The sequence below is a fragment of the Succinimonas amylolytica DSM 2873 genome, assembly GCF_000378405.1.
Taxonomy (GTDB): domain Bacteria; phylum Pseudomonadota; class Gammaproteobacteria; order Enterobacterales; family Succinivibrionaceae; genus Succinimonas; species Succinimonas amylolytica.
The window spans coordinates 1590249-1641944 of sequence record NZ_KB899636.1; the positions used below are offsets into that span (position 1 = coordinate 1590249).

A 51696-nucleotide genomic window follows, 5' to 3' on the forward strand; every position below is an offset into this window, starting at 1 on the left:
GTCTGCTTCTGAATGGTTGAGGTCTGCTCTTGAATGGTTGATGTAAGTTTTTCGATTAACGAGTAAAGGTTGTCCAGTTTGGAAGTGTCAGTATCGTGCTGATTAGCAGGAAGATTGTTATTTGTGATCTTCGCTTCCATTGCAAATTCCTTCAGCACATCACGATTTTTGTGTGCGATATGGTACGGATTCACCAGCACTTTTGTCAAGAATCCCTGAAGCCTTAAAAAGACGGTTTAAGACCTAATACGACAACTTCTTTTCTTTGGTGGATATCCATGTGGCAGAGGACGGAACCGGACTGGTAATGGGGATTAATGCCACTGATAATGTAGGTCCGCTGGATCTGGATGGGCCGGTGCAGGATAACGGTCATATAAGAACCTTCTGCCTTCTGGCTCTGCGACTGGGAGTGCTGCATCGGACGGAGAATATCTACCTGGAATTCTTCCATGACACGCAGAATTTCTTTAACAAGAAAATTTCCTATTCCTTCTGTACCGGAAAATCTCCTGTAACTGCCGGAAAAAAGATTCTGGACAGCGAGGAGGTGCGTCTTGACGATGAATTTGTCTATGCCTACGAAAAGGAGCAGGGGAAGCTTCTAAGCCGGGAATATCTCCGCAACGCCTTTGCTCCCTATGCTTTCGAAAGAATGCACGAGAGTTTTGTGCCGGAGGAGGGGAAGCCGCGGATGACGGTTACGGATGACGGAAATCTGAAGGTGGATTTCATTACCGCCAAAGGAGCCCGGGAGACAGTCAGATCCTCCCGGTTCATTGAGGAAAGAATCCGGCGCACCTGCGGTAACCAAACCTACCGGAACTGGATTCTGCCCCGTATTGGCGAGATTCGCTACTATTACCGGCTTTCAGACGGCACTCCGGTGAAGGATATTGCGGTGTCAAGCAGTGTCTGCAGTGCAGCCGAGGTTACGGCACTGCAGTAAACCGGGTGCTGGACGCTGTTTTGTGTCTTTGAGAGAGAAAACGGAATCTGTAAGGCGTGCAGATTCAGAACCAGGATCCCATGCAGATTCGTTTAAAATACCGCTCCGGTCAGGAAAGAAATGGGGACAGGACAGAGGGATCCCCGGTACTGGCCGGAAAAAGGAAAACTGGCAGTTATTGCGTATGCCGGGGAATCGCTACCTCCTCAGCCAGCTGTGAATCATTTCCTTTTTCAGGCTTTCCATTCTCCTTTCGTCAAAGGTTCTGGAGGAGTTTATCTTTGCATCGGCATGAATTCTCCTGCTTTCCAGAAATCTGGAAATAAAGGCTCCGCCCTGAATCTCCAGGGAATTATCGTGTTTTTTGACAAACTCCCTGAAAAACGCATCCTCCAGAACAGCCTTTACTGACTGAGTGTTGTCGATGGAGCTCATGTCGAGGCCGACATAGTAAAGCTCCTCGGAGCTGTGGAACGGAGCTCTGGTAAATGCTCCTGAGGCGCCCAGCCAGCTCAGATAGGAGGATCGCGGCTGGGTCATCGTTACAAAGTTTACATAATTCCGTACCAGGGCCTCGATACTGGTCTTGTGATGGCTGAGGGTCCACATTTCTGAAAACTTCCAGATGCTCTGGCAGCGCTTCATGGCGATCTGGCAGATGCGGTTGAAGTTGTCCATGCGATTTGTGCGATCTCCGGATCCGAAATCGTCCAGAATGACGTTTCCGCCTTCATTGACGGTTATCCACATGAAGGTGTCGCAGTTGGCCGGAGCCACGATGCCGTCAATACCGGCTCTGACGGTGCCGATGCACGGGAAAGGCGATTTCGGATGCCGGTAGAGCTTCGTTATTGCTTTCAGTACGTCGTTCTGGTTTTTGACTTCGATGTTTTTCATAATGCCAAATACCCGAGCCCTGGCCATATTGTCAGGAGAACCAGTCAGGCAGGCAATACTGATCAGCATGATGCGCTCCAAAAATAATCGTTTTTCAAATGCAAGAAGCCTTATTGCTGTACAGAAAAACAGCACAGTTTTCTCATTCAAATTATATCCAAGTTTTTTTTGATTTTCATGCCCCGTGTAGCTTATTGGATAAAAAGTTTCTTTATGTCGGAATTTACCCGGCTGTAAAAATCTGAAACGGGGCAGGAGTGCCAAAAAGGAATAACGGAGGAGACTCCGGAGGCGGACAGACCGGATTATTGGAATGTCTGGGTCTGCTATACCGGATAGCGAAGTTCCCGGGCCCCTTCCGGCACCGGAATCTCTGCATTAAGGATGGCCTGCTGTCTGATAGCTTCAGCCTTTTCCTCAGGAGAGCAGTCGCGGCTCCTGATAACCTCATAGAACCGGTGAGTATTCTGCTTGGTGCGGAAGGAGGCTTCAGTATGAAACTGGATCTCGACAGGAATGTCTCCCGGAGTATAAAGAACCACATTGGTACCCTGATACTGATTGGGATCCGGGGCGGAGCGGTACTTGCCGTTCCAGTCATATACAAAGGCATTCTGGCCCCAGATGCTTTTGTATACCGCGGTTTCAATGCCGGCCCGGGAAAGCTTTCTGAGGGCTCGGGTTACTGTTTCAGAATACTTGTCATCCGAGGTTACATAGGTATACCGGAGCACATCGCTGATTCCGGCTGCGGCATCCCGGATTCCAGTGTTCTGTTCCTGAGAGCGTTTCAGGATTTTACGGGTCAGGCTGTCCTTGCTCTTAAGGCGGTATTCCAGGCCGTCAAGCCGGACATCCTCGTTTTCGAGAGAGGCAAGAATGCTGGTTATCTCAGGCTCCTCCATGGCAGCCCGGGTCAGAAATTCGTCGGCGACGCTGTCAGCGCTTTCCTCGCGGTTTCTGCGGTATACCAGCCGTTGGGTCGAGGGATTTTTGGATGCGGGATTCGAAACATTGCGGAGATTGCCGTGAGTTCCGTAGCCGGTGGTAACAGCAATGATAAACAGAAAGAAGGGAAGGATCCCGGCGAATTTGTTTTTAAACAGCTTTTTAAGATTCCATTTCATGTGTGTTATCCCGCAGAGTTTTTGTAGGTTTTCTGATTTTGATTTGTATGGTCGCATGAACATGAAAAAATCGCGTTTTTGCGAAAATGTTTCACGAATATGAGAACTCTTTTTTCTGAAAAAAGTTACAGCAGACGGCAATTCAGGATCTTTTCCCGGCTGACAGGTATTGTGAAAACGTCTTCACAATAATGCAAATAGGGACGGTAGCGTGCTTTTTAAAGGGGATCTGCAAAAATTTCTCGGCCGGGGGAAAGTCAGAAGGCCGGTCTCGGGGATTCGCTGTGGTGCAGCCGGCTGTTCCTGCAGCGGGATAATATGCAGTAGAATAATGAGTGATCCTGTTCGGGGCCAAAACTTTACGTGGCCTGTCAGACAGTGTGCACATCGTCCAGTGAAATCCGGGTTCGGGGAGGTTTTTGAATGAAATTGTCGGCACTTGTTCTTCTGGGGTGTCTGGTAACGGCAGACGCGGTGGCTCAGGATATTCACAGGGCATCATTTCAGTGTGCTGATGATACAGTTATTCCGGTTACAGGAGCCGGTGCGGCCCCTGATGTTCTTGTGCTTATGAAGGGATTTAATTCCAGGTTTCCAGTGTCTCTTACCGCAAATCTGATTCAGAGGGCCGCGGAGGGCAGGCTCCAGAGTGCGGAAAAGAACAGCATCAAAAACGGTTTTTTTATGACCGCCGAAGATGATGACGGCAATGTGGTGATGGCCCGGGTATGGAACAGATCCGATGGACACCGGATTCTGGGGATCAATTTTCATGTCATGGCGGATGTGCTCTATGACGAAAGAGTATGCTTCTATGACTACGATCCCGCAAAGGAGACTCTCACATCCTACCGTGATAATCCGGTGAGTGCCTTCAGGCCGCAGTTCAGCACATCCACGGGGGTGATCAAAACCTACTATTCCCTGGAGAAGAACGGTGTTGTGGTGATGAATGAAACTGTGGACGGACTTCTGTTCGGAATGACGTCCGAATATGCCTGGAATGGTTCGGGGTTTGCTTTCCGGGGGGCGGGATTTTCCCTGACCGGAAAGGCCTATGAAACTGTCCGGGGAATCTCTCCCTCTGAATACGCCTTTTATGACATTGACGGCGACGGCAATTCGGAGCTGCTTTTCCGGGATCGGAATCACGCTGCCGCGGTTATCGTTGCGGTGACACCAAATGCCGGGTTCGATGAAAAAAAGTGGAATCAGCCGGAGGTGATCCTGTCCAGAACAGCGGAGAAGGATGAGTTCGGGCTTCCGGAATTTGCCTTCTATGAAAAGGGGGCAGGGCTTATCGGGGAATGCGGTTCAGGATGCCGTTCCTTTTCGTATGTGGCTCTTGACAGGGGGCGGATAGCCAGCAGAGCCGAGGGGTATATGCTGACACCGGAGGAGCTTGAGAGACTGGGCGGCCCTGAAAATACTGATGCCGGTTCCTGCAGAATATCCTGGAGAGACGGTAAAAGCGGCGAGCTCTCGTATACGGAGGTTCAGGATTATGTCCAAAAGCTCGGGAAAACGGTAAAGGCAGATATTAAATGGTACCCTCTTACCTCCCTTGAGAAGCCCTGATTGCTGTTCTGACATGGGGCCGGGGGCTCCGGATTTCCGCCGGCCAGGGATAACAGGAGCGGCGCAGTGCAGAACGGAACGGTATGGTATATGGTTCAGTCGGTGTGCCGTTTCTTAAGGGTTCTCTTCTGCCTGGCACGGAGACTTGTAACTGTACCTGTGTTTTCTGCGGGCTTTGGAGATATCGGTATTTCCTTTTGGAAGGGGCTTTTAACAAAGTGCTGATTCAGTCGGTGCTGCAATTTACACGTACAAAAACAGAACGGGTTTATTAAAATATCTGAAAGGCAAGAATAAGATACGAAAGAAGAATATGAATGGTTGCGGGGGCCGGATTTGAACCAACGACCTTCGGGTTATGAGCCCGACGAGCTACCAGACTGCTCCACCCCGCGTCTCAAGGATGTGCATATATTGCCATAAATTTGAAAAAGGTCAACACATTTTTCAAAAAAAATCGAGAAAGTGTTTTCATGTGGCGGCAGAGGCTTTACGATAGGCGAAAAAATCGGCAGCTGCTGAGATTTTGTCAGAAATTCCGCAGTTTTTCAGGGGTGGGTATGCGCCGCACTGTTTTCAGAGGGACTGGATGAAAGTTATAGGACACGATACGTTCGGAGGGGAAGACTGTGTTTTCAGCCCGGACTAATGTAGCTCCGGGTTCGGACGGGGATCCTCGGATCGCCAGATTCCGGACGGGACTCCTTCAAAAGAGGCTCCGGGACTCAGAATGAAAGCCGGGATTTTTGAGATTCCCGGGACCGGAGCGGAGAATGCCATCCGGATCTTTAAGGATTTCTGCTATAGGTATACAATGTGCCCCAATGAGTGAAATGAGCATGAAAAAATTTTTTATTCTTCTGTTGCTGCTTCCGGTGTCGTTAGCCGCGACGGCGGAGGATTTTCTGTCCCCGGCCCCGCCGCCGGAGCTGGGGGAGAATCTCACCAGCTATCGGACACAGCAGCAGAAGCAGGAACATCTGAGACAGCCGGAGAAGCGTCCGGAAAGGAATAATCGCCAGGATGCTGCCGCCAGCAAGGGGGCGGCAGCCGCGCCGCCGGCACCGGAAGTGCCTCTCATGAAGGAAGTGTACCTGCACTACCGCTATGTTCCCAACAAGAAGGTGTCCGTATTCAAGAACGGTGAAACTCTGATAAAGCTGGTGGATAGCAGGAATCAGCCGGTGCCGGTATCCGGTGTCCAGGTGTCAAATGACGGTTTTCGGGTGGAGAAGAGCCATGACGGAAGCCTGATTATCAGACCCACCGGACTTAATACCGTGGCCAAGCTCCGTATTGTGCCGGGCGCCTCCCGGAATCCGCTGATTTTTGTGCTGTCCTACAATTATTTCCGGCAGGATCTCCGGAGCATCGAAGAGGTAAAAATCTAGCATGAATCAGGGAATCCCAGAAGGACGTATCCGGGGAATCGGCGGCAGCCTGTTCCGTAAAGCAGGATCTGTATTTGAGCTGCCGTTCCGTCCTTTGCCCGGCATTGCCGTGCTGCTTTCCCTTTGTTCCGGCATGGCTGTTCTGGCTTTCGACAATCCGGCTCCGCCTCCGGAGCTTGGAGATACCCTGACCTCCTATCGTACCCGGCAGCAGCTTCTTGACGAGGCAGTCAGGCAGTCCGGAGATGATTCCCCGCAGGTTACCCAGCGCCGGCCCAAGAGAGTATACAGACAGGATGAGAACGGAAATATTGTTATGGTTGAGGAGGATACTCCGGAGCTGACAGGGGAACGTCGCTCCGCTTCCGGCAATCAGGCTCCGGCAAAGCCCGTGATTCGCCCGAAAACCCAGGTGCGCAAGGAATTTTCCTACGAGCCGAATCATCAGTTTCACCTGTACCGGAATGCCATTATTGTTTTTAATCTTGAAGACTCCTCCGGGTATCCCTGGGAGATAGCCCGGGCCGAGGTATCCAATCAGTTCCTCCGGGCAATTCCGGCAGCGGACCGGAAGTCGGTGGTGGTTTCTGCCGCCACCTCCCAGAAAATGGCCATGGGAAAGGTAAAGCTTTTTCTGGCCGGAATTTCCGCTCCTCTGGAGTTCATAATCTCCACCCGTGAGGATGAAAAGGCTGATGAGTATTACTGGAAGGTTTCCGTGCCGTATCCCGCGCCGGAGAATCCCAACCGGAGTTCCGGGTATACCAATATGAAAATTTCCGCCAGGGCCAGGAACTCCTTTGATCGGGATGGCGCTGCTCCGGCCCGGGAAACAGCCCGGGAGGCGGCAGGTTCTCCGGATTCTGGCAAAGATGCCGGATTGTTCGGCATCACTGTGGTAAGCGACAGGAACGTGTCTCCTGAATCCATAAGAGAGACCGCGGATCTGCTTAGAGAGGTTTTGACAGAACATGCCCGTAAATAGAACTGTCGCCGGGATCGGACTTGCGATGCTCCTGTTTTTTTGTGGAGAGGCGTTTGCGGCTCCAGACAAATCAGACAGAAAAGAAGCTGCGGAATGCCAGGGGCACTGGCGGGAATATGCCTACGACACCAAAATAATGAAGCGCTATAAGCCGTACGCTCATTGTGTCCGGTGGACTGCCTCCCAGTTTGAGCTTCCCGAGGAGCTCCTGTTTTCTATCCTTTATGTGGAACGGGGCGATGTGAACGGAAAGTGCATGACCAACAATAACGGCACTGAAGACTGCGGTCCGGCACAGATCAATGATGTCAGGCTTGGCGAGATAAAACGTTTTGATCTGGACAAGGATGACATGAAGGACAGCCCCTGCCGCAACATCTGGGCTATGGGATATCTTATGCGCCGGGAAATAGAAAAGGCCGGCGGTGATATCTGGAAGGGCGTGGGGAACTACCACTATCACTACTCGGTAAACCAGACCATTCATGACCGGTATGTGAAGCTGGTGTCTGAGGCCTGGAGGACTCTGAACCACAACGTGGCTGTCCGCTGCGGCAGATAGCCTGGCTGTAGCCGCCGGGTTATACAGGGACGGCAAAAACATGCCGTCCCTATTTGTTTAAAGTTTGATATTAATCAACGATTTTTGCATAACAGCCCCTTTTTTCTGTTTCTGCTCAGAATTTTTATCACTCCGGAGGGCTATAATGTTCAGGATCGGTTTCCGAATCCGTTCCGGAGACACCTGTTGTTCCGGCATAGTTATTGCGGAAGCCTGCAAAAGGGGCCCAAAATGGCAGAGAATCAGTACAGGCCGTGGCAAAATTCCTATCCTTCTGATGTACCGGCGGAGGTTGATACCTGCGTTTTCAATTCCCTTTTGGATATGTACGAGTTTTCGTGCGAGAAATATCCCGACCGCGTAGCTTTTATCAGCATGGGGCATTCCGTTACCTACCGGGAACTGAATGAAAGAGTCAGAAGCTTTGCAGCCTTTCTGGAGAACGATTTTCAGGTCAAAAAAGGGGATCGCATCGCCCTCATGCTTCCTAACGTCATTCAGTATCCGGTGGCTCTTTTCGGGGCTCTTCTGGCGGGAATGGTGGTGGTGAATGTCAACCCTCTCTACACTCCCAGCGAGCTGGTGCATCAGCTTAGGGATTCCGGCGCCCGGATAATCGTGGTCATCTCCAATTTTGCGCACACTTTGCAGAAGGCGCTTCTGGAAATATCCCTGGATCGCATTATTGTCACCAATATGGGGGACGAGTGCGGCGCCTTCCGGGGCTCCCTGGTCAATATTGCAGTCAAGTATTTTAAGAGGCTGGTGCCGCGCTTCAGTCTTCCCAATTCCGTTTCCTATAAGACGGTTCTGTCCATCGGTTCCGGCTGCCCCTATACCAGGCCGCTGGTTTCCCGGGAGGATCTGGCCTTTCTGCAGTACACCGGAGGCACTACCGGGACGGCCAAGGGGGCTATGCTTACCCATCACAATATTCTGGCAAACGTGGAGCAGTCTCTGGGGATGTACGGTCCGGTGCTTCAGGAGGGGGATGAATATGTGGTTACCGCCATTCCCCTGTATCACGTTTTTGCCCTTACCATTAACCTCATGGTGTTTTTCAGACTGGGCGGAACTTCTCTTCTGATTGCGGATCCCCGCCGGATAAAAAGTCTGGTGCGGGAGCTTCATTCCTTCAATCCTACCTGTCTTACCGGTGTCAACACCCTGTTCGGGGCCCTTATAGACAACCAGGAGTTCTGCAGCATGCATCTGTCCCGGCTGCGGCTGGTGATCGGAGGCGGAACCTCAGTGCAGAAGGGGGTTGAGCAGCGCTGGTTTACCAATACCGGACTTCATATTCTGGAGGGATACGGCCTTACAGAGTGTTCTCCGCTGGTGGCGGTATGTCCTCACAATATCAGTGAGTATAACGGTACTATCGGGATTCCGGTGCCGTCCACGGAGGTGATTATCAGAGGGGACGACGGCAGCGTGATTACCGAGCCCGGAGTTCCGGGAGAACTGGAGGTGAAAGGTCCTCAGGTAATGAAGGGGTATTTCGGAAGAGATGTGGCCACCAGAGACACCTTTGACGGAGACTATCTCAAAACCGGGGATATCGCCTGCTGGGCCAACGACCGGGGTTTTCTGAAGATTGTGGAACGCAAGAAGGATATGATTCTGGTTTCCGGCTTTAACGTCTATCCCACTGAGATTGAGGACGTTATTTCTCTGCATCCCAACGTGGCAGAGGTGGCGGCTATCGGGGTTCCCAGCCAGCACAGCGGCGAGGTGGTCAAGGTGTTTATTGTGCGGAAAAACAAGGCTCTTACCGCTGAGATGGTAAAAACGCTCTGCCAGAAGCATCTTACCAAGTACAAGGTTCCCAAGTACATCGAGTTTATAGACAAAATGCCCAAAACCAATGTCGGAAAAATTCTGCGCAAGGAGCTTCGTGCCATGGAGCTGCAGAGGATAGGCATAAACCCGGATAAGGACGGAAAGCAGGTTTTCCGGAATAAATGACAGCCGCAGAAACGATCCGTAACAGATGTGTTCTCAGGAAATCAGGGGAATATGTGTATGTTTTTTTTGGGATGGATCAAATATATGCTGTTAAGAAGCATAAAAAACTAGCTCCTGTAACGGTTTAAGGCCTATAATGTACCGATACCGAGTGTCCATTGGGGCAATTATTACACATAACCTAAAATATCCGGTGGGGCAAGAAATGAAACGACAGGGTGGTTTTACTCTTATTGAGCTTGTAGTTGTAATCGTAATATTGGGAATTCTGGCAGCCACTGCAGCTCCTAAATTCATGGATCTTCAGAAGGATGCCCGTATAAGTGCTGCTAACGGTCTGGCAGGTGCGGTGAAGAGTGCTGTCAGCATGACCTACAGCAAGGCAATTCTTGCTGGCAAGGACAAGGCTGAATCGGGTTCCTTTATCTGCAATTCCGGTGCTGCCACTGCAGCCTGTGATTCAACCTCTGCCGGTAATGACAGTGTGGCATTGGTCTATGGCCGTCCGGCTGCTACCGAAAATGGTATTCTCAAGGCAGTTGATATTGAGGCGGCAAAGGATGGAACCACCCCTACCAAGGAGTGGACGTATCTGGCTGCTACCGGGGGCATCGGCATCTGGCAGACAGGTTCCGCAAAGGTAACCAGCTCTACTCAGGGTTGCGGTATTTTCTATGAGGCATCTGCTTCCGCCACGGCAGCTCCGAAGGTAACTGTAGTTACCCAAGACTGCTAGTCCGGAAGTTCGCAGTATTCTTAAGCTGCGTATGATAAAGAGGCCTGCTTCGTGCAGGCTTTTTTGTGTCCGGGAGAAGAAGTTTTCCTATCGGGAGGTCGTTTTCGCATCTTTCCGCCGGAGTCTATAAAACGGCAGTGAAGGCGTGCTGAGCCGGGAATGCGGGGCAAAATACGGTAAATATTGACTTTTTGATGTTGTTTTAGTAAAAGTATATTAATTGAGATGTATTAAATTAGAAGTAAAAATAATAATTTGAAGATAGCAATGAATTATACTTATGTAGATACTCCCGACTGTTTTGAAAAAATGCTGGACAGCCTAAAAAATGCCCGGTACATCGCCTTTGACACAGAGTTTTTCCGGGAGGTGACATTTTTTCCGAAGCTGGCGCTGTTTCAGATGGCGGCAGACGGGGAAATCTTTCTGGTGGATCCCTTTGCGGTGAACTTTGCGGAGCTCCTTTCCTTTATTGTGATGACCGATGCTGTCATGATCTGCCATGCCAGTGCCGAGGATCTGGAAATAGTGTCCGAGCATGCCAGAAGAGAAGGTCTCTCGCGAATTCTGCCCCGGAATATTTTTGATACCCAGGCTGCTGCCGCTTTTCTAGGGTACGGAAACACCATCGGTCTTGCGGCTATAATTGAGAAGACGCTGGGAATTACTCTGGAAAAGACCGAAACCAGAACTGACTGGCTCAGAAGGCCTCTTACCGAAGCCCAGCTGGAATATGCCGCTCTGGATGTGGCCTATCTGGAACCTCTGATGAATTATCTTATTCAGGAGATGGAGAAGAAGCCGGAAATTCTGAAGTGGTTTCGCATGCATATGGATACTCTTTCCCATTCCCAGGATCCTGAAAATGTTCTGGCTCCGGATCGTCTGTACCTCAAGCTCAGAAAAACCGGCCGCTTTAATCAGAATCAGCTCCGGGTGCTTCAGGCAATTACGGTGCTCCGGGACCAGGTGTGCCGGGATAACGATATTCCGGCTTCGCATTTTATTCGCAATAACGTGCTGGTTCCGCTGGTAGCTGGCACGGCAATTTTTGATCAGAGTGTCTATGTCAAAAACGGAGTGCATTATTCCATTGTGCGCCGCTACGGCACGCTGATACAGAGAACGGCCCGGGAGGCCAATGCGCGACATGATGCTGCTCCTCTTCCGCCTACGTACGATGTTGTCAATTATTCCTGCGACAGCAAATGCAGAAAGGCGCTGGACACTTTTTTGCAGGACAGATCTTCCAGGCTGGGCTTTTCCAAGGGGGTGCTGGACTCCCAGAGGCTTCTGGAGAATTTCTTTTATGCCCCCCTTTATGAAAAGAAATATCCGATACTGCAGCAGGGGTGGTATCTTGACTGTCTGGGGGATCTGTCATCATTTTTTTCTCCGGAGGCGCACCGGCTTTATATCGCCGGAGAGCTTTCGTACTGAACACCGGCAGGATATTTTCTTGAAAGGGGCACCGGTATAATTCGGGGCAGGGAAAGCGGTTTACGGAACATGTGCCGGAGTTGGTATTCCACAGGATACTGCATTCCTTTTTGCCGTCCTGAACTGCCATGAGTTTATCTGGCGTGAAAGCTGCAGAGGCCGGAACCGGGAATAGCGTGTCAGGGTATAAAGTAATGCTTTTATGAGGAATTTCGCTATGGAAAACATCATTATCCGACCGGAAAGGGAGTCTGATTATCAGACCACGGAATATTTGATCCGCGAGGCCTTCTGGAACGTTTACCGTCCGGGAGCTTTCGAGCATTATGTCATCCACGTTCTCAGAGGTGATTCTGCCTTTGTGAGGGAGCTGGATTATGTGATGGAGCAGGACGGAAGAATAATCGGCCAGAACGTGTTTGTGAAAACTGTCATCAATGCGGATTCAGGCGCGGATGTTCCGGTGCTTACCATGGGGCCTGTCTGCATTTCCCCGGAGCTTCAGAGGCGCGGGTACGGTAAAAAGCTTCTGGACTATACGCTGGAAAAGGCCGCTGATATGAAGTTCGGGGCGGTGCTTTTTGAGGGGAATATCGGCTTTTACGGCAAATGCGGCTTCAGCTATGCCCGGGATTTCGGGATTCGCTACCACGATCTCCCGGAAGAGGCCGATTCTTCGTTTTTTCTTTGCAGGGAACTTATTCCGGGATACCTGGACCGGATAACCGGAGTTTACCAGACGCCGCAGGCATACTATGTGGAAGAGGCGGATGTGCTGGAATTTGACAGGGCGTTTCCTCCGAAGGAGAGACTGAAGCTGCCCGGGCAGATATTCGGATGAGAGATGCGGAGTGGCGTCAGTAACGAATCAGAAATACGTTCCTGATTTTCCTGAATACTGCAGCAATGGCGGCTTCTTTAGTGTGGCACGGTATTGTATTTCGGAGGTATTCTGTCTTTTCTTAAGAAGACTTTTGTAAGGAGCATGGTATGACTGACGATCAGATACGTTTACTTAACATAAGGCGTATTGCCTTTTAAGCGCGGCGTACGGGGATTACTTCGTGGAGGATGACGAAACTTTAGAACAGTACGTTAGAGAGCTTCCCCAGGATTTAAGAAAAGCCGGCATAGATATTTCTGTAGACGGCATGAGCCTGGAAAATCTCAGTGACTGCATCGACAGTCTCAATACCATTGATGAAATGACTGCACCCGTATAGGCCTGGTGTTCGTGCATTTTCGGAGGCTGAGGAAAGAGGTGCTTTTCTCACTTATCATTTAGTACAGAACTTCCAGTTATCAGCAAGGGCCTCAGAATCAGAATTCATTCGAAAAGAAAAGCCATGCAAAGACCTCAGCATGGCTTTTTCTGTGGAATTACGTGAAGGCCCCCGCTATGGTTCTCTATGCCGGTTTCTGTTCCTGCGGTTCCCTTTCCGGAGCATCGTCCGGCTCCTGATTTCCGGTCCGGAACTCAAACAGGGGTTCAGTCCGAAACAGGTGCATGAGCTTCACGGCATCTTCAGGCATGTTGGTAACGGCCAGCTTTCCGGAAGGAGTGTTTTTGGCCCAAAGCACCAGGAATGCCGCTCCGGCGGAATCCACACTGGTAACCTGGCTGAGATCAGCCTCCTCAGTTTTGAAAAGGCTGTCCTTGCGTTCCCACAGCGTTTCCACGCTGTCCCGATTCAGTTTTCCCGAAAGCTTTTCCATAAAAAACCTTATATACCTGTTCTGCTACTTGTTCATGGTATCGGCTACGTGCTTGTCCAGAATCCGGCATACCTCACTGATCCCCTTGTCGCGGATAAGTCCGGAAAGCTCGGATTGCTTGGCACTTAGCAGGGAAATGCCTTCTGCCACCATGTCATAGGCTTTCCAGGTGCCGTTTTTGGGGTTAAGACGCATTTTGAAGATCACTTCCACGTCCTCAGCGCCGGGGGCGGAGATCGTAACCTTGACGGAGGTAATCTTGTCGGTTATCGGTTCCGGATCCTGTACTCTGATGGTCTGGTTGGTGTATTTCTTGAGAGCATCAGCATAAGTGGCCACGATGTAGTTGGTAAAAGAGCTTGTAAAGGCCTCTCTTTCTTCCTTGGTGGTGTTTTTCAGATTGCTTCCGATCACCTTGAAGGAAGAGTATTTGTTGTCAATATATGGCAGCAGATCCTTGGTGATTATGGCCCGGGCTTTTTCGGTAGTCATGGGGGGCGTCGTGTTTTTGAGATCCTGGAATACGTTGTCGGCTAGCACCTTCATCATGGTATAGGGGTTTGTGGTGTCAACCTGTTGCTCGGCTGCTTCGGCAGTTCCTGACATGGTGACGGGAACGGTAAAGGCAACGGCAGTTGCAATCATAAATACAGAAGCCAGCTTTTTGATTGAATTGAATGTCATGTTTCTTCCCTGGAATATATGTGTATAGCCATCTGCTGTCAGACGGTACTATTTTGACAGCTTTTTCCGGATTTTGTTTTACAAAATATGATTTTTTTTTTCAGAAAGACAGATTTTCCGGTAATGCGGTGCTTTTTTATCCAACAGTCACTGAGAATCCTGTAGCTGTTCTGGAGCCCGCACCTGGCTTCGCTTATAGCTGAAGACGAGAGGGCGCTGTTTGGTCCGAGCTGCAAAAGTAAGTCATGTGCCGTCAGTGTCTCGTCTGTCAGATACTTTTATGTTTCTAAAGCCTCTTTTCTGAAGTGCTGTTTCTCATTGTCTGTCTGATTTCGTTACTTCCTGCGCTGTCGCCATTAAGGTGTCTCCGGTCTCTGCTATTCTTCATGGCCGGGAGATTCTGCACGGGACGCTTGAAACAGGAGACTCGCGGCTTTGAGTCTTTCCCGGCTGAGGTTGCCCCCTCCGGAGATCCATTCCGGAAGATTACTTATCGGAGGAGTCAGCATCGGAATCGCTGCTGCCGTCTCCCTTTACGCTGTACAGGAACTTTCCGATAAGCTCCTCAAGAACAATGGCAGATCCGGTATCCATGATCCGATCCCCGTCCTTCAGATAGGTCGAGCCCATGTCCTCGTCGTAAAAGCCCGGGGTAATCCCGATGTACTGTTCCCCGATAAGCCCGGCGGTAAGCACCGATGCCTTGCTTTCGCTGGAAAGCTCGTTGTACCGGGATTCGATCTCCATCTTTACTACCGGAACCAGCTTCTCCCGATCCACATAAATGGAGGATACCCGGCCGATAACCACGCCGCCGATTTTCACCGGAGCTCGCACCTTGAGGGAACCCACGTTGTCAAAATAGCCGTAAACGGTATAGACACCGGTATCATAGGACAGGGTAAGGCCGGCCACCTTCAAAGCAAGAATCACTCCTGCAATGATGCCCAGCAGCATGAAAAGCCCGACAGTGAATTCAGTTTTGCTGTATTTAACCATATTATGTAACCTTAGAACATCAAAGCAGTAAGAATAAAGTCCAGTCCCAGCACAGCCAGAGATGACTGTACCACGGTATTGGTGGTGGCCTTGCTGATTCCGGCCGAGGTAGGCACGAGATCGTAGCCGTTAAAAAGGGCGATCCAGGTGACCACTACTGCAAAGACCACGCTTTTAATAAAGCACATGCCGAGGTCGTCCCAGAAATCCACGTTGCTCTGCATACCGCTCCAGAAGATTCCGTCGTCAACCCCCAGCCAGTCCACGCCCACCAGCTTGCCGCCGTAGATGCCCACAACCGTGAAAATGGTCGCCAGTATCGGCAGGGAAATCACCCCGGCCCAGAAGCGCGGAGCAATAACCCGGCGGAGAGGATCCACAGCCATCATTTCCATGGAGGTCAGCTGCTCCGTGGCCTTTTTAAGTCCGATTTCAGCAGTCAGTGCAGACCCGGCGCGTCCTGCAAAGAGCAGTGCGGCCACCACCGGTCCCAGCTCGCGGATAATGGAGAGGGCTACCAGCTGGCCCAGGGCTCCTTCGGCCATGAAGCGTACCAGAACGTTAAAGCCCTGAAGTCCCAGTACCATGCCGATGAAGAGTCCGGAGATGGCAATGATGCTGATGGACTGCACGCCCACTACATAAAGCTGCTGAATGAGCTGCGGAAAATTCTTGTCGAACTGGGGCTTTCCGAAAATGGAATAAAAAAGCATGATGGTGGCCCGGCCCAGGGCATTAATCTTTCTGACTCCGAACCGGCCGATTCCGGAAATGAAATTTATCATCACAAGGCCTCAAGATATGGTGTTTCGGCAGGATAGTTAAAGGGTACCGGCCCGTCGAATTCGCCGTTTATGAACTGTTTTATGCGAGGATCGCTGCTTCTTTTCAGATCGAACGGGGTGCCGCTTCCGATAACCTTGCCGCCGGAGAAAATATAAAGGTAGTCGGCGATTTCCATGATCTCGGGAACGTCATGGGTAACTACCACCGAAGTCAGTCCCAGGGTATCGTTCATTTTCTTTATCAGCCGCACCAGAACATCCATAGTGATGGGATCCTGTCCCACAAAGGGCTCATCGTACATGATAAGCTCGGGATCCAGGGCTATGGCCCGGGCCAGGGCAGCTCTTCTGGCCATGCCGCCGGAAAGCTCCTGGGGCATGAGATCCCGGGCTCCCCGGAGTCCTACCGCCTCCAGTTTCATCAGCACCATGGCATTGATGATTTCCGGGGGGAGATCAGTATGCTCCCGGATAGGGAAGGCCACGTTATCAAAAACATTCATGTCAGTAAAAAGAGCACCGCTTTGAAACAGCATGCTCATGCGCTTCCGGAGTTCGTAGAGATCACCCCGGTTCAGACTGTGAACGTTGATTCCGTCAAAGAATATCTGCCCCTCGTCAGGAGCCAGCTGTCCGCCGATAAGCCTGAGCATGGTGGTTTTACCGGTGCCGCTGGGGCCGAGAAAGGCGGTGATTTTTCCTTTTTCCACGGTCAGTGAGACGTCGTCGTAGATCCTTCGGGCCCCGTAGGAAAAGGTAACATTCTTTATTTCTATTAAGTCAGTCATTAAAAACTCTGGTAAACAAAATCTTCTGCAATTATAGCACTCCTGAAGCAGTGATATATGACCATGTGTCATAATTGACGGCTTTTGCAGCAAATCTGCCATTGCTGGATGATCCTAAGAAAAACTCCCGGCTGTTACGTAAGTCATGCAGAGTATCTTATGTGCTGCTACGGCAATCTTTTCCAGAAAAAACTCTCCTGCTCTCTGCCATATCACAGCCCCCCGCGAATTCTGATAATGTGGTATGATAATCTTGACGATGCCGCCCCTGACGAACATTCACCTTTACGGCGTTTTCCGGATCTCAGACAGCATCCGGCGGCACGGACCGGAACATGATATCGCCGACGGTTTACAGCCCTGTTTTATAGTGACCAGGCTGCTAAGGACACGGGCAGCCGCCACGGATTAGCAAGAGGAAATCAATGTCAGAAGAAAACCGGCACGACCAAGATGAGCGGGATAGCAACAATAATAATATCAGCGCTGATAACGAAGAGAGTTTGGGCTTTGATTCCGGCAATCCTGAAAATCCCGCGAATCCTGGCAGCCCCGACGGTATGAGATTTGAGTTCCGGGTTAATGTCCCCGAGTCCGAGCTGGACAGAATGGCTGGTGCTCACCGTGCTGCAGCCATCAGGACGGCAGTGATTTCTGCGGTACTGCTCATGACTACGGTAATACTTCCGTCATTCTCCGACGAGGAAATGACTTTTCCCGCTGCCATGCTTTTCTGGTTTGTCCTGGTGCTTACCGCAACCAGAACCATTGTTTCCATAAAGGACTTTCTTCAGGATCGGGAATACTTTGTGCAGAATGTGGTCATCTCCTCACTGCTGTCCCCTCCGGATGAGGCTGGTGACGGTACCGGAGCTGATGGCAATCCGGAAAGGTCCGCGGCACTCCGGGAGGTCCGGCTGAAGTTTCTGGAGACTTTCAGAATCCGCTTTCTCAAAACCAGAATCTTTCATTTTATGATTATGCTGCTGGCGGTATCCGGCACTGCCTATTTCGGAAACTTTATTATCAGGAACGGCTTTTCTTCGCTGTCTTCTTTAAAGAGCATTCTGGTAGCGCTCTCCTTCACGCTGCTGTTTCTGCTGGCCATGCGTACTATGTACCTGAGCTGCATTCTCACCAGAGAAGCCTTTTTCCGGATGGCGACATCGAGCATGACCATCAGATCCGGCAAAAACTCCGAGTTCTGACATGAAACTGAATGCCGCGCAGCTGGAGGCTGTGAACTATATCGGAGGTCCTTGTCTGGTGCTGGCCGGAGCCGGTTCCGGAAAAACCCGGGTTATTACCCAGAAGATCGTCCATCTCATCTCGGAGTGCTCCTATTCCGCAAGAAATATCTGCGCCGTAACCTTTACCAACAAGGCGGCCAAGGAAATGAAGGAGCGAATTTCCGCCGCGCTTTCTCCTGACGTAATCAAAGGCCTCCGGGTCTCTACCTTCCATTCTCTGGGACTGGAGATTATCCGTCATGAGTACTATTCTCTGGGGATTTCGCCAAACTTTTCCCTGTTTGACGAATACGACTCCATGAGCGTCATGAAGGAGATTATTGAAAAAGCCCAGGGGGATCTCTCCAAGGACGAGCTTAAAAACAAGTGCATTTACTGGCTCGGTGCCGTGTCCCGTTTCAAGAACGATCTCCGCTCCCCGGAGGAAATTCTGGAGGATCGGGATCCCGAAAGCCAGATCGCCGGACTCATCTACAGCGAATACCAGCATATGATGAATTCCTGCAACGCCATAGATTTTGACGACCTTATCTACAGAACTGTCAGGCTGTTCCGGAGCAATCAGGATGTGCTGACCCGCTGGAGAAGCCGCATCCGCTATCTTCTGGTGGATGAATACCAGGACACCAATCAGAGTCAGTACGAGCTTATCCGCCTTCTGGTATCCGAGAACCAGCGCTTCACGGTAGTGGGGGACGACGACCAGTCTATTTATTCCTGGCGGGGGGCCCAGCCGGAGAACATTCCCAGACTCCGGAAGGATTTTCCCAATCTCCGGGTGATTATGCTGGAGGAGAACTACCGTTCCTGCGGCCGGATCCTGAAATGTGCCAACGCTCTTATCGCTCACAATCCCCATGAATATATCAAGAAGCTTCATTCGGGACTGGAGTTCGGAAAGCCTATCCGGGTTATCGAGATCCCGAAGGCGGATCAGGAGGGCAAAAAGCTGGTTACGGATCTTCTGGGGCATCATTACCGCTACCGGACACGGTTTCAGGACTATGCCGTGCTCTACCGGGGCAATTATCAGTCCCGGGAGATTCAGAAGGCGCTGGCCGAAAGCAATATTCCCTACCGGGTCATCGGCGGCACCAGCTTTTTTGCGCTTTCTGAGATCAAGGATTTTATGTGCTATCTCCGGGTACTGGTAAACGACGATGATAACCGGGCCTTTCTGAGGATTATCAACACCCCCAGGCGGGAGATTGGCGCTGTAGCCCTGGAGCATATCGGGAAGTTTGCGGAGAGCTGCAGTATTTCCCTTATGCAGGCGTGTATGGATCCCCGGCTTCGGGAGAATATTCCCGCCCGGGAGGCTGGCAAGTTCATGGGCTTTGCGGAGCTGGTCATGAAACTCCGGAAGGATCTTTCCGGAAGTCATGCCCATGAGATCCTCCGCGCTCTTCCGGATACTCTGGGATATACCGACTGGCTGCGTACTGATTCCGGAAGCGAAAAGAGTGCGGAATTTCGCATTGACAATGTAATGACCCTGGTAGACTGGGTGGAACGGTCCATGAGCGGCGGACCTGACAGTGACGACGGTCCACTGTCCTTCGAGGAGGCGGTAACCCGCATGGCGCTCCGGGAGCTTCTGGACCGTGAGGAGCAGGACTTTGAACTTGATGAGGTGCAGCTTATGACGCTGCATTCCTCCAAAGGACTGGAATTTCCCTTTGTCTACATGATTGGAATGGAGGAGGGGCTGCTTCCCCACAAATCCGCCGTGGAGACCGGAAATGTAGAGGAGGAGCGGCGTCTGGCCTATGTGGGCATGACCCGGGCCCGGCAGGAGCTGACCTTTATGCTCTGTCAGGAACGGAAAAGCCGGGATCAGCGGGATCGGGTATGCCCGGAACCCAGCAGATTCCTGAAGGAGCTTCCGGCGGAGGATCTGGACTGGAAGGAGAACGGCAGTCTCATGACCAGGCAGGAGCGTTCCGATATGCTGGATGCGTTTTTTAAGGATGCCCAGGCTTTTTTGGACCGTCAGTAGGCAGCGTCCTACGCCGGAGAAAATGAGGAGCTCCCCTGTGCGGCGGACAGATCTGGCAGCCAGTGGAAAGGGGCGCGAGTGGAGAGGCAATGTCATGAAATACCGGTATTTAATAGTAGCTCTGGGGTTTCTGGCGGCAGGAACGGCTGCGGCGGCAGAGTCCCCCTTGACGGACTGTCAGAAATCCGTTCAGGAAGGGGATTATCAGAATGCCGTCCGGGCCTGTCTTACTGATTGCGAGAACGGTACCGGAGCAGCCTGTTTCAATATGGGAGCCATTCATGGAGACGGGCTCGGGGTTCCGCAGGATTATACCAGGGCCCGCAGCTTTTTTGAAAAGGGCTGCAATCTCGGAAACGGGGACTCCTGCGCCAGTCTGGGATCTATTTATGAATCCGGTAGCGGGATTCCTCAGGACTATGCCGTAGCCCGGTCTTTTTATCAGAAGGCCTGCGAATTCAATGACGGTTCGGGGTGTTCCAGTCTGGCACTGCTCCACATTCAGGGGCTGGGGACGGATCAGGATTATGCCACAGCCCGGAAATATCTGGAAAAATCCTGTTCTCTTAGTGACGGAGACGGCTGTGCCAACCTGGGGATTGCGTACAGTAACGGGCATGGGGGGATTCAGGATCCCCGGAAGGCCGCGGAGCTTTTCGAAAAAGCCTGCGAAATGAAGAGCAGTTTGGGCTGTGCCGGACTGGCACTTGTTTTTGAAAACGGTCAGGGCCGGGATCAGGATTATAAGAAGGCCCGGAAATATTACCGGCTGTCCTGCAATTACGGCCGGGGAGACAGCTGCGCCAGTCTGGCCGTTCTTTTTGAAAACGGCAGCGGTGGAAAGAAGGATCTCCGTCAGGCGGTGCTGTATGCCGATAAGGGCTGCAGCTACGGCTCCGGCAAGTCCTGTGCTTTTTTGGGCTATCTCAATTATAACGGTCTCGGAACAGACCGGGATAGCTGGAAGGCTGCCGCATTTTATGACCGGGCCTGCAGTCTGAATGCGGGGGACGGCTGTTTCAGCCTGGGGCTGATGTTTTCCGGTATCGGCAATTCCGAGGCGTATTTTTTCCGGAAAGCCGGGGATCTGTACGACCGGGCCTGCAGCCTGGGGGACTACCGCGGCTGTGTCAATCTGGGAGCGCTCTATTATGACGGCAAGGGAATGCCGCAGGATTTCGAGAAGGCACTGGGGTATTACGATCTGGCCTGCAACGCCGGGGTAGCTCTGGGCTGTGCCAATATCGGCGGCTACTATGCCACCCGGGAGGATTACGGAAATGCGGCGGGAGCCTACGATAAGGCCTGCAGTTTGGATGACGGCGGAGCCTGCTTTATTCTGGCCGGCTTTTATGCGGACGGAAAAGCGAATTCTCCGGAAGGCCGCAATGCTGCGGACTATTATCGCCGGGCCTGCGAGCTTGGGGTTTCAGAAAGCTGTCAGGATAACGGTTCCGGAGTGGAACAGCCGCAGTAGTTTTGACCCCGGGAGGCCGGAGATTCAGGACGGGGCCATTTGAGACAGGAGTTCCGGTATGGGATTTTCAGATGAAGCATGGGGCGGCGGCGGAGTGGCCCGCGGAAGCACAGTTACTCTGGGACGGTATCGCTGGAAAGGAAATCCCGGGGGAGAGCCTCTTTCCTGGACTGCTCTCTGGTCAGACAGCGGGGAAACCCTGGTGGTCAGTGCCGTCGGAGTGGCCTTTCGTCCTTTAGATGATACAGACAGAAATGATTTAACCTGGGAGAACTCCTCGCTCCGGGCCTGGCTGAATACTGATTTCTATAACGAAACTTTTTCTGACGCAGAAAAGCTCCGCATTCTCGAAAAACCGCTGGGCGGAACATCACCGGTGCTGCGGGATCGGGTTTTCTGTCTCAGCTCCGCGATGGTTCTCATGTGGTTTGGCGGAGAACTGGATCGAAAATGCCCCCGGGCTTCATGGCTTTCGGAAAATGCGGAAAACAGCAGCTGTTACGGGACCTGGTGGCTGCGCACCCCCGGAGCTTTTCCCGGCAGCATGGCCAGAGTGAATTCTCTGGGGGAGCTTGACTCGTACGGCTACCGGGCTGGTGCTGCCGGGGTACTGGTAAGACCGGCATTGTGGCTGGGAGGCTGAAGCCCGCGTTTTTCTCCTGCGGGGCGCCGGACAGAGGTCTGAATGCCGGGAGCGGCAGCACTTGCCGTTCACGTCCCGCCTTTCAAAAACAATCCCCGGATTTGGCCGTAATGACTGCGGCTTTTTCCGGGGATTCTTCTCTTTTAAAACCTGAACAGTATGAGAGGGCGGTTTCTTACTGCCGGAACATGCCGTCAATGTCTCTCAGCCGGATTCCCTTTCGCTGCAGGGCTCCCATTACCGCCTTGAGGAGCAGAGCGCCGTTTTCCGGAGTGGCCGCAGCTTCAAAGGCAGCAACAGCATCCGGAAGCGGAGTTTCGGGATCCCGCAGTGCGTCGTAAAGCGAGATATTGGCCGCATCCAAAGGAAGATGCCCGTCAAAGCAGCTGGCATTTCCCAGATGGCAGGTGGGTCCTACGGGATCCGCTGCAATCAGCAGGCAGTCGGAATCGCAGTCCGTGGTGATGGCCTTCAGATTCAGGTAGTGCCGGGATTCCTCGCCTTTGGTCCAGAGGCGTTTTTTGGTGCGGCTCCAGAAGGTTACCTTTCCGAGCGCGATGGTCTTTTTCAGGGCTTCCCGGTTCATAAAGCCCTGCATAAGTACCAGTCCGGAGCGGTAGTTCTGTACAATAACCGGAATCATTCCCTGGCACTTTTCCCAGTCCAGAGAGTCAATGTCGAAGTTAAGATTATACTTGTCAGTCACGGACGGTTACTCCTTCTTTTCTGAGGTATTCCCGGAGATCCGGGATATGAATGAGGCCCTTGTGGAACACCGAAGCAGCAAGACAGCCGTCCGTATTGGCAATTTTGAAGCCGTCACGGAAGTGTTCCATGGCTCCGGCTCCGCCCGAGGCTATAAGCGGAACCCGGCAGAGGGAGCGGATCAGCCTGAGCTGTTCCAGATCATAGCCGTTTCTCATGCCGTCCTGATTCATCATGTTCAGCACGATTTCCCCGGCGCCTCTTTTCTGAACCTCGGTAACCCATTCCGGGGTGGTCCATTTGGTCACGAGAGTGCGGGATTCATCTCCGGTATACTGCTTGACCCAGTATTTTCCGGTTTCCCGGTCATAGTAGGAATCAATGCCGCACACCACGCACTGCACTCCGAACTTGTCGGCCAGCCGGGTGATAAGATCCGGATCTGCCAGTGCCGGGGAGTTTATCGAAATCTTGTCAGCTCCGAACTCCAGGATACGGCGGGCATCCTCCACGCTTTTGATCCCTCCGGCCACGCAGAAGGGAATGTCAATGACTTCAGCCACTCTTCTGACCCAGCTTTTATCCACTACCCGGGAGTCGGAGGAGGCGGTGATATCATAGAATACCAGCTCGTCAGCACCTTCCTCGGCATAGCGTCTTGCCAGATCCACGATGTCTCCCATTACCTCGTGGTTGCGGAACTGCACGCCCTTGACAACCACTCCGTTTTTAACATCAAGACACGGTATTATGCGTTTGGCCAGCATTCCAGGGCCTCCTTGACAGTGAATTTTCCTTCCAAAAGAGCTCTTCCCAGTACCACGCCGAAGGCGCCGCTTTGAGCGGTGTTTCTGACATCATCCAGGGATCCGATACCGCCGGAGGCGATAAAGGAGATGTCCGGGAACTCCCGATGGAGATCTGTGTAAAGTGCCACGTTGGTTCCCTTGAGAGTGCCGTCCTTGCTGATATCGGTGCAGAGCACATAACGGAGTCCGGCCTCCCGGTAATCGGCAATAAGATCCTCGATGGTAACGCCGCTGTTCTCCTGCCAGCCCTTTACAGCAATGAATCTTTTGCCGGAGACGGGATCAATGTTGATGTCCAGAGCCAGTACGATATGAGAGGCTCCGTAGTCCCGGAACCATTCCTTTACCTCAGTGGGGTTCTTTACAGCGCAGGATCCGATTACCACACGATCCGCTCCGATATTCAGAAGATCCTCCACATCCTTTCTGCTGCGGATGCCGCCCCCGATTTCCACAGGAACCGGAGTGTTTTTAATGAGGGAGGCAATGGTTTCCAGCTGTCTTGCGGCGGGATCCCGGGCGCCGTCCAGGTCAACCAGATGGAGATACCGGGCTCCCTCGCTGACATACAGATCAAAACGATCCTGCGGACTGGCGCTGTACTCGGTTTTCTGTGCATAATCTCCCTGAAACAGACGGACTACCTTGCCGCCTATAAGATCAATTGCCGGGATAATCATGAAGTCTCTCTCCTAAAGGTTTAAAAAATTGTTCAAGAGCCGGGCGCCAATCTTACCGGACTTTTCCGGATGGAACTGGGTTCCGAAGAAATTGTCCTTCTGCACCACGGCCGTGAATTTTTCGCCGTACTCCGTGACCGCCAGAGTGTCCGCACAGACGTTCATGGCATAGGAATGCACGAAATAGAAATACGAATTGTCGGGAATGTCCTTAAAAAGCGGAGATTCCCGGACACAGGAAACCTGATCCCAGCCCATGTGGGGGAGGGGGAGATCTCCGGTCTTCATGAGTCCGACCCGGCCGTTTACCAGTCCGAGACAGGATACCGGCACAGTCTCTCCGGAGTCTCCGGTCATGTTTTCCTGCGATTCAATTCCCAGCATCTGCATGCCGAGACAGATTCCCAGCACCGGCTGGGTGAGAGATCTGATAAGCTCCGGAAGCTGTCTTTCCTCAAGAAGCTTCATGGCAGCGCTGGCCGTCCCCACTCCGGGGAGGATCAGTCTGGCCGATTCTCTGATGGTCTTTTCATCAGTGGAAATTACGGGATCCGCTCCCAGGTGCCGGAGTGCAATAACCACGGAGGTAAGATTAGCGCTGCCGGTATCAATTACGGTAATTTTCTGATTCTGCATTTAAAGTACTCCCTTGGTGGACGGCAGATCGTGTCCTTCCCTGCGGAGAGCTGTCCTGAGAGCTCTTCCGAAGCCCTTGAACAGCGCCTCTACCTGATGATGGGTATTGCCTTTGGTTACCGAAAGGTGCAGGGTAAGCCCCATGGCGCAGGCGAGACTGTGGAAAAAATGGGGCACCATTTCAGTGGGAAGTCCGCCCACGACCTCTCTCTGGAAATCGGCATTGCAGGAAAATACTGCGTAGGGCCGTCCCGAGATATCCAGTGCGCAGGTGACCTCGTGATTGGTGATGGAGTCATCAGGAAGTCCCTCAATTTTGGAGGCTACCTCGTCCATGGCCAGCACGAAACCGAAGCGTCCGATGCCGCGCTTGTCGCCCAGGGCTTTTTTCAGGGCCTCTCCAAGAGCAATGCCGGTATCCTCCACCGAATGATGCTCATCAACGTTAAGATCCCCGTCGCAATGAAGCTTCAGGGTGAAGTTTCCGTGAGTGGCGATCTGATCCAGCATGTGATCAAAGAAGCCGATGCCGGTGGAGATTTCGCTGTGTCCCGGATGATCCAGATCCACAAATACAGAAATTCTGGTTTCTCTGGTGTTTCTTACCACGGTGGCGGTGCGGGGCTTTGTCAGGATCTCCTCGGCGATTTTCTGCCAGTTATGGGAGCTCCGGTCATAGCGGATACTGTTTATGCCCATGTTTTTTCCCATGGCGGCATCGCTTTCCCGGTCTCCGATAAAATAGCTGTTCTCCGGATCCATGACGCCCGGCTTCAGGTATTCCGTTACGAGACCGGTTTTGGGTTTCCGGCAGGAGCAGTTTTCATGAGGAAAGTGGGGGCAGATAAGTACCTCGTCAAAGGTAATGCCTTCGCTTTCAAAAATGCTCAGCATGAGATTATTGGGGCCCCGGAAGCTTTCCTCGGGGAGGCTGTCAGTTCCGAGACCGTCCTGATTGGTGACGATTACCAGCCGGAAGCCGGCGGCGGAAAGGCTCTTCAGGGCGGAAATTACTCCGGGTTCAAACTTCAGGAGTTCGTAAGAGTCCACCTGTTCGCTGGGCTTGGGTTCGTCAATGAGAGTACCGTCACGGTCGATGAATAAGTATTTCTGCATATGTAAAACTCAAAAGGCGAGTCCGGCCCGCCTCTGTAATGGTTGATTGGTTATTTATCCAGCTCCTTCAGGATCCTGAGCACCTCCTGCATCTCCTGCTCGCTGCCGATGGTGATGCGGATGCAGTCCCGAAGCCGGGGCTTGTCGTTAAAGTCACGGAGAATGACGCCGCGCCGGGCGAATTCTCTGAAGACCTCCTCGCCGTCCCGGAATCTGAAAAGCACGTAATTGGGCTTCGTTCCGAACACCTCTTCGGTGCGGGAGAGCTGTGAAACCTCTTTTATGAAGCTTTCCTTCCGGGCGTTAAGCTCCCGAACTCTGGCCTTCATAATTTCGATGCCGTTTTTCGAGAGAGCCTGTACGGCAATCTGGGCCACGGGATCGCATATCGGGTAGGGATCGATGACCTTGAGCAGGAGTTTCAGCACCTCGGGATTTCCCAGGGCAAAGCCGCACCGGATTCCGGCAAGACCGAAGGCCTTGGACAGGGTTCTGGTGATGACAAGGTGCGGGTTTGCCGGGAGCAGATCCGCGAAGGTGTCCTCCGGACAGAACTCAATGTAGGCCTCATCAGCCACGACGATTGCCCGGCCTCTGGCGGCTTCCAGGATCTCCAGGAGATCCTCCCTCTTTACGGTGTCGCCGGTAGGGTTGTTCGGGGAACACAGAAATACCAGCTTTACGCGGTTTTCCGGGGCGGCCAGGGCTTTGGCGATGGCGGCGGCGTCCGGACTGAAGTCCTCCCGCGGCGGAATTTCCAGTACCCGGGCACCGTTGGTGTCGGCACTCACCCGGTACATGCCGTAGGTGGGAGGGCAGATGATGATGCTGTCCTCGTCAGGTTCGCAGAAGGTTCTGATAAGAAGACCGATGACTTCGTCGCTGCCCCGGGATACCAGAACATTTTCAGGAGAGACGCCGGCGTAGGCGGCATAAGCCTCCAGTACCTCGGCCGGCTGACAGTCCGGATAGCGGTTCAGCTTCTGGGAGCTCATAAGAAAGGCGGAGGCGGAGGGCGCTTCGTTGGCATTGAGGAATGTGTGTCCCTGGCCTCCGATGCGCCGGGCTGACAGGTACGGAGTCAGTCCGCGAACTCTTTTGGTTGCAAGAAGAGAAATATCATCTGATGACATGACGGGAACTCCTTAGCTGTTCTGCTGTTTTTCCAGGGCTTCCATTCTGACGGTTACTGCTCTCTTGTGAGCGGTCAGTCCTTCGGCATCGGCCATTTCAGAAATTGCCGGTGCTATGATTGCCAGTCCTGCGGGGGTAGCCTCCTGCACTGTATATCTCCGGATAAAATCCTGGAGTCCCAGAGAGGAATAGGTTTTGGCATAGCCGTAGGTGGGCAGAGTGTGGTTGGTGCCGCTGGCGTAGTCACCGGCCGATTCCGGGGTAAAGGCTCCGATGAAGATGGATCCGGCATTCCGGATCTTCGGGAGGAGCTCCCGGGGAGCTGCGGTTTCGATAATCAGGTGTTCCGGAGCGTAGATGCAGGCGATTTCGCAGGCCTCGTCCAGATCCCGGCAGACAATGGCAATACTCTTTTCCAGGGCCTTTTCGGCAATGTTTTCCCGCGAGAGGGCCTTAACCTGCTTTTCCACCTCGGCCAGCACTTCGTTTCCGTAGTTGGGGTTGGTAGAAAGCAGCACCACCTGGGAATCCGGTCCGTGCTCGGCCTGGGACAGCAGGTCGGCGGCGGCGAAGGCCGGATCCGCGGTTTCATCAGCAATCACCATTACCTCTGATGGCCCGGCCGGCATGTCTATAGCCGCGCCGCGGAAGTCAGCGGATACCTGCTTCTTGGCCTCGGTAACAAAGGAGTTGCCCGGTCCGAAAATCTTGCTGACCTTGGGTACGGTCTCGGTGCCGTAGGCCATGGCGGCAATAGCCTGGGCTCCGCCGATAGTATAGATGTCGCGGATGCCGCAGAGACCGGCCGCATAGACAATGGCATCGGAAACCGGAGGCGGGGAGCAGAGAACTATCTTCTGGGCTCCGGCAATGCGGGCAGGAACTCCCAGCATGAGAACAGTGCTAACCAGGGGGGCTGAACCTCCGGGAACGTAAAGTCCTACAGGATCGATGGCGTGGGTATGAAGCTCGCAGACCACTCCGGGCTGGGTTTCCACCTTAACCGGGGCAGGCTTCTGTGCCTCGTGGAATTTCCAGAGGTTGTCAAATGACATCCTGAGGGCGTCCCTGAGCTGTGCGGGCACTCTCCCGGCAGCGGCGTCAATTTCGGCATCGGTGAGCTTCAGATGATCCCCGGAAAAGCGATCAAACTTCCGTGAGTATTCCAGAAGGGCACTGTCTCCGCCGTTTCTGATATTGGCAATAATGTCGGCTACCAGCCGGGCCTTTTCTCCGTTGTCGGAGGTGGCGGGGCGGGCCAGAACGTCCTTTCTTTCCTGTTCGGAAAGCTCTGACCAGTTAACGATCTTCATACAACTGCACCTTCCCTGATTATTTCAGCATCTTTTCAATAGGGAGCACCAGAATGGAGCTGGCACCCAGAGCCTTCAGCTTTTCCATGGTTTCCCAGAAGAGGGTTTCGGTGGATACCACATGCATAGCCACATGATTCGGGTTGCCTTCCAGAGTAAGGAGTGTGGGGGATTCGGCTCCCGGAAGCAGGGCGGTGATTTCTTCAACTTTGTCCTTTGGAGCGTGCAGCATGATGTACTTGGAGCCGTGAGCCTGCATCATGCCGTCAATGCGGTTTACCAGGGTGTCGGCGATAAGCTTCTTTTCAGGGAAGAGCTCCTGGTTTCTCTGAATGAGGACGGCCTGGGATCTGTAAACAACCTGCACTTCCTTGAGACCGTTGGCGTCCAGAGTAGCTCCGGAGCTTACCAGATCGCAGATGGCATCGGCCAGACCGGCACGGGGAGCCACTTCAACGGATCCGGTGAGGTGTACAACCTTGAAGCTGACGCCCATACTGTCCAGATAGCGCTTGGTGAGGTTGGGATAGGTGGTGGCGATTTTCAGGCCGTTCAGACTTTCAACTCCCTTCCATTCCTGTTCCACCGGAATGGCAAGGGAAAGCCGGCAGCCGCCGAAATCCAGTTTGCGTACCAGAGTGTAGTCGGTGGGAAGACCGTCCTGCTGGCGTTCCATGCCGATTTCCTCAAGCACGTCCTGGCCGACGATGCCCCAGTCAACCACGTGATCCATTACCAGTCCCGGAATATCGTCATCACGAACGCGCAGAAGGTCGATATCCATATTCTCCACATGAGAGATCAGACGGTCCTCCCGGCTGTTTATCTTGAGACCGCAGCTTTTGAAGAGATCGGTGGTGTCGATGCTCAGTCTGCCTTTCTTCTGCATGGCGATGCGAAATTTCTTGGTAGCACTCATATGATTTACTGTCCTCGTAAATGAAAAAACCCCTGGAAGTCTTTTTCTCTTCCAAGGGCCTCAGAATCGTCTCTACGGCAACTCGCTGGAAGAGCTTTAATCTTCCAGAACTCATCCTCCTGAAAGATTATTTCGGGTGATGATGGTGGTGATGATGAATTGTTGATTGCAGTCTGTATCCGTTCATCTTGTCAATTCCCAGATTGCCTTCTGTTATTGAACGCTATGCATTATACACCATCGCCGGAGGAATGTGGCAAATTTTGAAGACAAAGTCACAAATTTTGATTTTCGTGATTTCCCGGGCTCGCCTTCGGAGGTCTGGTTTGGCTGTGCGATTTTTTGAAGGCTCTGGTACCGCTATGAATGCGCTGCTTTCTGGAAGGCGCAGGCCTTTTGATTATATTCTCAGCCGTAAGCTGTGACCGTTCTGGTGGTTTCCGGGAAAGGAAATCGGTATCATATTTCAAAGTGCGTTTTTTCTGTTCCCGAAATGAGGCTTCAGGTATAAACCGCAGTCCTGTCGAGTTTGGGTATCTGAACTCCATGCCCGGAATTCTGATAAGTACAGAGAAACCGGCGCTGCCGGAAGACAGCTTCTGGAATATGCCAGGGATCCGAAGGCCCGGATTCTTGCGCAGAGTACGACACTGCACCGGACAGTGATTGTTATGAAGGGCTTTGAGCTGGAGTTTTTGGAGGATGTCTGTGGCTAGCAGCCTTTAGGTGATTTTCTGAAATGACTGGCAATCCAGGCAGGTCTGTGCAGTTAAGGTGTAATCGTTTTTTTTTTCTGGTCGTGAATCTGATCTGCGGACAGGATAGCCAGCCTCATGAAGTCTGCGAAGAAAATGAAATGCTGTTTTCAAAGCTCCGGGATGGAAAAGCCGGTGCGCATCATTCCGGAAGCGGATTTTCCGGGGAGGCTTATGAAAAATCCTGAAGTTTTATGCCAGTAACCGGATTCGGGGGATCTTTTTATGAGGGTGCAGACTCTGTTTCACAAAATATTGCCAGGCAAAATGGCAGAGAGACTCTTTTTTCTCTTGATGTGCGCTACTGTTTCCCATGCGGTTTCCGCTGCAGAAATTACCAGAGAGAATGCTGCTACTGAACTTGATATCTATTACCTTTCCGGAGATATCACCGACGGTGATGGCAAAAGGTTCAGAGCTTTGCTGGACCGTACCCGGGTTCCCGGGAGACCGGGACTTCTGATTCTGGACAGTAACGGCGGCAGTGTCATGGAAGCCTATGAACTTGCTCAGATGATTATTTCCGGTCATCTGGGCACTTTTGTACCTGGGAAAGCCGCCTGCTACAGTGCCTGCTTTGTGCTTCTGGCAGCTGGGCAGCCCCGGGGAGCTCTTGCCACCAGTAAAATTGGCGTGCACCGGATTGCTATTCACGATGCGGAAAATACCAGCTCGAAGGGCTTCAGCGTTGATATGAACGAGGTGTACCGGGCATTGGATGTGCCGCCAAAGATCCGGCTGGCGATGCTTGAGACCCCCAGCAGGGACATGTATCTGCTGACCCCCTCTGATATCAGGGAGTTTTCCTCCATTCCTGACAATGTTCTGGATGAGCTGGCGGAAGTACGGATTCCGGAACAGAAAGTCAGTGCCAGAACCTTTGACAGCCTGGGGGCTCTTCTTACGTCATACGGGGAGCTTATCAAGTCCGCCGATGATGGCCGGGTGGTTTCGGAAATTGCCGAAACCTATATTCCGGAAGCGCTGAAGCTGGTAGGTCCGGAGCTTTCTGACGGGCGAAAGGAATACCTGCTGACCGGTATCAGGGAGTTTACGGCCCAGGCTAATCTGGTGAAGGGAATTCTGGCTTCTGCGGCAGTCAGCGACACCTATTCCGACAATAAAACCAGCCGGGAGCTTCTCGAATCTCTTTTTCTGGAAATTCTGACTCTGAATCCCCGGGACGGCACTCTTCTCAGACATCTGGCTGACACCGGATTTCAGTTTGACAGGGACAGAGATATTCAGAATCTGGCCTTTGCCGACAGATATAACGAGCTTCGGGAACTGTGCCGGGCCGGTTTCTGCTCCGAGGAACAGGTAAAGGAGCAGGAGCGGGCATGGATCCGGCGCAGCGAGGCTTTTAATAAAATAATGGAGGGGCGTAGCGACAGAGAGTTTTTCAACAGGTTTATGATCAACAATCAGATATCCTTTATCAATACTCTGAAATTCACTGTTGCCAGCCGTATCCGGGATCGGACGTATATCACGAAGTTCGACTTCTCCTCATATACCGCTCTTATGAATTCCATTATCGATGTTTACAACAGGATGGCCCGATCCGAGCTGACCAGAAGAGATATCGACCAGTACAACGCAGTAATGGGGGCCTATATTCTCCCCTATATTGAAAATGCCCTGACCGACGAGGGGAATGATTACAGCGAAATCACGGATCTGTCTCTGACCGGAGGTGCCTATGATCTGGCCTACCGGGAATTCTATGTATCCTCAAACCGGCTGTTTTTCGGAGAAAGCTATCCCCGGGAAGCCACAGAATATGTGAAGCTGGAAGGGAAAATAATCAGAGCCGCCAATCTGATGATGCTTCTTCTTAAAAAGGATGTGGCCTATACCAGATATCCCCCTGCCTTTCATAAATGCGCCGATTCTGTCTGCCGGAAGGAGGATGACCGGAGAATTTTCGAGGGGCTTATGTCCTATTATCAGTCGCTGGACAGTCTCTGCCAGAAAGGCAAGTGCCATAGGAAACAGTTTCAGCGGCAGAAAAACTCCTATACCCTGTACAGCAAAATCTATGATTCATTTATCTCCAGGCACAGCTATGTTCACCGCGAGCACCTTACGGCCAGCTATCTTTCCTGGCAGCTGGGCCGGATGCAGCGTGATCATGATCAGTATTCCAAATAGGCGATTCATTTCATGCGTAGTTGTTTAAGATCTGGCTTCTGGCCTGCCGGGCGGATTTTTCATGTTCTGGGGGCGGTCTTATGTCCCTGCCACGTTTTTTGATGGTGGTATAATAGCCGAGGTTTGGTGTTTGCCGGATCCTGTTTTTCCGGAAGCTGCTTTTCCGGAAATTGGGGCGGCGTTCTGTTTTTTTGAGCTTGCTTGAATCAAAGAGGTTAAAAATGGCTGTAGCTGAAAAGGGAATTTCATTCCTTAAGGAATTCAAGGATTTTGCCATGAAGGGAAATGTTCTCGACATGGCCATCGGTGTGGTAATCGGTACTGCCTTTGGCAAGATCGTTTCCTCCCTGGTTTCCGATGTCATCATGCCGCTGGTGGGTATGGTTGTGGGTAATGTGGATTTCAAGGATCTGGCCATTACTCTGCAGGAAAAGACTGAAACCGCTGAAGCAGTGGTTCTGGGGTACGGCGCATTTATCCAGACTATTGTCGATTTCACCATTATTGCCTTTGCAATTTTTATTTCCATGAAGCTTATCAATAATCTGAAGCGTTCCATTATCAAGGAAGAGAAGGCCGAAGAGGCTCAGGCTGAACCTTCGGATGAGGTGAAGCTGCTTACCGAGATCCGCGATCTCCTGAAAGAACAGAAGAAATAACGTTTTCTCCGGAATGCGCCGGTTATGGCAGTGACGGAAGGTGTTATTTTTTTATACTATGGCTTGACGATATACATAACTGGTGTTAACATCAGCTAAAGCATTTCAGGAAGTTTTCTTCCGTGGAATGCTGACAATCTGAATCTGGGAAGCTCCGGTCAGAAGATGACGGGAGCTTTTTTTATATGGACTTCGGGAGATTTTTTTGAAAGCTATAGAACAGAAGATTGCCGAGCTCGTTGAGCCGGTGCTCACGGATCTTGGAATAGCGCTCTGGGGGATTCGCATTATCAGAAATCCCAAAAAAACGGTTTTACAGATCTTTATCGAAAAGGAAGGCGGGGTTACCGTCGGGGACTGTGAAGAGGTATCTCGGCAGATTAACGGCGTTATCGACGTGGCTGACATCTTCAAGTACAGCTATTACCTGGAGGTGTCATCTCCGGGGCTTGACCGCTTTCTGTTCAATCTTGATCAGATAAAGGCCTATCAGGGCAAGTCCGTTTCTCTCGAGCTCAGTCTTCCTGTAGAGAACAGAAGACGCTTCCGGGGAGTTCTTACAAAAATTGACGGCGATATCCTTGAAATCGAAACGGACGGAAAGCTTTATCAGATAGCCTATCCGAATGTGTCCAAGGCGCAGCTGGTACCTGAATTTTAGTCTAGGGGAAATAAAGAGGCAGAAAATGGCTAAGGAAATACTTGATATAGTAGAGCGGTTGTCCAACGAAAAAGCTCTCGACGAGGAAAAGGTTTTTCAGGCTTTGGAAATAGCTCTCGCTACCGCCAGCAAGAAAAAATGCAACGTGGAAGCTGACATGAAGGCCGAGATCAACCGCAAGAGCGGAACTGTCGTCATCAAGCGCCGCTGGCTGGTGGTGGATACTCCGGACGGCATTCTGGAAAATCCTTCCAAGGAAATCTCTCTGGAGGCTGCCAGAGTAGATGATCCCGAAATTCGTCCCGGTGATTACGTGGAAGAGCTGGTTATCGACGAGAATACCAACAAGGAGATTATCTTCGACCGCATTACCGCCCAGACTGTAAAGCAGGTGCTGCAGCAGCAGGTGCGCGAGGCTGAGAGACAGCAGGTCATTGATCAGTTCAAGAACCAGGTTGGCAAGGTTCTTACAGGCACTGTGAAGAAGGCCGGACATGAAAAGGTGTTCGTGGATCTGGGCAACGGAGCCGAGGCGGTGCTGCAGAGAAAGGACATGCTGCAGCATGACAGCTTCTCCTTCGGTGATCATATCCGCGGGATTCTCCTTCCTATCCGCGATGATGCCAGCAGATCTGGTTCTCAGTTCCTGGAGTTAAGCCGCACCTCCGTGGATTTTCTGAAGGAGCTTCTCAGTATCGAGGTTCCTGAAATCGCCGAGGGACAGGTGGAGATCGTAAGCTGCGTCCGGGATCCGGGATCCAGATCCAAGGTGGCGGTTAAGGCCAAGGATCGCCGTATTGACGCCAAGGGGGCCTGTGTAGGCATGAAGGGCTCCCGTATCAAGAGTGTTTCCGAAGAGCTTAGTCATGAGAAGGTTGACATCATCTCCTTCGATGATGATTTTAACAAGTTTGTAAAAAATGCCATGGAGCCTGCCGTTGTTTCCCAGGTTATTGTGGACATGGACAGCAATACCATTATCATGGGCGTTGATGACGAAAACTACAAGCTGGCCATTGGTACCAGCGGTCAGAATGTCCGTCTGGCGCAGCGGCTTATCAAGGAAGTCGGCAAGGACATGCGCATCAAGGTTATGACCCTGAAAGAGGTTGAGCAGAAGAACGAGAATGAGCACAATGCCATCAAGCAGATGTTTATTGACGTGCTCAATATCGATGATGACTTTGCTCAGGGGCTTGTGGATGCCGGATTTACCAGCATTGAGGAAGTGGCCTATGTTGAGCCTGACGAAATCATGGCCAATGTGGAAGGCCTTGATGAGGCTATTGTGGCTGAGCTTCAGGATATTGCCAGAAAATCTCTTAAGAATATCGCTACACCTTCCGGCAAATCCCTGGACGAACAGCTTATCCAGCTTATCGGCAGTGACTTCAACCTGGCCAGGGCTTTGGCAGCCAAGGAAATCAGTGATCTTGAAGGATTGGCCGAGCTTGATGTGGACGAGCTTTCTGATGTTCCGCAGCTAACAGCAAAGGAAGCCGGCGATCTGATTATGGCAGCCCGCAACCTGACCTGGTTTAAGGATGATGCCAGCAATTAAGCAGAAGTATATGCATTAGGCCGGATTCCCGGCAGAACCGGACCTCCTGCCACCCGGAGACAGCAAGCAGGGATGATGAGAGGTCTTTCTGTAAGTAACGATTTTAAAGTGAATTATTAATATGGCAGAAGAAAACAAAAACGGAAAACTACAGAGGAAGCTGACCCGCAATAACGGGGCCAGAGCCAATTCTTCCTCTACGGGTGGCATTCGTTCCTACCAGGATGATGACGGTACCAAAATAATTGTCAAGAAAAAGCGTACCTTTACCGTTCCCACTCCCGAGGATATTGAAAGGAAAAAGCGCGAGGAAGCTGAGAAGAAGCGTCTCGAAGAGGAAAACCGTCTGCGTGCCAAGGCTGAAGCCGAAAAGCGCGAAGCTGAGCTGAAGGCCCGTGCAGAAGCCCGCAAAAAGCAGACTGAAGAGGCCCGGAAGAAATCTCTGGAGGCTAAGGTTCAGGAATCTCCCGAGGAGAAGGCCAGACGTCTTGAGCAGGAAAAGGAAACTCTGGAACTCCGCAAGGCACAGGAGGAGGAAAGCTCCCGCCGTAATGCTGAGGCTGTAAAGCGTCAGAACGAGGAGGCCATGAGAATTCTGGAGGAGAACCAGAAGCGCTGGGAGGAAGAAGAGGAAGCCCGCGCGCATTCTCAGGATGACGACGATGACGGTACCTCACGTTATGTCAAGGAAGCCGAAGAGGAACAGGAGCGCGAAGAGGAAAAACGCGGCAGAAGGCGCAGTACCCAGACCCAGCAGAACAAGGCAGGAAAGCGCGAGGAGGAAGATGACCGGAGCGCCCGTCACAACGCTCAGAAGTTCAGCAGAAAGCAGCTTAAGGGAGCTGCCCGTGCCAATCAGAAGGCTCACGGCTTTAAGAAGCCGGCAGTGCAGATTGTGAGAGATGTGGAAATCGGTGAAACCATTACTGTTTCCGAGCTTGCTGAAAAGATGGCTGTTAAGGCAGCCGAGGTCATCAAGGTGATCATGAAGCTGGGTGATATGGTGACCATCAACCAGGTTATTGATCAGGAAACCGCCCAGGTAGTAGCCGAGGAAATGGGGCATAAGGTTATTCTTCGCAAGGAGAACGAACTGGAGGAGCAGGTGCTTTCCGATCGCGATATGGCCAGCCATGCCGAGCCGCGTCCTCCGGTGGTTACCATCATGGGACACGTAGACCATGGCAAGACCTCTCTCCTGGACTATATCAGAAAGTCCAAGGTGGCTTCGGGAGAAGCCGGCGGCATTACCCAGAAGATCGGTGCCTATCATGTAAAGACCAAGAAGGGCGGCGTTATCACCTTTATTGATACCCCGGGCCATGCAGCGTTTACTGCTATGCGTGCCCGCGGTGCTGCAGCAACTGATATTGTGGTGCTGGTGGTGGCTGCGGATGACGGCGTCATGCCGCAGACTGTAGAGGCTATCCAGCATGCCAAGGCCGGCAATGTGCCTATTGTGGTGGCCATCAACAAGATTGACAAGCCGGATGCCAACCCGGATCGGGTAACCCAGGAGCTTCTTAACTACAGCATTGTTCCCGAGGAGCTGGGCGGCGATATCCAGTTTGTGAAGGTGTCTGCCAAGACCGGTATCGGCATTGATGATCTTCTGGATGCCATTTCCCTGCAGGCTGAAGTTCTGGAACTCAAGGCTGTCAAGGACGGTATGGCCACCGGCGTGGTTATCGAATCCCGTCTGGACAAGGGCCGCGGTCCTATTGCTTCCGTGCTGGTTAAGCAGGGTACTCTGAATGTGGGAGACATTGTTCTCTGCGGCATGGAGTACGGCAAGGTCAGAGCTCTCAGAAACGAGCTCGGTCAGAATGTGAAGAGCGCCGGACCTTCTATTCCGGTGGAAGTGCTGGGCCTTTCCGGTGTTCCGGTGGCCGGTGATCAGTGCACCGTGGTTCGCGATGAAAAGAAGGCGCGCGAAGTTGCCAACTACCGTCAGGGCAAGTTCCGTGATGTGAAAATTGCCAGAGAGCAGAAGCTTAAGCTGGAGAACATGTTCAAGGAAGGAACCCAGAATGAACTTAATATCGTGCTCAAGGCCGATGTTCAGGGTTCTGTGGAGGCTATCAGCGATTCTCTGGTCAAGCTGGGCACCGATGAAGTCAAGGTTACAATCGTCTACAAGGGCGTTGGCGGCATTACCGAAACCGATGCCACTCTGGCAGCGGCTTCCAATGCCATTATCCTCGGCTTCAACGTCCGTGCTGATTCCAGTGCCCGCCGTTTCATAGACTCCAACAGTATCGATGTCCGCTACTACAGCGTGATTTACGATCTCATTGATGATGTGAAGAAGGCCCTGAGCGGTATGCTGGGTTCCGAAATCAAGCAGCAGATCATCGGTATGGCCGAGGTGCGTCAGGTATTCCGTCATCCGAAGTTCGGCCAGATCGCCGGATGTATGGTTACTGAAGGCACAGTCAAGCGCTCCGCTCCGATCCGCGTTCTGCGCGACAACGTGGTTATCTTCACCGGCGAACTGGATTCCCTGCGGCGGTTCAAGGACGATGTTACCGAAGTTAAGAGCGGCAACGAATGCGGTATCTGCGTGAAGAACTACCAGGATGTCCATGAAGGCGATCAGATCGAAGTGTTTGAGAATATTGAGGTCAAGCGTACTCTTGAATAACGAATGCGATGCCTTCAGGGTATGACCTGATTTTAAGAGGGGCCTCCGGGGCCCCTTTGGTGTTTGTTTAAACTTTAAATTTTTAAAGAGAATTTTAATGGCTAAGGAATATAGTCGGGCCCAGCGGGTAGCTGAGCAGATGAAAAAAGAAGTAGCCGGCATTATCATGCGGGAAATGAAGGATCCCCGTGTGAAGATGGCTACCGTAAGCGATGTATGGGTCTCCGGCGATCTCAGATATGCAAAAATCTATGTAACCTTCCTGGACAACGACGAGCAGTCGGTAAACAAGGGGATCCGGATTCTGAACAAGGCTAAGGGCTTCTTCCGGACCATGATCGGTCAGGCCATGCAGCTTAGGATCGTTCCGGAGGTGAGTTTTCATTATGACAAGTCTCTGGACGAGGGCTTCCGGATGTCGGATCTGATTTCGAGAACCGTCCGTCATGATGCCGAGCTCCGTGCTGAGAACGGTGCCGAATCAGAAAATAGCAGCGAGGAAACAGAAAACAGCGATGCCACGACGAAATAAGAGGGATATTGACGGCGTTCTTCTTTTGAACAAGCCCCGGGGAATTACCTCCAATGATGCCATGATTCGTATCAGAGGTTTGTATCATGCCCAGAAGGGCGGACATACCGGGGCTCTGGATCCTCTGGCCACGGGGATGCTTCCCATCTGTCTGGGAGAGGCTACCAAGTTTTCCCAGTTTCTGCTGGACGCTGACAAAACCTACCGGGTGAATGCCTGTTTCGGGATTCGTACCGATACCAGTGATTCCACCGGCAATGTTATTTCCAGATCCCGGGTGCATTTTTCGGAATCCGACCTTATGAAGGCTTTGGAGCATTTTACGGGCCGGCAGAAGCAGGTTCCCAGTATGTATTCTGCTCTCAAGTATCAGGGGAAGCACTATTATGACTATGCCCGGGCCGGGATTGAGATTCCCCGGGAGGCGCGGGATATTGTTATCTACAGAATTGAGCTCCTGTCCTTTGACGGCACAAATGCACTCATGGAGGTCAGCTGCTCCAAGGGAACCTATATCCGGACTCTGGTGGATGATCTCGGCGAGTATATGGGGTCCGGTGCTCATGTAACCATGCTGGATCGCCTTCAGGTGGCTGACTATCCCCGGGAGAAAATGGTTACCTTTGAGGATCTGGAACGGATTCTCAATGAATCCCACAGTGAGGGCCATACTGCTTTTCCTGCGCTGGATGCGCTGCTGCTTCCTCCGGACACGGCAGTAAGACGCCTTCCGGAAATCCGGCTTGACGAGACTCAGGGACGGCGGATTATGCTGGGCCAGCGTATCAAGGTGCGGCCGGTTAATATGCTGACCACGGATCTGCAGCCGATACGGATCTATATTGATCGCAGTGACGGAACCTCGGTATTTGCGGGGGTGGGCGATATCAGATATGACCTTCTGGCTCCGAAGCGGCTGATTACCGGAGTAAAGATGAATCTTACGGATTTTCTCTGCGAGGACGGATCTGTTTCCAATCCGGTGTAGCCACAAAAAGGAGTCTTTCCGCTGGAATCCTGTTTTAAGAGCCTTAAACGGCTCTTTTTATTATCTTGAATTCCACGCCTAAAATGAAACCTGAGCTTTAAATCTAAGTGATTAGAAGAGAAATAGAACTTAAACGACAGAGATCATAGAAAACAATAACAAATGTTCAAAAGAGTGTTATAAATCAATGCTTAGAGCCTTGTTTTTGATAACACAACTTCCGCGTAGCTTATGTAGGAAGCTGGAAATTACACTCTTTTATTCAAATTCATGAACCTCAAGGTACAGTTGTCGATGACCAGATAATATGTCCCTCTTTTGCTCAATCGGTTTGTCCCAATATCTGAACTTCGGAGATACAATATTGCTCACTGGCTTTGGCTCCTGCTGCTGTAACATTCCTTTACAGCAAGAGAATAATCAAGCGTTCTATCCTGTAAAAGTTTCACAATTCTACGGACTATAACCTCTAATTTTCAGTGTTTTGTGAAACTGTAACCTTTCTTGGTCTCCCCCTCGGTCTACGAGGTGTTGTTTCGGACTGTTCTTTTACCTTGGGCTTTCTTCCTCTTTTCTTTGGTTCAGGTTTTGCTGCAGGAACTGAAAGTCCCAACTTTTCTAATGTTTCCATTACTGTATTGAGGGTATGAACCCAGTATTCGTCATCTGATGATGCCGGTACATTTAAAGGCGCATCAGTCATTCTCCATGCGGATGACAGATCATCCATCATTTCGCCGTATGACATTTCTTTTAGAACTCCAGACTTCTGAGCCTTATTGATAATCCTGCAGGTTATCAAAGTAGAAATGAAGTTCACGAATTCACTTCCTATTACAGCAAAATCTCCCTGAACCCTTGTTCTGTCCAAATCTTCATCCATCTTGTAATACTTAAACACCATCTCGAGTTTCCATCGTTCTTCATAGCACGTATAAGCAACAACAGGAGGCAGATCCTGATCTGATTCTAAAACAATCAGACCGAATTTATCTTTTTTGTCACAGTATTTCTCATAATCAAACTCTGAATCCTGCTTAGCTTTAGTTAGAAAGGTTTTAGCTTCAAGAGATGACTTTGACTGATCAAGGAATGCATACAGATACCTTCCGCCCTTGATTTGTTTTTTACAGTAAAGAACATTGGTTGCAATTCCAGAAAGAACCCCCTGGAATGACAACATGTCATTATCCTTTATTCGTACGTCATTCCGTTTTATAGGAGTAAGGAAATGCAGGTTCGGTCTGCTGTTGAGCTCATTTTTAATTTTGCTTGGAGGAAAACCTTTGTCAGCAACGATGATACCTTTATCGATATTGTTGTTTCTTATGAATGTCGAGTAAGCACTGGCATCAATACAGTTACCCGGAAATACCTGTGCGCAGACCGGTTCCATTTTTTCAATATCGTATGCGTATATAACAGAGATGTCTTTTGTGTTTTTTACTCTGGCTTTGTAAGAGAATGCTGACAAATCATTGACCGTGCTGTTATCCTGCTTGAGTGTCCCATCAATCGCAATATGATGTTCTGCCATCACTGAACTGATTCGTTTCAAAAAGAACGCTTTTCTTCTGTCTTCATCAACTCCAAGATAGTCAATCAGATTGCCAAGAGAGTTCTGTGAAACAGCAGCTCCCGGAAAAAAGACACTGGTAAAGGTTCGCCGGTAGTGAGCTGATACACGGCTTAAAGGTGTAGACGGTCTTATTACTCTTATGATTGCCAGCGACATGATGGAATATACTTTTCCAGCATCATATACCGCGAGTAAATCATCTGTTATGTCGTCACATACAGATTTTGCCAAAGCTACAGAACCGTAGGATAGCATCTTAGGTTTTGCCTCTGTCGAAGCTTTGTTATCAACTGGAACAAACTTAAAATTGATGATATGTCCGACAACTTTCCCATTATGCGGCTGAGGATTTTTTCCCGGTACGTATTTAACCGCACTCCGCTCACGTACAGAATACCTTTTAGGACCATCTCTGCCAGAGTCTTCAACAATAGTATTAACCGGTCTTTTAACCTTTCTGATTTCTTCAGGAACCTTCATAAAAACACCTCTTATATATAGTCCGTATTATATCATAAACGGACTAATAAAGACATAAAAAATGATAATTTTGCAAAGAAATCACTAACTTTTACGATAAAACAGGAGTTAAAAAGGCAGATTATTTCCAAAAAACAGGGGAAACAGATGAATTTTTGATATGATTTGAAAAGAAAAGACCTCAGAACAAGAAGCTTTCTATAGTCCTGAGGTTTGTGAAAGTTTTAATCCTGTAATTTTTCTTTTTCAGTAGCAATCACCTGATATCTGGAAAACATATAAAAGAATCCTCCCTGACGAAGGAGGAATTCCTGAAAGAGATCCTTCCGGCATAGCTCCAGGGATAGCGGTCATAACCTGACATTGATTATGAATCCCAGGGCCTCCAAGTCCGGAGCCGGAAAGCCGCTACATGAACATGCTGTTCAGCTTCTGGAAATAAGACCCCCAGAGGGACGGATCCGAGACATATTTCCATTCCGGAGAGTTCTTCATGTTTTCAATTCGATCCTGAGTCTCCTTGATAAGACCGCTGAGCTCATGCAGAACCCTGAGGAGATTTTCCTCATTTTCCTGTTCGTCCGGATATTCCACGGGCTTTTCTGTTGCCTGATCCAGAAGAATGTTCATTTTGTCAAAGAGGCAGTTTTCCCAGCAGTGCACCAGGTTGTCTCTGATGGTGTGAAAGAATTCCTCGTCTTCGGATGCTATCAGGGGGGCATGAGTCCGGGCCACACCGGCGGCACACTGGGAATTCAGGAGCTGACTCTGGATCGGATTAAGTTTCTTTCTCTCACCGATGGCCTTCATGGCAGAGGTGGCGGAACGGTTGGCATCCAGCAGATTGATATAGCAGAAGTTTTTGGTTTCCTCGGCATCTCTCTTCATGGCTGCCAGTTTCGGCATTTTTACAATTTTCAGTTCGTTTATGGCACTTTCCTGCTCGGTGATTTTGTTGCTGAGAGTCTCCAGATCCTTCTGGAGATCCTCCCGGGTACTGAGATCCCCGCAACTGTCAGCATTATCCTGCAGGGAGGCATATTCACCCTGGAGCTTCTCCAGTTCTGCGGTCAGCTTGTTGAGCTCGCCCTGGGAGACAGTGTATTCCAGAGTGATTTTGCTGGCCTCCTGGGAGGCCTGGTCGTACTGATCCTGCATGGCCTTGGCCTTGGCGTTTGACTCTCTTATCAGTTTTTCCTGTTCAAAACGTCTTTTCATGAAAAACATGCTGGCATATTCGTTTTCCCGGGCAATCCGGTCCAGGATCATGAGATGGGCGTCAATGAGCAGAAAACGGCGGTTTCTGTCAGGGGTGTCCTGAAGATAGGTATGGAGATTCTTCTTGATGTGCGAAAACCCTGAAAACAAATTGCTGAAATCACGCTTCCGGTAGAGATCAAACAGATCCGGCAGGTCTTCCGGACATTCCTGCTGATTTCTTTCCACAAAGTCCTGAATATCGTGAATCGCCTTTTCTAAAAAAGTGTCCTTGAAAATGTCGTTTATGTTGCTCATAGTAATGCCACATCCCGTCTGGTGATGTCTGAATCATGGGAAATTCAGCTTTTGCAATCGTTTTCCCCTATCTTCAGATTGTGGCACGACGGATGCCGTCTGTCTATTTGTTAACAGGTATTTTGGGAAGTATGGCATGAATTCAGAAATAATTAGCCGTAAAAAGCAAAAAAAGGAAAGGCAGGGGGTTCATACCATTTCCGGGATTCACGCTACATTTTGAATCCTTTTCCGCACTTTCCTTATTCTTGGCAGTTTCTTTTGTTCCGCGATTCCGGGGATGGCGGCCTCAGTTCCGGAGCTGCCGTTCCGGAACTCCCAGCCGGTGTTCCGGATATACCGGAATTTTGAGATGGGCTCTGCCGGCATAGGGGATGATATATTTTATGAGATTGACATGATTGATGCTCTCCCAGACCTTGCGTATTTCCTTTTCGATTTCAGAAGTCGTCATTCCGGCGTATCTGGAAAAGAAGCTCTCCGGGGTATCTCTGGTTTTCAGGATTATTTCCAGGCAGCGTTCCCGGTGCCACTTTTCGGCAAGAGCTTCCGGAGCGTCAATGTAGATGATGAGATCGGCATAGTCTCCGGGGGCTTTAATTCCCGGAATGCCGTATTCTTCAGCCGGAGCCAGAAGATTTACGCCCTCGAATATCAGAATGTCGGTATCCCGGGGAATTATCTGTCTCTTGTCGGGAAGACGGTCATAAACCTTGTGGGAGTAGAGAGGGGCAGCAATATCTCCTGCGGGATTTTTGGCAGCTTTCAGAAAATCCTCCATGTATCTGGCATCGTAGGAAACCGGGAAGCCCTTTTTATCCATGAGTTTGTGCTCGTTAAGCCAGGCGGAGGGATAGATAAAGCCATCGCTGGACACGGTCTCCGTCCGGAGGCCGGAGAGTGTCAGAAGTCTTTTCAGCATGAGTGCGGTGGATGATTTTCCGGAGCTTACGCCGCCGGCGATAACGACAATGAAGATGCCGGGACGGGGAGATGCGGCAGGGGAGAAGCGGAATTTGGAAAATTCTGAAAGCACGGCCTCCGTCAGAGGAAAAAGATCCTGCCTGATAAATTCTGCGGAAATCCGGAGATTCTCCGGAGGCACCTTTGCGGCAAGCTCGGAATCGGTAAGGCTTTTCAGGGTATCAAGTCCGGATTTAAAGGGAATTTCTGCGGCGCGGTTCATATCAGTCTCCTGTGGTTTTCCGGACATTTTTTGGGGGATGTGGCAGCGATGCTGCAGCAGGCCTCATTATCGGCAGAAACGCCCCTGGAGGCAAGGGTGAATCTCCTGATAACGGCATGAGGAGCCGGGCAGGCATTTCCTTTATCATGCCGGATCTTCCGGCCGTTATTACGGGACATAACCGGAACTTACTGGTATCATATGCCCTGAAGCCGAAAAGCACACTTCCTTTTGAAAGGATTCACCTGCTGTTCCTGACACAGGACTGCGGTACGACATGATTTGCGGAAGCTAGTTATGAAAACAAAAATTTTTATGACGGTTCTTGGCGCCGGCGCACTGCTGCTGGTTCAGAATGCCGGGGCCTTTATTCTTGCCAATAATTCCGAGCACGATATTACCGGAATTTATACAGCAGCTCCGGACAGTCCGGACTGGGGGAAGAATCTTATAAAGGGCAAGCACCTCGGCAGCAGACAGTCCTGCAATCTCGCTCTTGAGGTGTCCTCTGACAGATTTGATTTGCTTATTGAAACCCGCTCCGGCAAAAAGCAGGAATTTCATGACTACCCGGCAGGAACCAGGCAGATCACTCTGAAAACCGGCGGAGAGAGTTTTTTTTCGGTGAAGTAACACCCCTTTACTGAAACTGCCAGTCTTCCTCCGCTACCGGTACACAAAAGGGAAATGCCTTCCCGGTTCTGGCATGGCAGTCTGCGACTTTAGCCGCAAAAATTCCTGCGGTACTCCAGGAAGACCAAAAACCCGATTCCGGCAGAATCGGGTTTCTATGAAATCCCGTGCTGTGGTTTCAGCACCGTGCAGGAGAATATCTGTGCATTCCTGTCAGTAATCCCTGAGCACGGACATGGCCCGGAAGATTCCGTCCGCAGACTTTATTCCCGGAGCTTCTTCAAGTCCGCTGTTAAAATCGTAGCCTGAGGCAAGACTTTCACGTACTGCTACGGCGATATTGTCGGGGGTGAGTCCGCCGGCCACGGTTATCCCGGAGCGATCTGCAAGGGAAATGCTGTTCCAGTCAAAGGATTTTCCGGTGCCGCCGAAGGCAGTTCCGGATTTGGTATCCAGAACCACCCGGTCGGCAGTGTTCAGCCATTCTCTGACAGTGTTTTCCGGAAAGCCGGAGTCTCCTACCGGAATAGCCTTCCAGATCCCGCATTCCCGGGGCAGCATGGCACGCAGTTCCCTGGCGTATTCCGGATCCTCGCTGCCGTGCAGCTGTACAGCGGCAAGTCCCAGTTCCCGAACCAGTTCCGCCACGGCAGACTTGTCCTCATTCACAAAAACTCCTACAAAGCCCTGTCTTCCTCCGGCGGTTCTGGTGGCGATGATAATCTCCCGGGCCTGTTCCTGAGTTACTGCCCGGGGGGATTTTTTCGCAAAAATCAGGCCGTTCCAGACAAATCCCGCCAGCCAGGAATTGATGGCATCCCCGGGTCTCATGATCCCGCAGACTTTGTTTTCTCCGAGAATTACCCGGCGTACCGCCAGCTCCACGTCAGGGCTGGCCGTAAGGGTGCTTCCGATAAGAAAACCCTTTACGTGATTCCTGAGGCGCAGAATTTCATTGTGGGAGCGAATACCGGATTCGCTTATGGCAATGCGGTCTTCAGGAATTAGTCGGGCCATTTCGGCTACCCGGCCCAGATCCACGGAGAGGTTGCGCAGATTCCGGTTGTTGATGCCGATAACCCGGGCGCCCAGTCTGACTGCCCGGGCGATTTCCTCTTCGCCGGAGGCCTCGGTCAGGATCCCCATACCCAGGGAATGTGCCAGATCCGCCAGCCGGAGATAGGCTTCATCGGTAAGCACTGACAGCATAAGGAGGATGGCGTCTCCCCCGAAATAGCGGGCCAGAAGCACCTGATAGGGGTCGTAAATGAAGTCCTTGCAGAGCACCGGCAGCCGCACGGCCCGGCTTACCTCCCGGATATATTCGTATTTCCCCTGAAAATACCGCTCATCGGCAAGCACGGATATGGCAGCAGCGTAGTTTTCATATACTCTGGCAATGGCTACCGGATCAAAGTCGGGACGGATCAGTCCCCGGGACGGAGAGGCTTTCTTGCATTCCAGAATGAACCGGGTTTTCCCCCGGGAAAGCGCCTCGTAAAAGGAACGCTCGCTTTTAATAATATTCCGGGATATTTCTTCCTCCGGAAAACGGTTCTGCATTTCCCGAATCCAGGCGGGCTTGGCATTCAGAATTGTTGCCAGAACGTTTCCGTCTACCGAGGCGGCATTGATGGCCGGGTTTTCCCGGAGCTCGGAGCAAAGCTCCGAGCCCGGAGTCAGCGGTTTAGGGTCTGACACTTAGGCCTCCATCATTCTGCTCAGGCGGGCAAATTCCTGAATCTGCCTGAGAGCCCCGCCGCTTGCAAGCTGCTCCCTGACCATTGCGGCACCTTCCCGGAGACTTTGCGCCTTGCCTCCGATATAGAGCAGGGCTCCGGCGTTGGCTGCCACGGCGGCGGTCTGGGCCGGGGTTCCCTTTCCGGCAAAGATGTTTCTGGCTATTTCTACATTCTCCTCAGGTTCGCCGCCCTTGATATCATCCAGAGTATAGGTATCCAGGCCGAATTCTTCAGGGGTGATAATCCGGGAGGTGATTACGCCGTTATCAAGCATTGCCGCATAGGAAGGACCGTGTACCGCAATTTCGTCAATGCCGGATCCCCAGACCACCAGGGCTTTCTTCATGCCCAGCTGGTGAAGCGCCTGCGCCATGGGGCCGATAAGCTCCTTGGAATAAACGCCCATCACCATATAGTCAGGACGGGAAGGATTGGTCAGCGGTCCCAGAATATTAAAGATGGTACGGGTTCCCAGAATTTTCCGGACCGGGCCGGCGTATTTCATGCCGCTGTGATACACCTGGGCAAAGAGGAAGGTGAGACCAATGCTGTCAAGACAGCGGAAGGCCTGGTCCGGAGTCATTCTGATATTGACACCGAAGGCCTCCAGGAAATCTGAAGCTCCTGATTTGGAGGAAACGCCGCGGTTGCCGTGCTTGGCGATGTGAAGTCCCAGAGACGAGGCCACTACGGCGCTCATGGTGGAGATGTTTATGGTGTTGTGGCCGTCGCCGCCGGTACCGACGATTTCGCCGACTGGGAAATCCCGCTTCTGTTCAAACGGAACAGCGGCACCGATCATGGCGGTTGCTGCAGCGGCGATTTCCACCGGGGTTTCGCCCTTGATCTTCAGAGCGGTAAGCACAGAGCTTAGAAGTACCGGATCGATTTTACCGGCAAAAATATCCTTAAAAAGATCCAGGGTTTCCGTCCTGGTGAGATCCTGACCCTGATAAAGCTTTTCGGCAATAGGAAATGACATTTTGAAAGGTTCTCCCTATTATTCTGTCAGAAATCTGATGCTGTTTATAAGAAGCTCTGCTCCGCGGGTGGTCATCACTGATTCCGGATGGAACTGAAAGCCGAGTACCCGATCCCTGCGGTTAAGCACCGCCATGCAGATGCCGTGGAAAGAGGCGATTTCCTCGAGATTGTCCGGAACGTAGGTGGCTGCCAGCGAATGGTAGCGGGCTACGGGCATGGGACTGGGAATCCCGGAGAACATGTCCTTTCCGTTATGCTCGATAAAGGAAATTTTGCCGTGCATAATCTCTCCTGCCGGTCCTACGGTGCCACCGTAGTACTGGCAGATGGCCTGATGGCCAAGACAGATGCCGAGGATAGGAAACCGGCCGGCAGCCTTTCTGATGAGTTCGGGCATGGAACCGGCAGCCTCGGGAGTTCCCGGTCCGGGAGACAGCACCAGGAGCGGGGTTCCGGGGGCATTTTCGAGTGCTCTTATAACGGTGTCGGCGGAAATGGAATTCCGGTAAACGGTAACCTGATGTCCCAGACTTCTGAAGAGATCCACCAGATTGTAGGTGAAGGAATCAAAGTTATCCATGAAGATGATAGAGGCCATATTACTGAATCTCCTCCAGTGTCTTGTGGTGAGCGAGCGCGATGGCATTCAGAACTGCCGCCGCCTTTTTCCGGGTTTCGTCAGCCTCGTCCCGGGGATTGGAATCGTAGACGACGCCGCAGCCGGCCTGAACATGAGCTATGCCGTCCTTTACGAAGGCAGAGCGGATGACTATGGAGGTGTCCATGTCTCCGGCACCGGTCAGAAAGCCGATAGCACCGCCGTAGCTGCCGCGCCGTTCCTTTTCGGTAGCTCTGATAATTTCGGTAGCTCTGATTTTCGGGGCTCCGGTCAGGGTGCCCATATTAAGGCAGGCCTGGTAGGCATGGAGAGCGTCAAGTTCAGGGCGAAGCTGTCCCACCACCCGTGATACCAGATGCATTACATGGCTGTAACGGTCAACATTCAGGAGATCCGGAACGTATCTGGATCCGGGAGTACTGATGCGGGCGATGTCGTTGCGAGCCAGATCCACCAGCATGAGATGCTCGGCGTTTTCCTTGATGTCCCGGCGGAGCTCCAGCTCGATTTTGCTGTCCAGATCCAGATCCACAGATCCGTCGGGTTTTCTGCCGCGGCCTCTGGTTCCGGCAATGGGATACATCTGTACCTCGTTGGTATTCCTGGTGTACTTCACCGAGCTTTCCGGAGAAGCTCCGAAAATGATGAAGTCCTCATCTGACATGAAGAACATGTAGGGAGAGGGATTGGTCTTTTTAAGGTAGTGGTAGGCATTCACCGGAGAGGGGCAGGGGATGGAAAAGGTCCGGGAAGGTACCACCTGGAATACATCGCCCTGGAAGATATACCCTTTCATCTGTTCCACAATGCCGTGGAAGTCGCTGTCGCTGACACTGACAGCGATATGTGCATCTCCCAGCGGGATTTCCTCAGGGCGCTGCACCTCTTCGTAGTTATCAAGTCTGGCGGTCAGGGCTCTGACTCTTTCGCGAAGCACGGCGGTTTCCGCTTCCTGATAGGAGATGGCGTTTACGGTGCTGGAGCGGGTTTTGTGGTTAACGGTGATCCAGGTGTCGATAAGGTAGAAACAGTAATCCGGACAGGTGTTGGTCCCTTCACTGACCTCCGGAAGATTCTCCACAGAAGTGATAAGGTCATAGCCGAATACTCCGGTAAGAAGATTGTCCTCGCGGGTGCCGGTTTCCGGTTCAATCAGCAGGATTTTCCGGAGACAGTCCAGTACTGTCAGTCCCTGAAGTCTGGAGTCCTCATCCTGATTACGGTCGGTTTCCGGGTATTCCAGTACAGTAGTGCTGGCGTTTTCCGGGATTACAGTAACTGCATCAGGAAGCAGCGGAAGGAGTCTGGCAAGGGCTCCGGCACCGTTATTGCTAAGTGCCCTGATATACACCCGCCGGCCCAGACAGCTGATTCTGAGGGCGCTGCTTATACCCAGAATGCTTTGATTGCCGGACTTGGTGTGTATTTCCAGGGATTCGAGAAGAATGTTGTTTTTCTGATTTCCGGAATCGGTAAGGTCATAGAACAACGCCAGAGGATCCTGCACGTATCCTGTCTCAGCTGAAAGTTTTGAATTACTCATATGATCTCTTATCCTTGAATTTCAACAAAAAAACCCGCTGTTACGAGCGGGTCCTTTTATGAAATTCGTCAAAAATGCACGACTTAGCCCCACTCGCAGGAACGAGTGCGCCACCAGGTAAGTAAAGCGTAAAAGGCCACAGTGTACATAACATTAAACCGCAAAAAAAAGGGTTAAAGAAACTAACGTCAGGAATTTTAATTCCGGCAACACGGATTTTGCAAGAATTTTTTTGAGAAGAGCGGAATCTCTCCCAAAAATGCCGGGAAATCCGCGACTTCAGTACAAAAATAGTAACGGTATAATCCCGATGATTCGGAATGTTTTGTCCGGATGAAGATAATCCGGTATACTCCGGATCGCACAAGCCTGTTTTCGTTTTTTCGGAGGAGGGGATTTTTCTTATGTCTGATTCTTCTGACAGCAGATCGCCCGGGGATTTTCTTCTGGTTTTCGGAAAATCCCGCATTCAGTTTCGTCTGTCCTCCGGAGATGATCTGGATCTTTATCTTCTTGGTTCTTACAGAATGGGCTCCCGGTTTAATGCAGAGGTTCTTACTGGGGATATGGTAACCGGGGTGAATCTTTGGGATTTTATTGATAGCTACGGACTTTTTCATCGGCCTCAGGGCATTATTTACATTGTGGAAAGGAACACTCCGGATGATCTATCTTTCTGGCGCCGGGTTTCCGCCTCCTCATACGGCAGGATCTGGCTGGCCAGACATCCGGAAATCCAGGTTCTGGCCCTGAATATTGCGCAAGACAGGGAAACTCCGCTGGACATGCTGGTTCACAGGCTTAAGGATTATTCCGGCGTTCTTGAGGATCTCTACGATATTCAGAAGGTGGTATCCGAACTGGCCGGAGAAATAGCACCTATCCGCAGGCTTGAAGACTCCGGGATCGTGGTTGTCGAAGAAGACGGGGAATCCGGGAAGGATCTGCTTTCCGAAGCCCGCTACCTCCTCCTGCCCGGGGAATACTGCCTTGTGGATCAGCAGGGCATTATGGAGTATCACGGCAACAGGTACGAGCTTCCCCGGGGGTATCGCGGCGTGAAGCTTCTGGTAAGGTATATAGGCGAGCGGCTTTACGTTTACCGCAGTGCAGATCTGGTTGCCACATTTCCGGTATTGCATTCCGGCTCCCAGGTTCGTGCGGGGGATTAAGGAGTGCTGTTCCTGTGCGGAAACGGGGTCTCTGTATGGTGCAGCGGCTCCGGATTTTTCTCATTGGCAAGCCCGGTACGGCATCCCGTTTCGGAAAATCAAGAACTATTTTTCCGGTTTTTGAAAAAATTCCTTAATTCACAGTTTTGTTCACCGTAACCGTGGATAAGTTCGCGGGGATTTTCGGGAAGAACTGAAGGATGACCTTGGAGAAGGCTGTTTTTCAGGGGTGGCGCCTTTTTTTGATTTTTGCCACTTTGGGGATAAGTCCGGCGCTGCCGGTTTTATCACGGCTGGTGGCTAAAAGTGCTTTACCCGTAGGAAACTTCTTGAGTCTCTCAAATTGTTTTCTGAAAGCTTTCTAAGCAGCTGCCTATGCGGCAGATAACATAATCGTTATGTTATCTGATTTTGAATATCCTTTCTAAGCTGCCTATGCGGCAGATAACCGGGAGTTCCGGCGGGCCTCGAAATATTCGCCTTTCTAAGCTGCCTATGCGGCAGATAACTTTTTGATGGAACCCTGTCTTATTCTGGTGATTTTCTAAGCTGCCTATGCGGCAGATAACGCATTAAACAGGTTCTATAATATCCTTTTTGCTTTCTAAGCTGCCTATGCGGCAGATAACGGAAAACAGCTTATACGCCTCCCCGGCCTCCTTTTCTAAGCTGCCTATGCGGCAGATAACAATTTAAAAATTGTATTAGGTCTAAAGTCAGTACTTTAGGCCTTCTTAAATTTCCACGGCATTGCCTGCTCAAGAATAGCATTTCTTCTTTCATCAGACAGCGATTCATCTTTCAGTTCGTCTCTGTGAATCCCCATATATCTGAACAGAAATTCAAGGTAATCTTCCAGGTCGATTCCATGGACCTTGCAGGTTTCATGAAATGATGAAAACACAGCAGTGGACTTCGCTCCCTCGATAGAGCCAAATCCGCTGGGCATTGAATGTCTCAGCACTGCAAAGTCACGAATAGCTCTCTCGGCGGCCGAGTTATC

The 51696-nt window shown here is 51.4% G+C and carries 47 protein-coding genes, 1 tRNA gene, 1 CRISPR repeat array and 1 other annotated feature; of the genes, 23 read left to right on the forward strand and 25 right to left on the reverse strand.

The features are described from left to right. Positions 1-280: 280 nt before the first annotated feature. The gene (locus F557_RS0107055) at positions 281-949 is read left to right on the forward strand and encodes a hypothetical protein (protein WP_157617775.1); all 669 of its coding nucleotides are present in this window, start codon (positions 281-283) and stop codon (positions 947-949) included. 198 nt (positions 950-1147) lie between these two features. Here F557_RS0107055 and F557_RS0107060 read toward each other — a convergent pair whose 3' ends face one another. Further along, the gene (locus tag F557_RS0107060; protein ID WP_157617776.1) at positions 1148-1915 is read right to left on the reverse strand and encodes a hypothetical protein; all 768 of its coding nucleotides are present in this window, start codon (positions 1913-1915) and stop codon (positions 1148-1150) included. Positions 1916-2172: 257 nt separating this feature from the next. Next, positions 2173-2973, reverse strand: a complete 801-nt coding sequence (locus tag F557_RS0107065; protein WP_019001541.1) for a hypothetical protein — start codon at positions 2971-2973, stop codon at positions 2173-2175. A gap of 423 nt (positions 2974-3396) precedes the next feature. On the opposite strand from F557_RS0107065, the gene F557_RS0107070 reads away from it, so the two are divergent. Then, positions 3397-4551, forward strand: a complete 1155-nt coding sequence (locus F557_RS0107070) for a hypothetical protein (protein WP_019001542.1) — start codon at positions 3397-3399, stop codon at positions 4549-4551. Positions 4552-4869: 318 nt separating this feature from the next. On the opposite strand, the gene F557_RS0107075 is transcribed toward F557_RS0107070, so the two are convergent. Then, positions 4870-4946 (reverse strand) — tRNA-Met (locus tag F557_RS0107075). A 444-nt stretch (positions 4947-5390) separates the two neighbouring features. Here F557_RS0107075 and F557_RS0107090 point away from each other — a divergent pair. From F557_RS0107090 to F557_RS22205, 8 genes are all read left to right on the forward strand, one after another. Then, the gene (locus F557_RS0107090; protein ID WP_157617777.1) at positions 5391-5942 is read left to right on the forward strand and encodes a hypothetical protein; all 552 of its coding nucleotides are present in this window, start codon (positions 5391-5393) and stop codon (positions 5940-5942) included. Between the two features lies 1 nt (position 5943). Continuing rightward, entirely contained in the window at positions 5944-6927 is a 984-nt protein-coding gene (locus F557_RS0107095; RefSeq protein ID WP_019001546.1) for a DotH/IcmK family type IV secretion protein, read from the forward strand. After that, positions 6914-7489 (forward strand): lytic transglycosylase domain-containing protein, encoded by a 576-nt coding sequence (locus F557_RS0107100; protein WP_157617778.1) that lies wholly within the window; start codon positions 6914-6916, stop codon positions 7487-7489. The genes F557_RS0107095 and F557_RS0107100 overlap by 14 nt, the downstream gene beginning before the upstream one ends. 231 nt (positions 7490-7720) lie before the next feature. Then, a complete protein-coding gene (locus F557_RS0107110; RefSeq protein WP_019001549.1) occupies positions 7721-9457 on the forward strand; it encodes an AMP-binding protein in 1737 nt (578 codons plus the stop codon). A 205-nt stretch (positions 9458-9662) separates the two neighbouring features. Further along, entirely contained in the window at positions 9663-10193 is a 531-nt protein-coding gene (locus F557_RS23470; RefSeq protein WP_019001551.1) for a type II secretion system protein, read from the forward strand. Between the two features lie 267 nt (positions 10194-10460). Further along, positions 10461-11633: a ribonuclease D gene (locus F557_RS21120; RefSeq protein WP_019001552.1), complete on the forward strand. Its 1173-nt coding sequence runs from the start codon at positions 10461-10463 to the stop codon at positions 11631-11633. A 217-nt stretch (positions 11634-11850) separates the two neighbouring features. Then, the gene (locus F557_RS0107130; protein ID WP_019001553.1) at positions 11851-12474 is read left to right on the forward strand and encodes a GNAT family N-acetyltransferase; all 624 of its coding nucleotides are present in this window, start codon (positions 11851-11853) and stop codon (positions 12472-12474) included. 223 nt (positions 12475-12697) lie between these two features. Beyond that, positions 12698-12856, forward strand: coding sequence for a hypothetical protein (locus F557_RS22205; RefSeq protein WP_019001554.1), 159 nt, complete (start codon positions 12698-12700; stop codon positions 12854-12856). Between the two features lie 184 nt (positions 12857-13040). Here the strand turns inward: F557_RS22205 and F557_RS19200 are convergent, their stop codons facing one another. The 5 genes from F557_RS19200 to F557_RS0107170 all read right to left on the reverse strand — a co-directional run bounded on the left by F557_RS19200 (position 13041) and on the right by F557_RS0107170 (position 16605). Then, entirely contained in the window at positions 13041-13349 is a 309-nt protein-coding gene (locus tag F557_RS19200) for an STAS domain-containing protein (protein WP_019001555.1), read from the reverse strand. A gap of 24 nt (positions 13350-13373) precedes the next feature. After that, entirely contained in the window at positions 13374-14033 is a 660-nt protein-coding gene (locus tag F557_RS0107145) for an MlaC/ttg2D family ABC transporter substrate-binding protein (protein ID WP_019001556.1), read from the reverse strand. Between the two features lie 486 nt (positions 14034-14519). Next, a complete protein-coding gene (gene mlaD, locus F557_RS0107160; protein ID WP_019001559.1) occupies positions 14520-15032 on the reverse strand; it encodes an outer membrane lipid asymmetry maintenance protein MlaD in 513 nt (170 codons plus the stop codon). A gap of 11 nt (positions 15033-15043) precedes the next feature. Then, on the reverse strand, positions 15044-15817 hold the full coding sequence (gene mlaE, locus F557_RS0107165; protein WP_019001560.1) for a lipid asymmetry maintenance ABC transporter permease subunit MlaE: 774 nt from the start codon (positions 15815-15817) through the stop codon (positions 15044-15046). Continuing rightward, a complete protein-coding gene (locus F557_RS0107170; RefSeq protein ID WP_019001561.1) occupies positions 15817-16605 on the reverse strand; it encodes an ATP-binding cassette domain-containing protein in 789 nt (262 codons plus the stop codon). Before F557_RS0107170 ends, mlaE begins: the two co-directional genes overlap by 1 nt. Positions 16606-17030: 425 nt before the next feature. Between F557_RS0107170 and F557_RS0107180 the strand changes: the two genes are divergently transcribed. Genes F557_RS0107180 through F557_RS0107195 form a run of 4 tightly spaced genes read left to right on the forward strand, consistent with a single transcriptional unit; the run spans position 17031 to position 21974 of the window. Further along, on the forward strand, positions 17031-17813 hold the full coding sequence (locus F557_RS0107180) for a hypothetical protein (RefSeq protein ID WP_019001563.1): 783 nt from the start codon (positions 17031-17033) through the stop codon (positions 17811-17813). A 1-nt stretch (position 17814) separates the two neighbouring features. Then, positions 17815-19854: a UvrD-helicase domain-containing protein gene (locus F557_RS0107185; RefSeq protein WP_019001564.1), complete on the forward strand. Its 2040-nt coding sequence runs from the start codon at positions 17815-17817 to the stop codon at positions 19852-19854. A 37-nt stretch (positions 19855-19891) separates the two neighbouring features. Next, positions 19892-21331, forward strand: coding sequence for a tetratricopeptide repeat protein (locus F557_RS22210; RefSeq protein ID WP_169335174.1), 1440 nt, complete (start codon positions 19892-19894; stop codon positions 21329-21331). Positions 21332-21389: 58 nt separating this feature from the next. After that, positions 21390-21974 (forward strand): DUF6273 domain-containing protein, encoded by a 585-nt coding sequence (locus F557_RS0107195; protein ID WP_019001566.1) that lies wholly within the window; start codon positions 21390-21392, stop codon positions 21972-21974. 175 nt (positions 21975-22149) lie between these two features. Here F557_RS0107195 and F557_RS0107200 read toward each other — a convergent pair whose 3' ends face one another. From F557_RS0107200 to hisG, 8 genes are read right to left on the reverse strand one after another with little or no spacing between them, the layout of a single operon-like run. Continuing rightward, positions 22150-22617 (reverse strand): phosphoribosyl-AMP cyclohydrolase, encoded by a 468-nt coding sequence (locus F557_RS0107200; RefSeq protein WP_084761592.1) that lies wholly within the window; start codon positions 22615-22617, stop codon positions 22150-22152. Positions 22618-22672: 55 nt separating this feature from the next. After that, on the reverse strand, positions 22673-23446 hold the full coding sequence (gene hisF / locus F557_RS0107205; protein WP_019001568.1) for an imidazole glycerol phosphate synthase subunit HisF: 774 nt from the start codon (positions 23444-23446) through the stop codon (positions 22673-22675). Then, positions 23428-24168, reverse strand: coding sequence for a 1-(5-phosphoribosyl)-5-[(5-phosphoribosylamino)methylideneamino]imidazole-4-carboxamide isomerase (gene hisA, locus F557_RS0107210; RefSeq protein ID WP_019001569.1), 741 nt, complete (start codon positions 24166-24168; stop codon positions 23428-23430). Before hisA ends, hisF begins: the two co-directional genes overlap by 19 nt. 12 nt (positions 24169-24180) lie before the next feature. After that, the gene (gene hisH / locus F557_RS22645) at positions 24181-24804 is read right to left on the reverse strand and encodes an imidazole glycerol phosphate synthase subunit HisH (protein ID WP_019001570.1); all 624 of its coding nucleotides are present in this window, start codon (positions 24802-24804) and stop codon (positions 24181-24183) included. Next, positions 24805-25920, reverse strand: a complete 1116-nt coding sequence (gene hisB, locus F557_RS22650) for a bifunctional histidinol-phosphatase/imidazoleglycerol-phosphate dehydratase HisB (protein ID WP_019001571.1) — start codon at positions 25918-25920, stop codon at positions 24805-24807. Between the two features lie 50 nt (positions 25921-25970). Continuing rightward, positions 25971-27053 carry a histidinol-phosphate transaminase gene (gene hisC / locus F557_RS0107225; RefSeq protein ID WP_019001572.1) on the reverse strand — a complete coding sequence of 361 codons (1083 nt, stop codon included), beginning with the start codon at positions 27051-27053 and terminating at the stop codon, positions 25971-25973. Positions 27054-27065: 12 nt separating this feature from the next. Then, complete coding sequence (gene hisD, locus F557_RS0107230; RefSeq protein WP_019001573.1) at positions 27066-28367, reverse strand: histidinol dehydrogenase; 1302 nt, start codon at positions 28365-28367, stop codon at positions 27066-27068. 19 nt (positions 28368-28386) lie between these two features. Next, complete coding sequence (hisG, locus tag F557_RS0107235) at positions 28387-29286, reverse strand: ATP phosphoribosyltransferase (protein WP_019001574.1); 900 nt, start codon at positions 29284-29286, stop codon at positions 28387-28389. A gap of 20 nt (positions 29287-29306) precedes the next feature. Then, positions 29307-29438: a sequence feature (His leader region), on the reverse strand. A gap of 870 nt (positions 29439-30308) precedes the next feature. Between hisG and F557_RS21130 the strand changes: the two genes are divergently transcribed. The 7 genes from F557_RS21130 to truB all read left to right on the forward strand — a co-directional run bounded on the left by F557_RS21130 (position 30309) and on the right by truB (position 39240). Further along, positions 30309-32195 (forward strand): COG3904 family protein, encoded by a 1887-nt coding sequence (locus F557_RS21130; RefSeq protein ID WP_169335175.1) that lies wholly within the window; start codon positions 30309-30311, stop codon positions 32193-32195. Positions 32196-32437: 242 nt separating this feature from the next. Continuing rightward, a complete protein-coding gene (gene mscL / locus F557_RS0107260; protein WP_026297804.1) occupies positions 32438-32854 on the forward strand; it encodes a large-conductance mechanosensitive channel protein MscL in 417 nt (138 codons plus the stop codon). Between the two features lie 205 nt (positions 32855-33059). Continuing rightward, positions 33060-33515 carry a ribosome maturation factor RimP gene (gene rimP / locus F557_RS0107265; protein WP_019001580.1) on the forward strand — a complete coding sequence of 152 codons (456 nt, stop codon included), beginning with the start codon at positions 33060-33062 and terminating at the stop codon, positions 33513-33515. A 25-nt stretch (positions 33516-33540) separates the two neighbouring features. Further along, positions 33541-35076: a transcription termination factor NusA gene (gene nusA / locus F557_RS0107270; RefSeq protein WP_019001581.1), complete on the forward strand. Its 1536-nt coding sequence runs from the start codon at positions 33541-33543 to the stop codon at positions 35074-35076. Between the two features lie 121 nt (positions 35077-35197). Continuing rightward, entirely contained in the window at positions 35198-37720 is a 2523-nt protein-coding gene (gene infB / locus F557_RS0107275; protein WP_019001582.1) for a translation initiation factor IF-2, read from the forward strand. A 97-nt stretch (positions 37721-37817) separates the two neighbouring features. Continuing rightward, entirely contained in the window at positions 37818-38252 is a 435-nt protein-coding gene (gene rbfA / locus F557_RS0107280) for a 30S ribosome-binding factor RbfA (RefSeq protein WP_019001583.1), read from the forward strand. Then, entirely contained in the window at positions 38236-39240 is a 1005-nt protein-coding gene (truB, locus tag F557_RS19215) for a tRNA pseudouridine(55) synthase TruB (protein WP_019001584.1), read from the forward strand. The genes rbfA and truB overlap by 17 nt, the downstream gene beginning before the upstream one ends. 469 nt (positions 39241-39709) lie before the next feature. On the opposite strand, the gene F557_RS0107295 is transcribed toward truB, so the two are convergent. The 4 genes from F557_RS0107295 to F557_RS22655 all read right to left on the reverse strand — a co-directional run bounded on the left by F557_RS0107295 (position 39710) and on the right by F557_RS22655 (position 44179). Further along, positions 39710-41299, reverse strand: coding sequence for a transposase (locus tag F557_RS0107295; RefSeq protein WP_019001586.1), 1590 nt, complete (start codon positions 41297-41299; stop codon positions 39710-39712). 408 nt (positions 41300-41707) lie between these two features. Then, the gene (locus tag F557_RS0107305; protein ID WP_019001587.1) at positions 41708-42814 is read right to left on the reverse strand and encodes a coiled-coil domain-containing protein; all 1107 of its coding nucleotides are present in this window, start codon (positions 42812-42814) and stop codon (positions 41708-41710) included. A 289-nt stretch (positions 42815-43103) separates the two neighbouring features. Further along, on the reverse strand, positions 43104-44000 hold the full coding sequence (locus F557_RS19220; protein WP_019001588.1) for a type I pantothenate kinase: 897 nt from the start codon (positions 43998-44000) through the stop codon (positions 43104-43106). Further along, positions 43997-44179 (reverse strand): hypothetical protein, encoded by a 183-nt coding sequence (locus F557_RS22655; protein ID WP_084761539.1) that lies wholly within the window; start codon positions 44177-44179, stop codon positions 43997-43999. Before F557_RS22655 ends, F557_RS19220 begins: the two co-directional genes overlap by 4 nt. Before the next feature lie 118 nt (positions 44180-44297). On the opposite strand from F557_RS22655, the gene F557_RS0107320 reads away from it, so the two are divergent. After that, positions 44298-44633 (forward strand): hypothetical protein, encoded by a 336-nt coding sequence (locus F557_RS0107320; protein ID WP_019001590.1) that lies wholly within the window; start codon positions 44298-44300, stop codon positions 44631-44633. 213 nt (positions 44634-44846) lie between these two features. Here F557_RS0107320 and trpCF read toward each other — a convergent pair whose 3' ends face one another. The 4 genes from trpCF to F557_RS0107340 are packed head-to-tail and all read right to left on the reverse strand — an operon-like array spanning position 44847 to position 49521. Beyond that, on the reverse strand, positions 44847-46334 hold the full coding sequence (gene trpCF, locus F557_RS0107325; protein ID WP_019001591.1) for a bifunctional indole-3-glycerol-phosphate synthase TrpC/phosphoribosylanthranilate isomerase TrpF: 1488 nt from the start codon (positions 46332-46334) through the stop codon (positions 44847-44849). Further along, a complete protein-coding gene (trpD, locus tag F557_RS0107330) occupies positions 46335-47357 on the reverse strand; it encodes an anthranilate phosphoribosyltransferase (RefSeq protein ID WP_019001592.1) in 1023 nt (340 codons plus the stop codon). Between the two features lie 18 nt (positions 47358-47375). Next, on the reverse strand, positions 47376-47957 hold the full coding sequence (locus F557_RS0107335; protein WP_019001593.1) for an aminodeoxychorismate/anthranilate synthase component II: 582 nt from the start codon (positions 47955-47957) through the stop codon (positions 47376-47378). 1 nt (position 47958) lies between these two features. After that, positions 47959-49521: an anthranilate synthase component 1 gene (locus tag F557_RS0107340; RefSeq protein WP_019001594.1), complete on the reverse strand. Its 1563-nt coding sequence runs from the start codon at positions 49519-49521 to the stop codon at positions 47959-47961. A 404-nt stretch (positions 49522-49925) separates the two neighbouring features. On the opposite strand from F557_RS0107340, the gene F557_RS0107345 reads away from it, so the two are divergent. Further along, positions 49926-50693, forward strand: coding sequence for a hypothetical protein (locus F557_RS0107345; protein WP_157617781.1), 768 nt, complete (start codon positions 49926-49928; stop codon positions 50691-50693). A gap of 361 nt (positions 50694-51054) precedes the next feature. Continuing rightward, a CRISPR array of direct repeats spans positions 51055-51382; the repeat unit is 28 nt; unit sequence TTTCTAAGCTGCCTATGCGGCAGATAAC. Between the two features lie 35 nt (positions 51383-51417). Here the strand turns inward: F557_RS0107345 and F557_RS19225 are convergent. Continuing rightward, the coding region (locus tag F557_RS19225) for a hypothetical protein (protein WP_019001597.1) at positions 51418-51696 on the reverse strand (279 nt) is incomplete at its 5' end.

Bases quoted from the DNA above. Each gene is read 5' to 3' on its own strand.
- F557_RS23470 (WP_019001551.1), top strand. From the start codon at position 9,663: ATGAAACGACAGGGTGGTTTTACTCTTATTGAGCTTGTAGTTGTAATC.
- F557_RS0107095 (WP_019001546.1), top strand. From the start codon at position 5,944: ATGAATCAGGGAATCCCAGAAGGACGTATCCGGGGAATCGGCGGCAGC.
- mlaE (WP_019001560.1), bottom strand. From the start codon at position 15,817: ATGATAAATTTCATTTCCGGAATCGGCCGGTTCGGAGTCAGAAAGATT.
- F557_RS0107295 (WP_019001586.1), bottom strand. From the start codon at position 41,299: ATGAAGGTTCCTGAAGAAATCAGAAAGGTTAAAAGACCGGTTAATACT.
- hisB (WP_019001571.1), bottom strand. From the start codon at position 25,920: ATGCAGAAATACTTATTCATCGACCGTGACGGTACTCTCATTGACGAA.
- F557_RS19220 (WP_019001588.1), bottom strand. From the start codon at position 44,000: ATGAACCGCGCCGCAGAAATTCCCTTTAAATCCGGACTTGATACCCTG.
- mlaD (WP_019001559.1), bottom strand. From the start codon at position 15,032: ATGGTTAAATACAGCAAAACTGAATTCACTGTCGGGCTTTTCATGCTG.
- hisD (WP_019001573.1), bottom strand. From the start codon at position 28,367: ATGAAGATCGTTAACTGGTCAGAGCTTTCCGAACAGGAAAGAAAGGAC.
- F557_RS0107340 (WP_019001594.1), bottom strand. From the start codon at position 49,521: ATGAGTAATTCAAAACTTTCAGCTGAGACAGGATACGTGCAGGATCCT.
- rbfA (WP_019001583.1), top strand. From the start codon at position 37,818: ATGGCTAAGGAATATAGTCGGGCCCAGCGGGTAGCTGAGCAGATGAAA.
- nusA (WP_019001581.1), top strand. From the start codon at position 33,541: ATGGCTAAGGAAATACTTGATATAGTAGAGCGGTTGTCCAACGAAAAA.
- F557_RS0107200 (WP_084761592.1), bottom strand. From the start codon at position 22,617: ATGATTCCGGTTATTGTACAGAACTACCGCTCCGGACTGGTACTTATG.
- hisG (WP_019001574.1), bottom strand. From the start codon at position 29,286: ATGAGTGCTACCAAGAAATTTCGCATCGCCATGCAGAAGAAAGGCAGA.
- trpD (WP_019001592.1), bottom strand. From the start codon at position 47,357: ATGTCATTTCCTATTGCCGAAAAGCTTTATCAGGGTCAGGATCTCACC.
- F557_RS0107170 (WP_019001561.1), bottom strand. From the start codon at position 16,605: ATGACTGACTTAATAGAAATAAAGAATGTTACCTTTTCCTACGGGGCC.
- F557_RS0107065 (WP_019001541.1), bottom strand. From the start codon at position 2,973: ATGAAATGGAATCTTAAAAAGCTGTTTAAAAACAAATTCGCCGGGATC.
- F557_RS0107130 (WP_019001553.1), top strand. From the start codon at position 11,851: ATGGAAAACATCATTATCCGACCGGAAAGGGAGTCTGATTATCAGACC.
- F557_RS19200 (WP_019001555.1), bottom strand. From the start codon at position 13,349: ATGGAAAAGCTTTCGGGAAAACTGAATCGGGACAGCGTGGAAACGCTG.
- F557_RS22655 (WP_084761539.1), bottom strand. From the start codon at position 44,179: ATGTCCCGTAATAACGGCCGGAAGATCCGGCATGATAAAGGAAATGCC.
- F557_RS0107345 (WP_157617781.1), top strand. From the start codon at position 49,926: ATGTCTGATTCTTCTGACAGCAGATCGCCCGGGGATTTTCTTCTGGTT.
- F557_RS0107145 (WP_019001556.1), bottom strand. From the start codon at position 14,033: ATGACATTCAATTCAATCAAAAAGCTGGCTTCTGTATTTATGATTGCA.
- F557_RS0107305 (WP_019001587.1), bottom strand. From the start codon at position 42,814: ATGAGCAACATAAACGACATTTTCAAGGACACTTTTTTAGAAAAGGCG.
- hisA (WP_019001569.1), bottom strand. From the start codon at position 24,168: ATGATTATCCCGGCAATTGATCTTATAGGCGGCAAGGTAGTCCGTCTG.
- F557_RS21120 (WP_019001552.1), top strand. From the start codon at position 10,461: ATGAATTATACTTATGTAGATACTCCCGACTGTTTTGAAAAAATGCTG.
- F557_RS0107060 (WP_157617776.1), bottom strand. From the start codon at position 1,915: ATGCTGATCAGTATTGCCTGCCTGACTGGTTCTCCTGACAATATGGCC.
- hisF (WP_019001568.1), bottom strand. From the start codon at position 23,446: ATGCTGGCCAAACGCATAATACCGTGTCTTGATGTTAAAAACGGAGTG.
- truB (WP_019001584.1), top strand. From the start codon at position 38,236: ATGCCACGACGAAATAAGAGGGATATTGACGGCGTTCTTCTTTTGAAC.
- F557_RS0107110 (WP_019001549.1), top strand. From the start codon at position 7,721: ATGGCAGAGAATCAGTACAGGCCGTGGCAAAATTCCTATCCTTCTGAT.
- hisH (WP_019001570.1), bottom strand. From the start codon at position 24,804: ATGCAGAATCAGAAAATTACCGTAATTGATACCGGCAGCGCTAATCTT.
- F557_RS0107090 (WP_157617777.1), top strand. From the start codon at position 5,391: ATGAAAAAATTTTTTATTCTTCTGTTGCTGCTTCCGGTGTCGTTAGCC.
- F557_RS21130 (WP_169335175.1), top strand. From the start codon at position 30,309: ATGGCAGAGAGACTCTTTTTTCTCTTGATGTGCGCTACTGTTTCCCAT.
- F557_RS0107335 (WP_019001593.1), bottom strand. From the start codon at position 47,957: ATGGCCTCTATCATCTTCATGGATAACTTTGATTCCTTCACCTACAAT.
- hisC (WP_019001572.1), bottom strand. From the start codon at position 27,053: ATGTCATCAGATGATATTTCTCTTCTTGCAACCAAAAGAGTTCGCGGA.
- infB (WP_019001582.1), top strand. From the start codon at position 35,198: ATGGCAGAAGAAAACAAAAACGGAAAACTACAGAGGAAGCTGACCCGC.
- F557_RS0107195 (WP_019001566.1), top strand. From the start codon at position 21,390: ATGGGATTTTCAGATGAAGCATGGGGCGGCGGCGGAGTGGCCCGCGGA.
- F557_RS0107185 (WP_019001564.1), top strand. From the start codon at position 17,815: ATGAAACTGAATGCCGCGCAGCTGGAGGCTGTGAACTATATCGGAGGT.
- F557_RS0107070 (WP_019001542.1), top strand. From the start codon at position 3,397: ATGAAATTGTCGGCACTTGTTCTTCTGGGGTGTCTGGTAACGGCAGAC.
- F557_RS0107180 (WP_019001563.1), top strand. From the start codon at position 17,031: ATGTCAGAAGAAAACCGGCACGACCAAGATGAGCGGGATAGCAACAAT.
- F557_RS0107320 (WP_019001590.1), top strand. From the start codon at position 44,298: ATGAAAACAAAAATTTTTATGACGGTTCTTGGCGCCGGCGCACTGCTG.
- F557_RS0107100 (WP_157617778.1), top strand. From the start codon at position 6,914: ATGCCCGTAAATAGAACTGTCGCCGGGATCGGACTTGCGATGCTCCTG.